Source organism: Kocuria sp. KH4 (assembly GCF_053711175.1).
Genome location: NZ_JBSJYX010000013.1, coordinates 1 through 54,652 on the forward strand (window position 1 = coordinate 1; position 54,652 = coordinate 54,652).

The 54,652-nt window shown below is 75.5% G+C and carries 53 protein-coding genes and 1 riboswitch (1 of these 54 cut by a window edge); of the genes, 22 read left to right on the plus strand and 31 right to left on the minus strand.

Features of this window, described 5'->3' with window-relative positions:
• Window positions 1-284: 284 nt before the first annotated feature.
• The gene (locus ACWCOM_RS10680; RefSeq protein WP_454548724.1) at window positions 285-629 is read left to right on the plus strand and encodes a hypothetical protein; all 345 of its coding nucleotides are present in this window, start codon (window positions 285-287) and stop codon (window positions 627-629) included.
• Between the two features lie 92 nt (window positions 630-721).
• Here the strand turns inward: ACWCOM_RS10680 and ACWCOM_RS10685 are convergent, their stop codons facing one another.
• Both ACWCOM_RS10685 and ACWCOM_RS10690 read right to left on the minus strand, forming a co-directional pair.
• Complete coding sequence (locus ACWCOM_RS10685) at window positions 722-1,960, minus strand: acyl-CoA dehydrogenase family protein (protein WP_454548725.1); 1,239 nt, start codon at window positions 1,958-1,960, stop codon at window positions 722-724.
• Between the two features lie 41 nt (window positions 1,961-2,001).
• On the minus strand, window positions 2,002-4,137 hold the full coding sequence (locus ACWCOM_RS10690; RefSeq protein WP_454548726.1) for a 3-hydroxyacyl-CoA dehydrogenase NAD-binding domain-containing protein: 2,136 nt from the start codon (window positions 4,135-4,137) through the stop codon (window positions 2,002-2,004).
• A gap of 130 nt (window positions 4,138-4,267) precedes the next feature.
• Between ACWCOM_RS10690 and ACWCOM_RS10695 the strand changes: the two genes are divergently transcribed.
• A complete protein-coding gene (locus ACWCOM_RS10695; RefSeq protein ID WP_454548727.1) occupies window positions 4,268-4,813 on the plus strand; it encodes a GNAT family N-acetyltransferase in 546 nt (181 codons plus the stop codon).
• A gap of 4 nt (window positions 4,814-4,817) precedes the next feature.
• On the opposite strand, the gene ACWCOM_RS10700 is transcribed toward ACWCOM_RS10695, so the two are convergent.
• The 7 genes from ACWCOM_RS10700 to ACWCOM_RS10730 all read right to left on the minus strand — a co-directional run bounded on the left by ACWCOM_RS10700 (window position 4,818) and on the right by ACWCOM_RS10730 (window position 9,577).
• Entirely contained in the window at window positions 4,818-5,528 is a 711-nt protein-coding gene (locus tag ACWCOM_RS10700) for a TetR/AcrR family transcriptional regulator (RefSeq protein WP_454548728.1), read from the minus strand.
• A 137-nt stretch (window positions 5,529-5,665) separates the two neighbouring features.
• A complete protein-coding gene (locus ACWCOM_RS10705) occupies window positions 5,666-6,460 on the minus strand; it encodes a MerR family transcriptional regulator (protein WP_454548729.1) in 795 nt (264 codons plus the stop codon).
• 61 nt (window positions 6,461-6,521) lie between these two features.
• Window positions 6,522-7,394: an SMP-30/gluconolactonase/LRE family protein gene (locus ACWCOM_RS10710; RefSeq protein ID WP_454548730.1), complete on the minus strand. Its 873-nt coding sequence runs from the start codon at window positions 7,392-7,394 to the stop codon at window positions 6,522-6,524.
• Between the two features lies 1 nt (window position 7,395).
• Entirely contained in the window at window positions 7,396-7,833 is a 438-nt protein-coding gene (locus ACWCOM_RS10715) for an acyl-CoA thioesterase (protein ID WP_454548731.1), read from the minus strand.
• A gap of 33 nt (window positions 7,834-7,866) precedes the next feature.
• Entirely contained in the window at window positions 7,867-8,700 is an 834-nt protein-coding gene (locus tag ACWCOM_RS10720) for a PhzF family phenazine biosynthesis protein (RefSeq protein WP_454548732.1), read from the minus strand.
• A gap of 4 nt (window positions 8,701-8,704) precedes the next feature.
• Window positions 8,705-8,899: a hypothetical protein gene (locus tag ACWCOM_RS10725; RefSeq protein ID WP_454548733.1), complete on the minus strand. Its 195-nt coding sequence runs from the start codon at window positions 8,897-8,899 to the stop codon at window positions 8,705-8,707.
• Window positions 8,900-8,959: 60 nt separating this feature from the next.
• Complete coding sequence (locus tag ACWCOM_RS10730; protein WP_454548734.1) at window positions 8,960-9,577, minus strand: DNA-3-methyladenine glycosylase I; 618 nt, start codon at window positions 9,575-9,577, stop codon at window positions 8,960-8,962.
• Window positions 9,578-9,641: 64 nt separating this feature from the next.
• On the opposite strand from ACWCOM_RS10730, the gene ACWCOM_RS10735 reads away from it, so the two are divergent.
• A complete protein-coding gene (locus ACWCOM_RS10735; RefSeq protein ID WP_454548735.1) occupies window positions 9,642-10,892 on the plus strand; it encodes an MFS transporter in 1,251 nt (416 codons plus the stop codon).
• Between the two features lie 9 nt (window positions 10,893-10,901).
• Here the strand turns inward: ACWCOM_RS10735 and ACWCOM_RS10740 are convergent, their stop codons facing one another.
• Both ACWCOM_RS10740 and ACWCOM_RS10745 read right to left on the minus strand, forming a co-directional pair.
• Window positions 10,902-11,378 (minus strand): DUF4870 domain-containing protein, encoded by a 477-nt coding sequence (locus tag ACWCOM_RS10740; protein WP_454548736.1) that lies wholly within the window; start codon window positions 11,376-11,378, stop codon window positions 10,902-10,904.
• 114 nt (window positions 11,379-11,492) lie between these two features.
• Window positions 11,493-12,968: a YhgE/Pip domain-containing protein gene (locus tag ACWCOM_RS10745; protein WP_454548737.1), complete on the minus strand. Its 1,476-nt coding sequence runs from the start codon at window positions 12,966-12,968 to the stop codon at window positions 11,493-11,495.
• A gap of 110 nt (window positions 12,969-13,078) precedes the next feature.
• On the opposite strand from ACWCOM_RS10745, the gene ACWCOM_RS10750 reads away from it, so the two are divergent.
• Together ACWCOM_RS10750 and ACWCOM_RS10755 are read left to right on the plus strand one after the other, a co-directional pair.
• Window positions 13,079-13,735 (plus strand): TetR/AcrR family transcriptional regulator, encoded by a 657-nt coding sequence (locus tag ACWCOM_RS10750; RefSeq protein ID WP_454548738.1) that lies wholly within the window; start codon window positions 13,079-13,081, stop codon window positions 13,733-13,735.
• A gap of 89 nt (window positions 13,736-13,824) precedes the next feature.
• Entirely contained in the window at window positions 13,825-14,640 is an 816-nt protein-coding gene (locus ACWCOM_RS10755) for a lysophospholipid acyltransferase family protein (RefSeq protein ID WP_454548739.1), read from the plus strand.
• An 18-nt stretch (window positions 14,641-14,658) separates the two neighbouring features.
• Here ACWCOM_RS10755 and ACWCOM_RS10760 read toward each other — a convergent pair whose 3' ends face one another.
• On the minus strand, window positions 14,659-15,855 hold the full coding sequence (locus ACWCOM_RS10760) for a PucR family transcriptional regulator (protein ID WP_454548740.1): 1,197 nt from the start codon (window positions 15,853-15,855) through the stop codon (window positions 14,659-14,661).
• Window positions 15,856-15,950: 95 nt separating this feature from the next.
• On the opposite strand from ACWCOM_RS10760, the gene ACWCOM_RS10765 reads away from it, so the two are divergent.
• The 3 genes from ACWCOM_RS10765 (at window position 15,951) to ACWCOM_RS10775 (ending at window position 19,904) form a co-directional block, all read left to right on the plus strand.
• Window positions 15,951-17,003, plus strand: coding sequence for a ferredoxin reductase (locus tag ACWCOM_RS10765; RefSeq protein ID WP_454548741.1), 1,053 nt, complete (start codon window positions 15,951-15,953; stop codon window positions 17,001-17,003).
• A 56-nt stretch (window positions 17,004-17,059) separates the two neighbouring features.
• Window positions 17,060-18,175 carry a fatty acid desaturase family protein gene (locus ACWCOM_RS10770; protein WP_454548742.1) on the plus strand — a complete coding sequence of 372 codons (1,116 nt, stop codon included), beginning with the start codon at window positions 17,060-17,062 and terminating at the stop codon, window positions 18,173-18,175.
• A gap of 154 nt (window positions 18,176-18,329) precedes the next feature.
• Window positions 18,330-19,904 carry an SDR family oxidoreductase gene (locus ACWCOM_RS10775; RefSeq protein ID WP_454548743.1) on the plus strand — a complete coding sequence of 525 codons (1,575 nt, stop codon included), beginning with the start codon at window positions 18,330-18,332 and terminating at the stop codon, window positions 19,902-19,904.
• A gap of 41 nt (window positions 19,905-19,945) precedes the next feature.
• Here ACWCOM_RS10775 and ACWCOM_RS10780 read toward each other — a convergent pair whose 3' ends face one another.
• The 4 genes from ACWCOM_RS10780 to ACWCOM_RS10795 all read right to left on the minus strand — a co-directional run bounded on the left by ACWCOM_RS10780 (window position 19,946) and on the right by ACWCOM_RS10795 (window position 24,084).
• Complete coding sequence (locus ACWCOM_RS10780) at window positions 19,946-20,803, minus strand: sulfurtransferase (protein WP_454548744.1); 858 nt, start codon at window positions 20,801-20,803, stop codon at window positions 19,946-19,948.
• Between the two features lie 23 nt (window positions 20,804-20,826).
• Window positions 20,827-22,017 (minus strand): cystathionine gamma-synthase, encoded by a 1,191-nt coding sequence (locus tag ACWCOM_RS10785; protein WP_454548745.1) that lies wholly within the window; start codon window positions 22,015-22,017, stop codon window positions 20,827-20,829.
• An 8-nt stretch (window positions 22,018-22,025) separates the two neighbouring features.
• On the minus strand, window positions 22,026-23,354 hold the full coding sequence (locus tag ACWCOM_RS10790; protein WP_454548746.1) for an O-acetylhomoserine aminocarboxypropyltransferase/cysteine synthase family protein: 1,329 nt from the start codon (window positions 23,352-23,354) through the stop codon (window positions 22,026-22,028).
• A 15-nt stretch (window positions 23,355-23,369) separates the two neighbouring features.
• Window positions 23,370-23,502: riboswitch (SAM riboswitch) on the minus strand.
• Window positions 23,503-23,631: 129 nt separating this feature from the next.
• Window positions 23,632-24,084, minus strand: a complete 453-nt coding sequence (locus ACWCOM_RS10795) for an Lrp/AsnC family transcriptional regulator (RefSeq protein ID WP_454548747.1) — start codon at window positions 24,082-24,084, stop codon at window positions 23,632-23,634.
• A 252-nt stretch (window positions 24,085-24,336) separates the two neighbouring features.
• On the opposite strand from ACWCOM_RS10795, the gene ACWCOM_RS10800 reads away from it, so the two are divergent.
• From ACWCOM_RS10800 to ACWCOM_RS10810, 3 genes are read left to right on the plus strand one after another with little or no spacing between them, the layout of a single operon-like run.
• A complete protein-coding gene (locus ACWCOM_RS10800; protein ID WP_454548748.1) occupies window positions 24,337-25,512 on the plus strand; it encodes a thiamine pyrophosphate-dependent enzyme in 1,176 nt (391 codons plus the stop codon).
• Window positions 25,509-26,558, plus strand: a complete 1,050-nt coding sequence (locus ACWCOM_RS10805) for an alpha-ketoacid dehydrogenase subunit beta (protein WP_454548749.1) — start codon at window positions 25,509-25,511, stop codon at window positions 26,556-26,558. Before ACWCOM_RS10800 ends, ACWCOM_RS10805 begins: the two co-directional genes overlap by 4 nt.
• A gap of 2 nt (window positions 26,559-26,560) precedes the next feature.
• On the plus strand, window positions 26,561-28,078 hold the full coding sequence (locus ACWCOM_RS10810; RefSeq protein WP_454548750.1) for a dihydrolipoamide acetyltransferase family protein: 1,518 nt from the start codon (window positions 26,561-26,563) through the stop codon (window positions 28,076-28,078).
• Between the two features lie 50 nt (window positions 28,079-28,128).
• Here ACWCOM_RS10810 and ACWCOM_RS10815 read toward each other — a convergent pair whose 3' ends face one another.
• The 7 genes from ACWCOM_RS10815 to ACWCOM_RS10845 form a co-directional block, all read right to left on the minus strand.
• A complete protein-coding gene (locus ACWCOM_RS10815; protein ID WP_454548751.1) occupies window positions 28,129-28,332 on the minus strand; it encodes a DUF2188 domain-containing protein in 204 nt (67 codons plus the stop codon).
• A gap of 14 nt (window positions 28,333-28,346) precedes the next feature.
• Entirely contained in the window at window positions 28,347-28,529 is a 183-nt protein-coding gene (locus ACWCOM_RS10820; protein ID WP_454548752.1) for a hypothetical protein, read from the minus strand.
• 266 nt (window positions 28,530-28,795) lie between these two features.
• Entirely contained in the window at window positions 28,796-29,977 is a 1,182-nt protein-coding gene (locus tag ACWCOM_RS10825; RefSeq protein WP_454548753.1) for a prenyltransferase, read from the minus strand.
• Window positions 29,974-30,330 carry a lycopene cyclase domain-containing protein gene (locus ACWCOM_RS10830; protein WP_454548754.1) on the minus strand — a complete coding sequence of 119 codons (357 nt, stop codon included), beginning with the start codon at window positions 30,328-30,330 and terminating at the stop codon, window positions 29,974-29,976. The genes ACWCOM_RS10825 and ACWCOM_RS10830 overlap by 4 nt, the downstream gene beginning before the upstream one ends.
• Complete coding sequence (crtI, locus tag ACWCOM_RS10835) at window positions 30,327-32,813, minus strand: phytoene desaturase family protein (RefSeq protein ID WP_454548755.1); 2,487 nt, start codon at window positions 32,811-32,813, stop codon at window positions 30,327-30,329. Before crtI ends, ACWCOM_RS10830 begins: the two co-directional genes overlap by 4 nt.
• A complete protein-coding gene (locus tag ACWCOM_RS10840; protein WP_454548756.1) occupies window positions 32,810-33,919 on the minus strand; it encodes a polyprenyl synthetase family protein in 1,110 nt (369 codons plus the stop codon). The genes crtI and ACWCOM_RS10840 overlap by 4 nt, the downstream gene beginning before the upstream one ends.
• A gap of 47 nt (window positions 33,920-33,966) precedes the next feature.
• Window positions 33,967-34,584, minus strand: a complete 618-nt coding sequence (locus tag ACWCOM_RS10845; RefSeq protein WP_454548757.1) for a MarR family winged helix-turn-helix transcriptional regulator — start codon at window positions 34,582-34,584, stop codon at window positions 33,967-33,969.
• A gap of 38 nt (window positions 34,585-34,622) precedes the next feature.
• Between ACWCOM_RS10845 and ACWCOM_RS10850 the strand changes: the two genes are divergently transcribed.
• The 3 genes from ACWCOM_RS10850 to ACWCOM_RS10860 are packed head-to-tail and all read left to right on the plus strand — an operon-like array spanning window position 34,623 to window position 36,535.
• On the plus strand, window positions 34,623-35,426 hold the full coding sequence (locus ACWCOM_RS10850; RefSeq protein ID WP_454548758.1) for a glycosyltransferase family A protein: 804 nt from the start codon (window positions 34,623-34,625) through the stop codon (window positions 35,424-35,426).
• Window positions 35,423-35,974 (plus strand): hypothetical protein, encoded by a 552-nt coding sequence (locus ACWCOM_RS10855; protein WP_454548759.1) that lies wholly within the window; start codon window positions 35,423-35,425, stop codon window positions 35,972-35,974. The genes ACWCOM_RS10850 and ACWCOM_RS10855 overlap by 4 nt, the downstream gene beginning before the upstream one ends.
• Before the next feature lie 3 nt (window positions 35,975-35,977).
• Complete coding sequence (locus ACWCOM_RS10860) at window positions 35,978-36,535, plus strand: TspO/MBR family protein (protein WP_454548760.1); 558 nt, start codon at window positions 35,978-35,980, stop codon at window positions 36,533-36,535.
• Window positions 36,536-36,577: 42 nt separating this feature from the next.
• Here the strand turns inward: ACWCOM_RS10860 and ACWCOM_RS10865 are convergent, their stop codons facing one another.
• The 3 genes from ACWCOM_RS10865 to ACWCOM_RS10875 form a co-directional block, all read right to left on the minus strand.
• Complete coding sequence (locus ACWCOM_RS10865) at window positions 36,578-38,788, minus strand: S8 family serine peptidase (protein WP_454548761.1); 2,211 nt, start codon at window positions 38,786-38,788, stop codon at window positions 36,578-36,580.
• 220 nt (window positions 38,789-39,008) lie between these two features.
• Entirely contained in the window at window positions 39,009-40,625 is a 1,617-nt protein-coding gene (locus ACWCOM_RS10870) for a S8 family serine peptidase (RefSeq protein ID WP_454548762.1), read from the minus strand.
• 184 nt (window positions 40,626-40,809) lie between these two features.
• The gene (locus ACWCOM_RS10875) at window positions 40,810-41,187 is read right to left on the minus strand and encodes a DoxX family protein (RefSeq protein WP_454548763.1); all 378 of its coding nucleotides are present in this window, start codon (window positions 41,185-41,187) and stop codon (window positions 40,810-40,812) included.
• Window positions 41,188-41,300: 113 nt separating this feature from the next.
• Between ACWCOM_RS10875 and ACWCOM_RS10880 the strand changes: the two genes are divergently transcribed.
• The 3 genes from ACWCOM_RS10880 to ACWCOM_RS10890 all read left to right on the plus strand — a co-directional run bounded on the left by ACWCOM_RS10880 (window position 41,301) and on the right by ACWCOM_RS10890 (window position 44,437).
• The gene (locus tag ACWCOM_RS10880; RefSeq protein WP_454548764.1) at window positions 41,301-41,912 is read left to right on the plus strand and encodes a malonic semialdehyde reductase; all 612 of its coding nucleotides are present in this window, start codon (window positions 41,301-41,303) and stop codon (window positions 41,910-41,912) included.
• A 115-nt stretch (window positions 41,913-42,027) separates the two neighbouring features.
• Window positions 42,028-43,200, plus strand: a complete 1,173-nt coding sequence (locus ACWCOM_RS10885; RefSeq protein ID WP_454548765.1) for a type III polyketide synthase — start codon at window positions 42,028-42,030, stop codon at window positions 43,198-43,200.
• Between the two features lie 10 nt (window positions 43,201-43,210).
• Window positions 43,211-44,437, plus strand: coding sequence for an NAD(P)/FAD-dependent oxidoreductase (locus ACWCOM_RS10890; protein ID WP_454548766.1), 1,227 nt, complete (start codon window positions 43,211-43,213; stop codon window positions 44,435-44,437).
• Between the two features lie 10 nt (window positions 44,438-44,447).
• On the opposite strand, the gene ACWCOM_RS10895 is transcribed toward ACWCOM_RS10890, so the two are convergent.
• The 3 genes from ACWCOM_RS10895 to ACWCOM_RS10905 all read right to left on the minus strand — a co-directional run bounded on the left by ACWCOM_RS10895 (window position 44,448) and on the right by ACWCOM_RS10905 (window position 47,369).
• Window positions 44,448-45,671, minus strand: a complete 1,224-nt coding sequence (locus ACWCOM_RS10895) for an aminotransferase-like domain-containing protein (protein ID WP_454548767.1) — start codon at window positions 45,669-45,671, stop codon at window positions 44,448-44,450.
• Entirely contained in the window at window positions 45,668-46,729 is a 1,062-nt protein-coding gene (gene speB, locus ACWCOM_RS10900) for an agmatinase (RefSeq protein ID WP_454548768.1), read from the minus strand. Before speB ends, ACWCOM_RS10895 begins: the two co-directional genes overlap by 4 nt.
• Window positions 46,730-46,802: 73 nt before the next feature.
• On the minus strand, window positions 46,803-47,369 hold the full coding sequence (locus tag ACWCOM_RS10905; protein WP_454548769.1) for a helix-turn-helix domain-containing protein: 567 nt from the start codon (window positions 47,367-47,369) through the stop codon (window positions 46,803-46,805).
• A 166-nt stretch (window positions 47,370-47,535) separates the two neighbouring features.
• Here ACWCOM_RS10905 and ACWCOM_RS10910 point away from each other — a divergent pair, with 166 nt between their 5' ends.
• A complete protein-coding gene (locus tag ACWCOM_RS10910; RefSeq protein WP_454548770.1) occupies window positions 47,536-49,023 on the plus strand; it encodes a sodium:solute symporter in 1,488 nt (495 codons plus the stop codon).
• Window positions 49,020-50,603: a thiamine pyrophosphate-binding protein gene (locus tag ACWCOM_RS10915; RefSeq protein ID WP_454548771.1), complete on the plus strand. Its 1,584-nt coding sequence runs from the start codon at window positions 49,020-49,022 to the stop codon at window positions 50,601-50,603. Before ACWCOM_RS10910 ends, ACWCOM_RS10915 begins: the two co-directional genes overlap by 4 nt.
• Window positions 50,604-50,666: 63 nt before the next feature.
• On the opposite strand, the gene ACWCOM_RS10920 is transcribed toward ACWCOM_RS10915, so the two are convergent.
• Together ACWCOM_RS10920 and ACWCOM_RS10925 are read right to left on the minus strand one after the other, a co-directional pair.
• Window positions 50,667-51,650, minus strand: a complete 984-nt coding sequence (locus tag ACWCOM_RS10920) for a cation transporter (RefSeq protein WP_454548772.1) — start codon at window positions 51,648-51,650, stop codon at window positions 50,667-50,669.
• Window positions 51,647-52,177 (minus strand): substrate-binding periplasmic protein, encoded by a 531-nt coding sequence (locus ACWCOM_RS10925; RefSeq protein ID WP_454548773.1) that lies wholly within the window; start codon window positions 52,175-52,177, stop codon window positions 51,647-51,649. The genes ACWCOM_RS10920 and ACWCOM_RS10925 overlap by 4 nt, the downstream gene beginning before the upstream one ends.
• A gap of 168 nt (window positions 52,178-52,345) precedes the next feature.
• Here ACWCOM_RS10925 and ACWCOM_RS10930 point away from each other — a divergent pair, with 168 nt between their 5' ends.
• The 3 genes in view from ACWCOM_RS10930 to ureC are tightly spaced (at most 25 nt apart) and all read left to right on the plus strand, a layout consistent with a single transcriptional unit that may run on beyond the window.
• The gene (locus ACWCOM_RS10930) at window positions 52,346-52,648 is read left to right on the plus strand and encodes an urease subunit gamma (protein ID WP_162459914.1); all 303 of its coding nucleotides are present in this window, start codon (window positions 52,346-52,348) and stop codon (window positions 52,646-52,648) included.
• Between the two features lie 25 nt (window positions 52,649-52,673).
• Window positions 52,674-53,060: an urease subunit beta gene (locus ACWCOM_RS10935; protein ID WP_454548774.1), complete on the plus strand. Its 387-nt coding sequence runs from the start codon at window positions 52,674-52,676 to the stop codon at window positions 53,058-53,060.
• Window positions 53,057-54,652 carry the 5' portion of an urease subunit alpha gene (ureC, locus tag ACWCOM_RS10940; protein WP_454548775.1) on the plus strand. The gene runs 117 nt beyond the window's last position, so the window shows 1,596 of its 1,713 coding nt (coding positions 1-1,596); its start codon is at window positions 53,057-53,059; the stop codon falls past the right edge of the window. Before ACWCOM_RS10935 ends, ureC begins: the two co-directional genes overlap by 4 nt.

Genomic DNA, 54,652 nt, shown 5'->3' on the forward strand with positions numbered 1-54,652 from the left:
AGAGCACGACCACACCAGACGAACCCGGAAAACCACCACCACCCGGGGCACAACCACCCCCGGCCGCAGCGACTCGGAAGACACTACACCCACCCCACCACCCCGTCAAAACACCCCCACCACCCCCGGAACAACCCCCCACCACCCGACGAACCGGTCACCCATGGAGGACTGTCGGAGGCGGTGCACGCGGTCCGCGAACGCCCGCCCCGAGCCCCTCGGCCGGGACGGATTCGTGCGTAGGCTGATGACACAGCCGTGACCGTCAACCGAAAGGACCGCAGATGAGCACCTCACCGGAAGAACTGCCGGAGACCCCCGACACCTACGAGGGCGCGGCGGAGGTCGACCCCGACAACTGGCGCGACGACCCGCTCATCGAGGGAGCCGACGCGGAGGCACCGGCCGATCGCGTCGACCCGGCTCACCCCGTGGTCCCGTCCGAGCAGGAGCTGCGGGACGAGACGGCCGAGGCGCGCTTCGAGGCCGGCGACGAGCAGATCCCGCCCGAGGAGCCGGGCATGGGCGAGGCTCTCGACGACCTCGACGTGCCCGAGAACTCGGGGTTCGAGGACGAGATCGACTCGAGCAACGACTCGTTCCACGCCGGCGGCGACCCGCTCTCCTGAGCGCGGCCCCCGGACACGAGGACGCCCCGGCCGTGACGGCCGGGGCGTCCTCGTGTCCGGGGGAACCGTCCGAGGGGCGTGAGCGGCGCGGCTCAGGCGAACGCGGAGAGCCCGGTGATGCTGCGCCCGATGATCAGGGCCTGCATGGTCTCGGTGCCCTCGTAGGTGTGCAGGGCCTCGATGTCCGCGAAGTGCCGGGCCACGCGGTGCTCGATCAGGATGCCGTTGCCGCCCATGAGGTCGCGGGCGTTCGCCGCGATCGAGCGCGCCGTCCGGGTGGAGGTGTACTTCGCCAGGGACGCCTGCTCACCCGTGAGCGTGCCCGCCTCCTCCCGCTCGGTCATCCGGGCCACGAGCAGCTGGATCTGCGTCAGCTCGCTGAGCATCCGGGCCAGGCGCTCCTGGACGATCTGGGACGCGGCGAGGGGCCGGCCGAACTGCACGCGCTGGGCGGCGTACTGGACCGCGGTCTCGTAGCAGGCCTGGGCGTGCCCCACGGCGCCCCACGCCACGCTGATCCGCGTGGCGAAGAGCACCGCGGCCGTGTCCTTGAAGGACCGGGCCGCCGGCAGCGCGTTCTCCTCGGGCACGAGGACGTTCTCGAAGCGCAGGTGCGCCTGGTGGATGGCGCGCAGGGCGAGCTTCCCGCGGATGGTCGTGCCGGTGTAGCCCTCGCTCTCCTGCGGGACCACGAAGCCGCGGACCTGGCCGTCCTCGTCGGAGCGGGCCCACACCACGGTGATGCCGCCCATGGACCCGTTGCCGATCCACTTCTTCTCGCCGTTGAGCAGCCAGCCGCCGTCCACCCGGGTGGCGCGGGTCTCCAGGCTCACGGAGTCCGAGCCGTGCGTGGGCTCGGTGAGCGCGAAGGCGCCCAGCAGCTCGCCGGTGGCCATCCGCGGCAGCCACCGCTGCCGCTGCTCCTCGGAGCCGCACAGCGCGATCGAGCGCATGGCGAGCCCGCCCTGGACGCCCGAGACGGTCGCGATGGACCCGTCGCCCCGGGAGAGCTCCATGCTGACCAGGCCGGCGGCGGTCTTGGACATCCCGGGGTAGCCGTCGACCGCCACGCCGTCGCGCAGCAGGTCCAGCTCCCCCAGCCGGCGCACGAGGTCGAGGGAGTACTCGGCGCCGTCCCAGTGCCCGGCGATCACCGGCAGCAGGTCCTCCTGGACGAAGGCCCGCGCCCGCATCCAGTGCTCGCGGTCGGCGCCGGAGACGGACTCGAAGGCGCCGGCCGCGTCCGTGCCGAGGGCCTCGTCCAGGACGTAGTCGGGTTCCACGGTGCCGGCGGGGAACAGGTTCTCGCCGGTCTCAGGGGTGGCGGTCATCGGAGCGTCCTTCGGTCGGTCGGGTGGAGGGCGGAGGTCGGTCAGTCCTGGTGGAAGCGGCGGCCGAGGACGCGTTCGGCGGCCCCGGTGCGGTCCAGGTACGGGGTGATCCCGCCCAGGTGGAAGGGGTAGTTGGCGCCCAGGATCATGCACAGGTCCACGTCCTCGGGCCCGGCGACGACGCCCTCGGCCAGCATCGCGCCGATCTCCTCGGCCAGGGCGTCCTGCACGCGCGCGAGCAGCTCCTCGGCGGAGGCCGGGGCGTGCGCGGCGAGCTCGGGGTGCTCGGCACGGGTGCGTGCGAGCAGCCCGGCGGCCTCGGCGGCGAGGTAGCCGTCCGCCCCCGTCCCGGGGGCCTGCTCGGTCGGCAGGACGTGGGTGAGCCCCGCCTCGACCACCGCGTCCAGCCACGGAGACCGGGCGAAGCGCTCGGGGTAGGCCCGGTGCATGGTGCCGCCGACGTGGTGCAGCACCGCCGGCCCCACGAAGTCGAGCAGCCGCAGCGGCGTCATCGGCAGTCCCAGCGGGTCGGGGGCGTGGTCGGCCGTGGCCGCGTCGGCGCCCGCGTCGATCGCCCGCACGACCACGTCGAACATGCGCGTGAGCACGCGGTTGACCACGAAGCCCGGGGCGTCCTGGACCCGCACGGCCGTGCGGCGCAGCGTGGCGGCGAGGTCGAAGGCGGTGGCCAGCGCCACGTCGCCGGTCCGCTCCCCCGCGACGATCTCGAGCAGCGGGGTGACCTCCACGGGGTTGAACACGTGGAAGCCGACGACCCGCTCGGGGTGGCGCAGGTCCTCGGCCATGGCGGTGACGGACAGGGAGCTCGTGTTCGTCGCGAGGATCGTGTCCGGCCGGACGACTTCCTCCCACCGGGCGAAGACGGACTTCTTGACGTCGAGGTCCTCGAAGACGGCCTCGATCACGAGATCGGCGTCGGCGAGGTCCTCCGGTCCGCGCGCGCCGGTGACCAGGCCGCCGAGCTGCTCGGCCTGCTCCGCCGTGATCCGGCCCTTGGCGGCCTGGGCGGCGAAGCGCTCCCGGGTCCGGGCCACGCCGGCGGCGAGCCGCTCGTCGTCGAGGTCGGTCATGACCACGGGGATCCGGGCGCCGCCGGCGATGAGGGAGGCGAGCTGCCCGGCCATCAGCCCGGCGCCGATGACGGCGGCCCTGCGCAGGGGCTTCGGGGCCGCCGGGGGCACGTCGGCGGCCCGCCGGGAGCGGGAGGAGACCAGCTCGAAGGCGTAGAGGGAGGCCTTGGCGACGTCACCGCGGACCAGCTCCGCGAAGGCCGCGACCGCCTTGGCCCCGTTCTCGGTGCGGCTCTCGGTGCGGGCGCCGGCCACGAGGTCGATCGCCACCAGCGGGGCGGGGGCCGCCCCGTGCCAGGTGCGCTCGGCGCGGACGCGGGCCCGGTCGACGGCCTGCTCCCACTCCTGGTCCGCCGCCCCGCCCGGCGCGCCGGGACGACGGCGGGGCTCCCCGGCGTCGATCGCGGTGAGCCGGCCGGCCACCCACTGCTGCCAGGCGGCGTCCCACTGGGCGGTCCCCGGCGCCGCGTCGAGCACGACGTCCACGAGGCCGAGCTCGTGCGCCTCCTGCGCCTTCACGTGCCGCCCGCGCACGGAGTCGAACACGATCATGTGCAGGGCCGCGGCCGGGCCGACGAGGTGCGGGAGCAGGTGGACGCCGCCCCAGCCCGGGAAGAAGCCCAGCCGGCACTCCGGCAGGCCCAGCGGGCCGGTGCGCGGGTGGGCCGCGCGGTGGTCGGTGTGCAGGGCCAGCTCGAGACCGCCGCCCAGCGCCTGGCCGGTCAGCAGGGAGAACGTCGGCACCTGCGCGTCGGCCAGGATGCCGAAGGTCTCGTGCCCGAGGCCGACGTAGGAGTCGGAGACGCCGCTGAGCTGCGCGTGCCGGATCTCCTTGAGGTCGGCCCCCGCGCCGAAGGACCGCGCGTTGCCGGTGACCACGATCGCCTCGACGGCCGACTGGTCCACGGAGCGCAGGACGTCCCGCAGCTGTCCCAGGGCCTCGGGCCCCCAGATGATCAGCCCGCCGGGCTGCGTCGAGTCCAGCCGCACGAGGGCGATCGGCAGGTGCCGGCCGGGCAGCACGAGCTGCTCGACGGAGACCGTGACGGTGGAGGGGAAGGACGGGGCGTGCGGGGCGGGTGCCATGGACGGACTCCTGGGACGGGACGTGATCGGCACCACTCTGACTGATACTGAGTATCACGTCAAGGTATTGAGTCTCAGCGTCGCTTCCCGACGCCGCCCCCGGCCCCGCGACGCGTTAGTGTCGCTCCTGATGATCGACGTGCTGCCGCCACAGACCGAACGCCTCGTGTTCCGCCGTTTCGACGCCGAGGACCTCGAGCCCATGTACTCGTACCAGCGCCGCGAGGACTACGCCCAGTACGCGTGGCGGGGCCCGCGCTCCCGCGAGGAGTGCGAGCGCGCCCTCGCCGAGAACAGCGGGCTGCGCCCCTGGAGCCGGGACGGCGACCACGTCCGCTTCGCCGTCTCCCCGAAGGGCTCGCGGGAGCTCGTGGGCGAGATCGTGCTGACGCTGCTGGAGGTGGAAGCCGGCCAGGTCGAGATCGGCTGGGTCGTCCACCCGGATCACGCGGGCAAGGGCATCGCCTCCGAGGCCGCGCGCGCCGCCGTCGAGTTCGCGTTCGCCGCACTGGGCGCCCACCGCGTCTGCGCGAGCCTGGACGCGCTCAACGTGAGCTCCGCCAAGGTCTGCGAGCGCATCGGCATGCGCCTGGAGGCGACGCTGCGCCAGAGCCACCGCCAGCTGGGCGAGTGGCGCGACGAGCTGATCTACGCGATCCTCGCCGACGAGCTCTGAGCCCTCACCGGAGGGCGTCCCGCACGGAGGCCAGGACCTGTTCCGTGTCCGCCGCCGGGTCCAGCACGGTGACGACGACCGCCGGCCGCGCGCGGGCCGCCGCCGGCTCGCCGGCCGGTGCGGCCGCGGGGTGGCCGAACCCGGCGACGAGGGCGCGCGCCAGCCGCTCGGTCTGCGCGGCCAGCTCCGCGGAGGGGTCCGTGTCGGGGGCGCGCAGCCAGCCCCGCAGATGGGCGTTGTGCACCGCGACCGCGGCCGCGGACAGCGCCGTGGCGAGGGTGGCCCGGTCCGGGGCCTCGGGCAGCGCGGAGCGCAGGTAGCGCTGCAGGACCTGCTCGTAGCGGTGCGAGGTGATGAGCTCCCGGTCCCGCAGCTGCGGCACCTGCCGGAGCAGGGCGCTGCGCGCGAGGGCGCGCTCGCGGTGGTCGAGGTGGTGGCGGAAGACCAGCAGCACGCCCTCGCGCAGCGCCACGGCGGGATCCGCGCCCGGGACGGCCCCGGACCGGGCCAGCAGCTGCTCGAGCCGTTCGAGGTTGGCGGCGTGGTCCGCGAAGACGATGTCCTCCTTGGAGCCGTACTTGCGGAAGAACGTGGCGCGGCTGATCCCGGCTGCCTGCGCCAGCCGGTCCACGGTGGTGGCCTCCCAGCCCTGTTCGGCGAGCAGGCGGATCGAGCCGGTGACGACGTCCGGGCTCGCCCGGGGGGTCTCGGTCATGGTTCCTCCTCCGCTCGATCGTAGACCGGCGCCCGCCCCGGCCCGCACCCCTCCCGGAGCAGCACCCCGGCTCCGGGCGCGGGACGGCCGCGCCCGGAGCCGGTCACGGGGACGCGGCGGGACGGGCAGCGCGGTCCTCAGCCGGCGGCGCGGTCGGCGTTGGCGTGGATCGCGTCCCGGACGTACTGCGCCAGCCCGGGCGCCAAGTCCTCGTAGGTCCGCGTGAACCGCGGGTCCGCCACGTACATGTCCCCCAGCGCCCGGTGGCACTCCGGCGGGAGGTCGTAGAAGCGGTCGTGGATCTGGCGCCGCGCGGCCTCCGCGGCGTCCATCGCCTCGGCCGAGGCCGCGGGCAGCCCGGCGCGCAGGGCCTCGACGAAGCGCTGGTTGATCGCCGCGCTCTCGGCCGCGATCCGCTTCCAGTCCTCCGCGTCGTAGCCGGCGGTGCGGCGGCGGGACTGCTCCCACGCCTCGGTGTGCCCCCAGCGGCGCTCGGCCTCGGCGGCGTACTCGTCGCTGAAGCCCTCCCCGAACAGCTCGCGCCGCTCCTGCGGGGTCAGGTCGATCCCGGTCATCTCTCTCTCCAGTGCTCGGTCGATCGCGGTGACGAGGTCGGACAGCTCGGCCAGCCTCGACAGGACGGACTCGCGCTGCCGGCGCAGGTGCACCAGCACGGCCCCGGGCTCCTCCGCGGCCAGCAGCTCCTCGATGCGCTCGAGGGGCAGGCCGAGCCGGCGGTAGACCACGACGTGCCGCAGCCGGAGCAGGTCCTCCTCCGTGTACAGCCGGTAGCCGCCGGCCGAGCGTTCGCTCGGGCGCAGCAGGCCGACGTCGTCGTAGTGGTGGAGCGTGCGGACGGTGACGCCGAAGCGCTCCGCCACCTGGCCCACCGTGAGCCGCTCGCCCGCCCGCACGGGCCGCCGTCCGTCCATGTCCTCCACCCTGGGCCCTCCCGTCGCGTGAGGGTCAAGCCCGTCCGTGCCGGGGCCGCGCTCAGCCGGCGAAGGGCAGGACGGGCAGCCCGGGGACGTCCACCCGGACCGAGAACAGGGATCCGGCGGCGGGGTCCTCGTCCGCCGCCAGGTTCTCCCGGGACGTGGTGACGTAGAGGGTGCGCAGGTCCGGCCCGCCCAGGCAGCAGGCGGTGGTCTGCCGGGCGCCCACCTCCACGACGACGTCGAGCTCGCCCTCGGCGGTGTAGCGGTGGACCTGGCCGGCGCCGTGCAGCGCCACCCAGACCGCTCCCGCGGAGTCGACGGTCAGCCCGTCGGGGTGCACGTCCTGCCCCGCCTCCAGCTGCGGCACCACGAAGGTACGCCGGCGGTGCAGCCCCCGATCCGGCGACCAGTCGAACACGTCGACCTTCCCGGTGGGCGTGTCGTTGTAGTAGGCGCGCGTGCCGTCCGGGGACCAGGCGATGCCGTTGGAGACGGTGACGCCCTCCAGGACCGGCTCCCACCGGAGGTCGGGGTGCACCCGGTAGAGGGTGGCCGCACCCTCGGCCTGGTCGTAGGCCATGGAGCCGGCGTAGAAGCACCCGTCGGGGCCCGCGCCGCCCTCGTTCATCCGCACGGGGCCGGGCCGCCAGAACAGCTCGGGCGGGTGGACGGTGCCGTCCGGATCCTCGAGCGCGACCCCCGTCTCGACCGCCAGGACCGCGCCGCCGGTGGCGCGCGGTCGCACGCAGGCCACCACGTCCCCCACGTGCCGGCGCAGGACCTCGCCGTCCTCGCCGAAGGACAGGACGTCCCCGGCGAGCATGTCCACCCAGCGCAGCCCGCCCCACCCGTCGGACCAGCACGGGCCCTCCCCGTGGTAGGTCACGGAGTCGGTGATCCGCTCGGCGCGCAGCCGCTGCACCGCCACCTCAGAAACCCCTCTCGCCCACCGTGGGCAGCGCCGTGGTGGGGATCCGGTCCCGGTCGTAGGTGATCTCGGTGTAGCCGTGCGGCGCGGGCCGGCCCTGCCGGTCCAGGTTCACGAAGACGATCTTATCGATGCTGAGGATCAGGTCCCGGGTGATCATGTTGCGCACCTGGGCGCGCATGGTCAGGGACGTGCGGCCGAACTCGGTGGCCGTCAGGCCCATCTCGATGATGTCCCCCTGCTCGGCCGAGCTGACGAAGTTGATCTCCGACATGTACTTGGTCACGGCGCGCTGGTTGCCGAGCTGGACGATCGCGTAGATCGCCGCCTCCTCGTCGATCCAGCGGAGCAGGCTCCCGCCGAACAGGGTGCCGTTGGCGTTGAGGTCCTCCGGCTTGACCCACTTGCGGGTGCGGAAGGTGATGTCCTGGGTGCTCATGGCCCCACGATACTGAGCGGGCGCGCGGCGGGCCTACAGCTCCACGGTGCCGCGCACCACCGGGCTCACGCGGCCGCCGATCCAGATCGTGTCCGCCTCCCGCCGCACGAGCACCCGGCCCGTGCGCCCGAGCACGGTGCCCTGGGCGGCGACGTAGGCCTCCGGGGCCCAGCCGTTGTCGGTGAGCCAGCGGGCCAGGCCCGCGTTGAGGCTGCCGGTGACCGGGTCCTCCACCACCCAGTCCCCCACGAACGCGCGCACCTCGACGTCGGACTCCCCGCCCGGCGGGTGCGCCCCGACCACCCCGAGCTTGAGCCCGGCCATGGCGGACCAGTCGGCCCGCAGGCCCAGCACGGTCGCGGCGTCGGCCACGCGCACCCCGATCCAGCCGGGGCCGTTGTCCAGCCAGGAGACGTCCAGCAGGGCCGCGGGATCCAGCCGCAGGCAGCGCGCCACCCGGTCCAGGAGCTCGGGCTCCGCCACCGGCTCGTAGCGCAGCAGGGGCGGCGCGGCGAAGGACAGTTCGTCCCCGCGGCCCCGGACGGGCACCAGGCCCACCCCGCACTCCTGCACGACGTCCTCGCCGGCGGGCCGGCCGCCGAGGGCGAGCCAGGCGGCCGCGGTCCCCAGGGTGGGGTGCCCGGCGAACGGCAGCTCGCCGCCGGGGGTGAAGATCCGCACCCGGTAGTCGGCCTCCGGCGCGGTGGGCTCGAGCAGGTAGGTCGTCTCGGACAGGTTGGTCCAGCGGGCGAAGCGCGCCATCGTGTCCTCGTCCAGGGCGTCGGCCCCGTGCACGACGGCGAGGGCGTTGCCGCCCAGGGGGGTGGGCGAGAAGACGTCCACCCAGCTGATCGCGTGGCTCGTCACGGCGTCAGAGCACCGGCCCGCGCCGGTGCGGCCGGGCCGCGGGGCCCCGCGCCGGGCGCCCGCCGGGAGCGGGGACGGCGCCGCGGGCCGCGGCGCGGTCCCGGCGCAGCCGCTGCACCACCATGCCGACCAGGACGGAGCCGACGGTGCTCAGGATCAGGGGCAGCACCGCGCTGGGCTGCCGGCTGTTGTCGTACATGGTCTCGGGCCTCCTGCCGGGAGGCGGCGCGCGGCGCCGCCGGGATCGGTGCTGACGATCCTACGCACGCCCGTCCGGCTCCGGCCACACCCCGGAGCTGCCGCGCCGGTGGCTGCCGAGCAGGTGGGTGTCCACGATCCCGACGGCCTCCATCAGCGCGTACATGGTGGTGGGCCCCACGAAGCGGAAGCCCCGGGACCGCAGCGCCCGGGAGAGGGCCTCGGACTCGGCGGAGCGGGTGGGCACCTCGACGGCCGTGCGCGGGCGCGGGGTGGCCGCGGGACGGAAGGACCACACGAGCCCGGGCAGTCCGCCCTCGGCGCGCAGGGCCACGGTGGCCCGGGCGTTGCCGACGGCGGCCTCGATCTTGCCGCGGTGGCGCACGATGCCGGCGTCGGCCAGGAGCCGGTCGACGTCGGGCCCGCCGAAGCCGGCCACGACGTCCGGGTCGAAGTCCGCGAACGCGGCGCGGAACGCCGGGCGCTTGCGCAGGATGGTGGCCCAGGACAGCCCGGCCTGGAACCCCTCCAGGCAGATCCGCTCGTAGAGGCCCCGCTCGTCGCGCACCGGCATGCCCCACTCCGTGTCGTAGTACGCCCGCAGCAGCGGGTCCGTCGCGGCCCAGACCGGACGGGCCAGCCCGTCGGTGCCGAGGACGAGGTCGGGTCGAGGCTCCATGCCCAGCATGGAAGCACACCGCGGCCCCGGCACGCACCCGCGGCGCCCGCCCCCGGGGCATAGGATGGCCGCCATGCACCCGGCGGACACGACGGCGCAGCGCCGCGCCCTGCAGCGCAGGGTCGTGCGCGTCCTGGCCCTGGGGCAGGTCCTGGGCGGGGTCGGGGTGGGCGCGGCCCTGGCCCTGGGCGCCCTGCTCGTGACCGAGGTGTCGGGCTCCCCGGCGTGGTCCGGGATGGCCGCGACCATGAACACCCTCGGCGCGGCCCTGCTCGCCGTGCCGCTGGCCCGCCTGGCCCGGGCGCGCGGGCGCCGGATCTCCCTGAGCACCGGCGCGGTCACCGCGATGGCCGGGGCGGGCGTCACGATCGGCGCCGCGGTGCTCACCAGCTTCCCCGTGCTGCTGCTGGGGCTGGCCCTGCTGGGCGCCGGATCGGCGCTGAACCTGCAGTCCCGCTTCGCGGCGACCGACCTCGCCGACGACGACACCCGCGCCCGGGACCTGTCCCTCGTCGTGTGGTCCACCACGATCGGCGCGGTGCTGGGCCCCAACCTCTTCGTGCCCGGCGAAATCCTCGGCCGGGCCCTGGGGCTGCCGGAGCTCACCGGCGGGTTCGTCATCGCGCTCGCGGCCCAGGCCGCAGGCGCGCTCGTGTACCTCGCCGCGCTGCGCCCCGACCCCCTGCTGCACGCCGCGGCCGAGGGCGGGGCCGCGGGGGCGGGCAGGGCCTCGCCGGCCGGCGGGCTCGCCGTGCTGCGCTCGTCCGCGCCCGCCCGCCGCGCCGTGCTCACGGTGGCGCTGGGCCACGCGGTGATGGTCGCGCTGATGTCCATGACGCCCGTGCACCTGACCGGCCACGGCGCGTCGTTGAGCCTCGTGGGCCTGACCATCAGCCTGCACGTGGCCGGGATGTACGCCCTCGCCCCCGTCTTCGGCTGGCTCGCGGACCGGGTCGGGCGGCGCCCGGTGGTCCTGCTGGGCCAGGCGGCGTTCACGGCCTCGCTCGTGCTGGCCTGGCGCGGCCCGGCCGCACCGGCGCTCGTGGCGCTCAGCCTGGTCCTGCTGGGACTGGGCTGGTCGGCCGCCACGGTGGCCGGCTCGGCGCTCGTGACGGAGGCCGTGCCGCCGGCCGGGCGGCCGCAGTTGCAGGGCGTCTCGGACCTGCTCATGAATCTCGCCGGGGCGGCCGGCGGCGCCTTGGCCGGCCCTGTGCTGGCCCTCGTCGGCTTCGACGGGCTCAGCGCGGCGCTGCTGGTGCCCGTGGCGGTCGTGGTGCTCCTCCACCGCGGCCGGCGGCCGGCCGCGGCGGCCTGAGCGCCCGGCTCAGCGCAGCACGGGCAGCTGCAGCGGGTAGCGGTAGACCTCGCCCTTGTTGGCCTTCAGCACGGCCAGGACGTGGCAGACCACGAGCAGCACCCCGGCGACGAGCCACAGCACGAGCGCCACCGGGAAGAGGATCACCGTGAACAGGCAGACCCAGGCGGCCGCGTTGAGCAGCCACATCGACAGGTTGAAGTTGAAGGAACCGGCCGCGGTGGCCCGCAGGAACGCGTTGCGGTCCCGGTGCACGAGCCACACCACGAGCGGGCCCACGAAGCCGAGCCAGCCGACCGAGACCAGCGCGCCGACCAGACCGGAGAGGTGGGTGAGGATCGCGATCGTGCGGTCGTCGCCCTGCGCCCGGTACTGCGGCGCCGGCCCGCCGGGCCCGTAGCCGGACGGGCCGGGGCCGTAGCCGGGCACGGACGGGCCGGGGCCGCCCTCGCCCGGGCGGGGGGCGGACGGAGGAAGGTAGGACATCGCGTGCTCCTGGTCGGTGCGGTGGGATGCGGTGCTGCCAGCGTAGACCGCCGCCCTCGAGGGGCGGTATGGGGGTTGACCGCAGTCCTGCGGGCCCCGTGGCCGGAGGGACGGTCAGCGGGCCACGCCGCGGCGCCCCGCCCGGCGGTCGTAGACGGCCCCCACGGTCAGGGCCAGGGCCACGGAGCCCACCAGGAGCGCCCCCAGGGCCGGCGGGCCGGTCCGCAGGCCGGCGTCCGGGACGGCGTCGAAGTAGAGCACCGCGCGCACGCTCGTGGCCATGTGGTGCAGCGGCTCCGCCGCGGCGATCGCCCGGAAGAACTCCGGCAGCGCCTCCACGGGGACCACGGCCCCGGCGGACGGCAGGCCCATCAGCACGAGGTAGACCATCGCCAGCACCAGCCCCGCGCTGCCGAGCACGGTGACCAGGGCGAGGGTCACGGCGGAGACGGTGGCGATCGACAGCCAGCTCAGCAGGAAGAGGAGGAACCCGTGCGGCAGCGGCACCCCGAGTCCCGCGCAGACCGCCATCATCGCGCCCGCCGCGGGGGCGCCGGCCACCACGACCACCCCCCACTTCATGAGGAAGGTCGCCCGCCGGGACGGCCGCGCCCGCAGCCGCTGGCGGAAGACGGGACCCAGCTCCAGGGGCGCCACCCCGAGACGCGCGTCGATCAGGATGCTCGCCCCGATCGACCCGCTCAGCCCGAGCACGAGCAGCAGCACCGCGTAGTAGAACGCCCCCATGCCCAGGGCCGTGCCGTCCTGCGGCTCGTGGAAGGCCTCGACGACCACGTCGACCGGGTCCGCGAGCACCGCGGCGGAGGCGGAGCTCACCCGCGGGGCGAGCTCCGCGGCGAGACCGCCGGACGCCCCCTCCTGGGCGGCGGCGACCTGCCGGGCGAAGGCCTGCGCGCCGGGCCCGGCCTGGGCGGCGGCCGCGGCGAGCTCCCGCGACTGCTCCGCCCGGGCGTCCGCGAGCCGGCGCTCGACCGCCGCGGACGCCTGCGCCTCGGCCTCCTCGGCCGCCGCGGTGAGCTGCTCGCCGAGGCGCGCGCTCGCCTCCTGCAGCGCCGGCTCCACCGCCCCGGCGGCCAGCCGGGTGCCCAGCGTCCCCGCCTGGGGGTCGGTGAGGACCGTGATCCGCGGCCGGCGGGAGTCCTCGCTGGTCAGCGCGCCCTGCACGAGCCCGGTCGCGTCCGCCGAGAAGGTCTCGGGGACCACCACGGCGGCGTAGACGCGGCCGGAGTCCAGCTGCTGCTGGGCCGCGTCCCAGTCGAGGACCCGCAGGTCGAGCTCCTCCGACCCCTCGGCCCCGGCCACGAAGCCGTCGACGAGCTCACGGCCCAGGTCCCGGTGCCCGCCCCCCGGAGTGTCCGCCCCGGCGTCCCGGTCGACGAGCGCCACCGGGAAGTCCCGCAGGTGCGCCGCGGGGTCGGAGAGCCCGCCCATGTACAGGGCCGTCCCCGCGACGGCCAGGGCGAGGACGGTCAGCAGCGGCGCGGCCCAGAAGCCGACGGAGCGCCAGGGCGGGCGCTCCCGGGGCTCCGCCAGGTGCCGGGGAGCGGAGGGTTCGGGGACGGTGGGCATGGGCAGGGCCTTCCAGCACGAAATTGGATACACTGGTGTATCGAAGAGTCGACCGTCAGGATACACCGCTGTATCGAGTGCCCGGCGCCCGCCGGGGAAGGAGCCGCCCCATGAGCACCGGACCGGACCGGGACGAGGGCGCCAAGCGCTCCCGGACCGCCACCCGCCGGCGCCTGCTCGAGACCGCCGCCGGCGTCTTCGCCGAGCGGGGCATCGAGGGCGCGAGCGTCGGGGAGCTGTGCGCGGCGGCGGGCTTCAGCCGCGGCGCGTTCTACAGCAACTTCGACTCCAAGACCGACCTGGCCCTGGCCATGTACGAGGACCACGTGGAGCAGCTGGTGTCCCGGCTCGGCGAGCAGCTGGAGCGGTGGCTCACCGCGGGCGCCTCCGCGGAGGAGGTGGTCGTGCGGATCCTCGAGGGCCTGTCCGACCACACCTCGGACACGACGTGGCACACCGTGCGGCTCGAGCTGCTGCTGACCGCCCGGCGCTCGCCCGCGGTCCGGGAGGTGCTGGCCGGACACCGCGACACCCTGGTCGAGGCCGTGGTCGAGGCGCTCACCCGGGTGGCGCGGCGGCAGCGGCTGCGGTTCACCGTCGAGGTCGCCGAGCTCGCCCGGATGCTGCTGGCCACCTACGACGGGGCGCTCAACGCCCGGCTCGCGCACGGGCCCGAGGGCGCGGCCGAGCACGACGTGGCGCCGGCGATTTGGCTCGCCTTCACGCGCCCGGAGGAGGCGCACGGCGCGCCGGCGGACCGCGGCTGAGCGGAGGCGGCCGGACGGGCCGCACGGGCTTACGATGTCGCGCAGACCGTTCCCGGCCCGACCGCGGGCCTCGTCCCCGAGGAGGGACCGTGGCCCTGCAGCTGCGCCCCAGCAAGTACGCCTACCGGGCCATCGTGCTCGCCGGCCTCGCCGCGGTGCGGCTCTTCCGCGTTCCGCTGCTCGCCTCGGGCGAGGAGCACCTGCCGGACGACCAGATGGTGCACGGGCTGGACCGGGAGGTCGGGCCCGGCCGGGGCGCCGTGGTGGCGGTGACCCACTTCGGCTACCTCGACTTCGTGTTCGCGCAGCTGGTGGTCTGGCGCCGGCTGCGGGCCCACTCGCGGTTCCTCATCACCCGCAAGCACACCGGCAGCGCCTTCGTGACCGCGGTGTGCCGGTTGTGCGACCACGTCGTCGTCGACCGCGCCGACGGCGCCCCCGCCTACGCGGAGGCCCTGGCGAAGCTGCGGCGCGGGGAGTTCCTCGCCGTGTTCCCCGAGGGCGGGGTCAGCCGCAGCTGGACCGTGCGTCCGCTGCGCACCGGCGCCGCCCGGCTGGCCGCGGAGACCGGCGCCCCGATCATCCCCGTGGCCGTGTGGGGCGGGCACCGGATGCTCACCCGGGGCCGGGGCCGGATCCGGCTGCGCGACGTCCGGGGAACCCCCGTGCGGGTGCACGTCGGCCCGCTGCTGCGCGTCGCCGCCGACGAGGACGTCCGCGCCGCGAGCGCGCGGCTGCGGGAGGCCCTGCAGGAGGGGATCGACCGGTGCATCGACAGCTACCCGGTCACCCCCGCACCCGGCGCGTGGTGGATGCCGGCGCACCGGGGCGGCGGCGCCATCACCGTGGCCGAGCAGGCCGCGCACGACGCCCGCGAGCGGGAGTCCTACAAGCACACCGGCTGAGCCCGGCGGGACGCGGGGTCAGCGGAACCCGGCGCGCAGGACGAGCTCGAGCTCGAAGCGGGTCTGCGGGTCGTTGAGGGCCTCCCCGAAGACCTCCCGCAGCTGGTTCACCCGGTAGCCCACCGTCTGCTCGTGGATCCCCAGCTCCGCGGCCATGGCCGCGCGCTGCCCCTGGTGGGCGAGCCAGGACAGGAGGGTGGCGCCGAGCCGCTCCCGCTGCCCCGGGCGCAGCTCGTCCAGCGGGGCCAGCCGCTGGGCGGCGAGGTCCTCCACCACGGAGCGCTCGCCGTGCAGCACGAGCTGCACGAGGTGCTCCGCGACCCACACCGGCCCCTCCCCGGCCGGCTCCTCCCGCCGCATCAGGTCACGGGTCAGCGCCGCCAGCCGCAGGGAGTCGGCGGCCGCGTACCAGGGACGGCCCGGGCCGATCACGGCGCTGCGTCCCGTGAGCGCCCGCGCCAGGTCCTGGCGACCGGACGCCGAGGACGGCTCCGGCACCACGGCCACCACGTCGCCGGGGCGGGACGTGAGCAGCGCCCGCTCCCCCAGCCGGGAGCGCAGGCCCACCCGGCGGTCGGCGGCCAGCGTCACCACGACCACGCGCTCCGGCACCGGCCAGCCGGCCGCGGCCGCGGCGCCGCGCACGGTGTCCTCCACCACGTGGCCGCGGACCAGCATGTCCGCGAGGGCGTCCAGCATCCGGTCCCGCTCCCCCGCGCGCTCGGACTGCTCCAGGGCGTACCCCTCCGCGCTGGCCGCGGAGAGCTCCTCGATGTAGGCGAAGACCGACTCAGCCAGCTCGATCAGCACGGAGGCCTCGAACCCGGCGTCCATGGCCACCCGGGACAGGGAGCGCAGCGTGGTGCGGGCCCCGGAGCGGTAGGCGGCGAACAGGGCGTCCATGGGGCGCCCCTCCCGCACCTCGCCGCGGCCGAGCCGCTCGTAGACCCTCCGGTCCTCCTGCTGCAGCGCCGGGCGCACGGTCCCGGGCAGGTGCAGGAAGCGGGTCAGGGCCACCTCGACCCCCCGCCGGATGCTGTCCCCGAACAGGCCCTCGAGCGGCCGGGCGTAGACCGGGACGTCGTGGCGCACGGCGTCCAGCAGCTCCTCCGCGACGGCGGGCAGGTGGGGCACGAGCAGCGGGGTGAGGGCCGGGGGCAGGGACGTCCAGGGCAGCTCCCGGTCCGTCCGGCCCGGCTGGTCCGGTGCACCCACCGGCGCCCCCTCTTCATTCCGATGACACAGTTTCTCCGCTGAAAGAGTACGTGACGGAACGAGAATCGGCACCGGATTTGCGGCACAGTGATTAGGTGCCATCCATACGACTGCTCTCCCGCCTCGCGTCGGCCTTCACGACGCCGCGCTCCCCGGAGGACTTCCTCCAGCTCATCGACCCCCTGGCCAGCGCCCGCCAGCTCCGCGGCCTGGTGACCTCCGTGGTCCCCGAGACCGCGGACTCGGTGACGATCCGGTTCCGACCCGGCCGGGGCTGGAACGCGCACGAGGCCGGCCAGTGGGCGCGCATCGGGGTGGAGATCGACGGGGTGCGGCACTGGCGCTCCTACTCGCTCAGCACCGGCGCCGGGCAGGACCCGGCCATCACCGTGACCGCGATGGGCAAGGTCTCCACCGCCCTGGTGCGGGGGACCCGCCGCGGCGACGTCCTCTTCCTCGCCCCGCCGGAGGGCGACTTCGTGCTCCCCGAGAGCCCCCGCCCGCTGCTCATGCTCACCGCGGGCAGCGGTCTCACCCCGGTCATGTCCATGATCCGCACCCTGGTGCCCCGCCGCGCGGACGCCGACCTCGTGCTCGTGCACTCCTCCCGCTCGCCGGAGGAGTCCCTCTTCCGCGAGGAGCTGCTGGAGCTGGCCGACCAGTTCCCGGGCTTCCGCCTCGTCCAGTGGTTCACCGGGGAGCGCGGCCGCCGGCTGGACCTCGCCGGGACCGGCGACCTCGACGCCGCCTGCCCCGACTGGCGGGACCGCGCCGCCTACGCGTGCGGGCCCGCGGACTTCCTCGACGCCGCCGAGGCCCTGTGGCAGCGGGAGGAGGGCGAGCTGCGGGTCGAGCGCTTCGCCGCCGTCGTCGCCCCCGGCGCGGGCGGGGAGGGCGGCCGCGTGACCTTCGAGAAGTCCGACACCGAGGTCGAGGCCGACAGCGCCACGACCCTACTCGCCGCCGGCGAGGAGGCCGGGCTCATGATGCGCAGCGGCTGCCGCATGGGCATCTGCCACGCCTGCGTGACCCCCCTGCTCTCCGGGCAGGTCCGGGACACCCGCACCGGGCAGGTGCACGGGGAGCCGGGCCACCTCGTCCAGACGTGCGTGTCCACGGCCGCCGGCCCCGTCAGCCTCGACGCCTGAGCACCGCCCCGCCCCCTGATTTCCTTCCCCGATCCCGTTCCCGAAGGAGCGACACCATGACCATCGTCACCCCCCTCCTGCTCGACCAGGGCAGGTCCGCCGGACGGGCCAAGCCCTCCGCCGCCGCCCACCTCTCCGACGCGCAGATCCAGGAGCTGGGCCGGGAGCTCGACGCGCTGCGCGAGTCCGTGATCGCCACCCGCGGCGCCCGCGACGCCGCCTACATCCGCCGGGTGATCGCCACCCAGCGCTCCCTCGAGCTGGCCGGGCGGGCCGCGCTGCTGTTCGCCAAGCACCGGCCCGCCTGGCTCGCCGGCACCGGCATGCTGACCGTCGCCAAGATCCTCGAGAACATGGAGATCGGCCACAACGTCCTGCACGGGCAGTGGGACTGGATGCGCGACCCCGACATCCACTCCACCACCTGGGAGTGGGACTTCGTGACCCCCGCCGAGGCGTGGCAGCACACCCACAACGACCTCCACCACACCTGGACCAACGTGGTCGGCAAGGACCGGGACGTCGGGTACACGATCCTGCGCATGGACGAGGACCAGCCGTGGACGCCGCGCAACCTGGGCAACCCGCTCTACAACGCGCTGCTCGCCCCGGTCTTCGAGTGGGGCATCGCGATCTACGACCTCGAGCTGGACGAGGTGCGGGAGGGCCGCAAGCCGGTCGCCGAGCTGAAGCGCGGGCTCAAGGCCCTCGGGGCGAAGTTCGTGAAGCAGGCCGCCAAGGACTACGCAGCCACGCCCGCCGCCGCCGCCGTGACCGGCTCCGCGAAGCAGGCGCTGACCGCGACGCTGACCGCCAACGCCGTGCGCAACATCTGGGCGCACGCCGTGATCTTCTGCGGCCACTTCCCGGCCGGGGCGGACACCTTCACGGAGGAGCAGATCGAGGGCGAGACCCGCGGGGACTGGTACGTGCGGCAGATGATCGGCTCGGCCAACATCTCGGGCTCGCGGCTGATGCACCTGATGACCGGCAATCTGTCCTTCCAGATCGAGCACCACCTGTTCCCGGACCTGCCCTCCAACCGCTACGCCGAGGTTGCCGTGAAGGTGCGCGAGATCTGCGAGCGCTACGAGCTGCCCTACACCACGGGCCCCCTGCCCAAGCAGGTGGCCTCGGCGTGGGCGAAGGTGTTCCGCCTGGCGCTGCCCTGACCCGCCTCCCCGGCCCGCTCCCCGCGGCGCCGCCCACGACGGCCGCACCCCGCCCGGGTGCGGCCGTCGCCGTGCCCACCGGCGGCCCGGCCGGCGCACAGGGCCCTGTCGGGCGGCGTTGGTACGCTCACGGGACCCGCACGAAAGGCAGGCCATGAGCTCTTCCCAGCGCGTCCTCATCACCGGTGCCACCGGCTACGTCGGCGGGCGCCTGGCGCCCCGCATGCTGGCGGCGGGCCACACCGTGCGCGTGGCCGTGCGCTCCCCCGGCAAGCTGCGCTCCGTGCCGTGGCGGGACCGGGTGGAGGTCGCCGAGACGGACCTCAACGACCTGGACGGGATGACCGCCGCCTGCCGGGACGTCCACACCCTGTACTACCTGGTGCACTCCATGGGCGGCTCCCGCCAGTTCGAGGAGCAGGAGGCGCAGATGGCCCGGACCGTGGCCGAGGCCGCGGCGCGGGCCGGGGTGCGGCGCATCGTCTACCTCTCCGGCCTGCACCCCTCCGGGGTGGAGCTGTCCCAGCACATGCGCTCGCGGGTGCGGGTCGGGGAGATCCTGCTGGCCGGGGCGGTGCCCGCGGTCGTCCTCCAGGCGGGCGTGGTGATCGGCTCCGGCTCGGCCTCCTTCGAGATGATCCGGCACCTGGGCGACACCCTCCCGGTGATGCCGGCCCCCTCCTGGGTGACCAACCGGATCGAGCCCATCGCCGTGCGCGACGTCCTGTACTACCTTATCCACGCGATGGACCTGCCGGAGGACCTCAACCGCACCTTCGACATCGGCTCCCGCGACGTGATGACCTACGCGGACGCCATGCGCCGCTACGCCCGCGTGGCGGGACTGCGCCGGCGGGTGGTCTTCCACCTCCCCCTGCCGGCGCCGCGGCTGTCCGGGTTCTGGGTGGGCATGGTCACCCCGATCCCGCTGTCCCTGGCCGTGCCGCTCGTGCAGTCCCTGCAGCACGACGCGGTGGCGGACGAGCACGACATCGACGCCCACATCCCCCCGCCCCCCGAGGGCCTGGCGGGCTACCGCCGGGCCGTGTCGCTGGCCCTGAAGAAGATCGAGGACAACTCCGTGGAGACCACGTGGGACGTCCACTACAGCTCCTCCGAGGCCGCCGCGGACCCCCTCCCCTCGGACCCGGACTGGGCCGGGCGCACGGTCTTCGTCGACGAGCGCAGCCGGACCGGGCCGGCCCGCCCCGAGCAGGTGTGGCGGGTCATCGAGTCCATCGGCGGGCGCAACGGCTGGTACTCGCTGCCCCTGGCCTGGCAGGTCCGCGGCATCATGGACAAGCTCGTGGGCGGCGCCGGTCTCAACCGCGGCCGCCGCGACGCCACCGACCTGCAGGTCGGCGAGTACGTGGACTGGTGGCGGGTCGAGGCGCTGGAGGAGGGCCACAAGCTGCTGCTGCACGCGGAGATGCGGGCCCCCGGCCGGGCCTGGCTCGAGCTGTCCGTGGAGCCCGAGGGCGAGGGCAGCCGCTACCGGCAGCGGGCCATCTTCTTCCCGAAGGGCCTGCCCGGCCGGCTCTACTGGTGGGGCGTGTGGCCCTTCCACGGCTTCATCTTCCCCTCGATGGCCCGCAACATCCTGGCCGCGGCGGCCGCGCGGGACGGCTCCGGGCCGGGTGCGCCCGCGCCCGCCGCCGAGCAGAGCGGCGCCGAGCAGACCGGCGCCGAGCGCGCCGCCGTCGCGCGGGACGCCGCGGCCCGCGGCTGACCGCGGGCCGGGCTCCGGCCGCCGAGCGGGGCCGCCCCGGCTCAGCCGGGGCCGATCACCGGCCGCGGGCCCGGGCGGCCCCACTCGGCCCAGGAGCCGTCGTAGACGGCGACGTCCGTCCGGCCCGCGAGGTGGGCGCCCAGGGCCAGGACGCACGCCGTGAGCCCCGAGCCGCAGCTGGTGACCACCCGCCGCCCCTCGGGGGCCGCCGCCCCGAGCCGCGCCCGCAGCTCGGGCAGCGGCAGCAGTCGCCCGTCCGCGTCCTGCAGCTCCGTGTACGGCAGGCTGACCGCCCCGGGCATGTGGCCGGGGCGCAGACCGGGCCGCGGTTCGGGCTCCGTGCCCGCGAACCGGCCGGCGGAGCGGGCGTCGAGGACCACCGCCCCGGGCTCCCCGAGGGCGTCGGCGACCTCGTCGGCGCCCACGAAGAACCCCTCCTGCGGCACGAGCTCGACGTCCCCGGGCGCGGCGGGCGGATCCGCGTGGGCGCCCACCGGACGCCCGTCGGCGGTCCAGGCCGGCAGCCCGCCGTCCAGCACCGCGACCCGGTCGAAGCCCGCCGCCCGCAGCATCCACCACACCCGGGCGGAGGCGAAGATCCCCTTGCCGTCGTAGGCCACCACGGTGCTGGTCCGGGAGATCCCCAGCGCCCGGGCCGCCGCGGTCAGCCGGTCCCCCGGGGGCATCGTGTGCGGCAGCTCCGCGGACGGGTCGGAGAACGGCCCGTCCAGGTCCAGGAGCAGCGCGCCCGGGATCGCCTCCTCGGTGCGGTTGAGCGTGGAGCTCGCGTCCACCAGCACCAGCCGGGGGTCACCCAGGTGGTCGGCCAGCCACCCGGTGTCCACCACGGGTCCGGGCAGCTCGAGGAACGTCTCGGGGTGCGGGGTGCCGGTGCTCATGCGGGCCAGGGTAGCGCGCTGGGCTACGAGGCCGCGCCCGCGAGCGCCCGCTCGAGGTCCTCCAGCTGGTCCTCGACGTCCTCGATCCCCACCGAGAGCCGCACCAGGTCCACGGGCACGGCGAGCGCGGTGCCCTGGACGGACGCGTGCGTCATCTCCGACGGATAGCAGATGAGCGACTCGACCCCGCCCAGGCTCACGGACAGCGAGTACAGCCGCGTGCCCTCGGCCACGGCGCGGGCCGCGGCCTCTCCCCCGGCGAGGCGGAAGGAGACCATGCCGCCGGACCCGCGCATCTGCGTCGCGGCGAGCGCGTGGCCGGGGTGCTCGGGCAGCCCGGGGTAGAGCACCCGGGACACCTCCGGGCGCTCCAGCAGCCACTCGGCGATCCGCTGGGCGTTCTCCTGGTGGCGCTCCATGCGCAGGCTCAGGGTCTTGAGCCCGCGGGCGGCCAGGTAGCTGTCCTGGGGTCCGGCCACGGCGCCGGCGGCGAACTGCTGGAAGCCGACCGTCTCGGCGAGCGGGGCGCCGCGCCAGGAGCCCGCCCCGACGACCACGGCCCCGCCGAGGACGTCGGAGTGCCCGCCGATGTACTTGGTGGTGGAGTGCACCACGGCGTGGGCGCCGAGCAGCAGCGGGTTCTGCAGGTACGGGGACGCGAAGGTGTTGTCCACCACGAGCAGCGCCCCCGCCTCCCGGGCCAGCTCCGCCCAGGCCGCGACGTCGGCGATGCCGAGCAGCGGGTTGGAGGGCGTCTCCAGCCACAGGACCGCGGTGTCCCCGGGACGGACCGCGGCGCGGACGGCGTCGAGGTCGGTGATCTCCACGGGCGTGTGACCGATCCCCCACGGGGCGAGCACCCGGGTGATCAGCCGGTTGGTGCCGCCGTAGCCGTCGGCGCCGAGCACCACGTGCTCGCCCGGGCGCAGCACCGCCCGCAGCAGCGCGTCCTCGGCGGCGATCCCGGAGGCGAAGGCGAACCCGCGCTCGCCGTGCTCCAGGGCCGCGAGCTGCTCCTCGAAGCCGTTGCGGGTGGGGTTCGAGCCGCGGCTGTACTCGTGGCCGGCGCGCAGGACGTTGATCCCGTCCTGGGCGAAGGTGGAGGTCTGGTAGACCGGCGGGATGACGGCCCCGGTCAGCGGGTCGGGCTGCTGGCCGGCGTGGACGGCGGTGGTGGTGAAGCCCTGCCGGCGGGTGGTGACGGTCTGACTCATGGTGGGGCTCACTTCCGGAAGTTCGAAACGGTCTCGAGCACGGCGTCGAGGGCCTGGCCGAGGTCGGCCACGAGGTCCTGCGGGGCCTCGAGGCCGACCGAGAGCCGGATGGTGGTCTCGGCGATCCCGCCGGCCCGGCGCTGCTCGGGCGTGAGCCGGCAGTGGGTCATCGCGGCCGGGTGGGCCACGAGGCTGCGGGTGTCGCCGATGTTGGCGACCAGCTTGAACAGCCGCAGCCCGTCGATGAAGGGCCCCACGGCGGCGTCCGGGGCCGCGAGGTCGAAGGAGAACACGGAGCCGGTGCCGCGGGGGAAGTCCCGGGCCGCGATCCCGGCCCCGGGGTCCCCCGGCAGCCCGGGGTGGTGCACGCGTGCGACGGCGGGGTGACCGGCGAGGAACTCGGCCACGGTCAGCGCCGAGGCCGTGTGCCGGGCCACCCGCAGGTCGAGGGTCTCGGTGCCCTGCAGGATCTGGCTGGCGTTGAACGGGGACAGCGTGGTGCCGAGGTCGTGCACGTACTTGGCCCGGACCAGGTGCAGGTAGGGGCTGGCGCCGGCGCACCTGTCGAGCAGGCTCTGCCCGCCCCAGCGGGCGCGGGCGCGGGTGAACTGCGGCCACCTCTCGGGCTGCGCGGACCAGTCGAACGTCCCGCCGTCCACGACCGCCCCGGCGAGGGCGTTGCCGTGGCCGCCGAGGAACTTGGTGGCCGAGTGCACCACGATGTCCGCGCCCTTCTCCAGCGGCCGGTACAGCGCCGGGGAGGCGAGGGTGTTGTCGACGACGACGGGCACCCGGGCCGCCCGGGCGACGTCGGCGATCCCGGGCAGGTCCGGCAGCGTGGCCAGCGGGTTGCCGATGGACTCGAGCAGGAAGGCCCGGGTGTCGGGGCGCACGGCCGCGGCCCAGGCGCCGGGGACGGTGGGGTCCACGAAGTCCACCTCGACGCCGTGGTCGGCCAGCGAGTCGGTGAGCAGGTCCACGGTCCCGCCGTAGAGCTTCTCGGAGGCGACCAGGTGCCTGTCCTCCCCCTGGCCGAGCAGGGCCAGCAGCGCCACGGCCACCGCGGCCTGCCCCGAGCCGGTGGCCACGGCTCCCCTCCCGCCCTCGAGCTCGCTGATCCGCTGCTCGAGCACGGCGACCGTCGGGTTGCCGGTGCGGGTGTAGGTGAAGCCGGCCCGGGTCTGGGCGAACATCTGCCGGGCGGCCTCGTAGTCCGGGAACTCGAAGGCGGCGCTCTGGTAGATCGGCACCGTGAGGGTGCGCTGCCCGGGGTCGTGGTCGGCGCCGGCGTGGATCTGCCGGGTCGAGAGGTCCTGGTCGGTCACGGGGAGGGACATGGCGCGGCTCCTGTGCGCTTGCTCTTACCCGCACCGGTCACCCGTCGCACGGCAACGGGGATGCAGGCCGCTTCCTCATCCGAACCACCCGGTGAGCATGGGGTTGGTGCGCGACCCAGTCGGAGCTTGGCGGTCGCGTCTCGTGAAGCTGGGACCACACTATGCGGGAGGCGCACCGGCGCCGTTCCACGACCGAAGATGACGTCCGTGACGGATCGTGACGCCGTTCGTGACACCCCCGTGACGACGTCCGTGACGGCCCGCGCGCCGGGGCGGGTCACGCCCGGGTGTCGATGTCCTCGAAGATCAGGAACGTCTGGGTGTCCACCACGCCGGGCAGCTGCTGGACGTGCTCGAAGATCACCTGCCGCAGGTGCACCGTGTCCACGGCGCGCACCAGCAGCATGACGTCGAAGTTCCCGCCCACCAAGGCGATGTGGTGCACCGCCGGGATCGCCTGCAGCTGCCCGCACAGCTCCCGCCAGGTGTTCTGCTGCAGCTTCAGCGTCACGTAGGCCGAGGCCTGCAGCCCGGCGCGCACCGGGTCGATCACGGTGCCGAAGCGCAGGATCACCCCTTCGTCGCGCAGCCGGTTGATGCGGGCGTAGGCGTGGGCGCGGGAGACGTGCACGGCCGCGGCGATCGCGGTCACCGACTGCCGGGCGTCCCGGGAGAGCTCGGCGAGGATCTTGCGGTCGGTCTCGTCCAGCGGGACGGGGGTCGAGGGCACGGCGGGCTCCTTCGGGGCGGGGTGCGAGGGCGGGACATGAGGGCGGGACCTATGTCGGACGAATGCGTGTGTCCCACGCCACAGTAGAACATTTCGTCCACGCGGACGGCACCCCTGCGCGCAGGAATCTGGACTTTCCCGGGCGCCTGGATACGAACCGGCTGTTCTTCCCATACTGGGCGGACAGAACTTCAGCGGCCTTCCCGCCGTCCCGCGTCCCCACCCGGACCGGGGACCGACCGAGGGGACACCATGAGCCAGACCGTCGAGACCCCCGAGGACCCGATCCTCCGGGCCTCCCAGAGCTTCGGCATCACGCCGGAGCAGTACATGCTCCCGGCCCGCGGCGAGATCCGGATGGTGGACCCCGCCGGCCGCCTGCTGCCGGCCCACGAGCAGGGCACCGAGCCCGGCCACGAGTACCCGCTGCCCGCGGGGGACGTGCTGCTGGGCGCCTACGAGAAGCTGGTGGTGGGCCGCCGGGTCAACGACCAGAACTCCGCGCTGGTGCGCCAGGGCCGGATGGCCGTCTACCCCTCCAGCCACGGGCAGGAGGCCTGCCAGGTCGCCGCCGCCCTGTGCCTGCGGCCGGGCGACTGGCTGTTCCCCACCTACCGGGACACCGTGGCCGTGATGACCCGGGGCGTGCGGCCCCTGGACGTGATGTCGATCTTCCGCGGCGAGTGGCACGGGGGCTACGACCCCCACGAGCACCACGTCGGCATCCAGTCGACCCCGCTCACCACCCAGCTGCTGCACGCGGTGGGCGTGGCCCACGCCGCGAAGCTGCGCGGCGAGGACACCGTGGTCCTGGCCATGTGCGGCGACGGCGCCACGAGCGAGGGCGACTTCCACGAGGCCCTGAACTTCGCCGCCGTGTTCAAGCTGCCGGTCGTGTTCTTCGTGCAGAACAACGGCTACGCGATCTCCGTGCCCCTGTCCCAGCAGTCGGCCGCCCCCAGCCTGGCCCACAAGGCGGTCGGCTACGGCATGGCCGGGGAGCGGGTGGACGGCAACGACCTGGTGGCCCTGCTCGCCACGCTGGGCCGCGCCGTGGACCTGGCCCGCGCCGAGTCCGAGCCCCTCCTCCTGGAGGCCCACACCTACCGCATGCAGGCCCACACCAACGCCGACGACGCGACCCGCTACCGCGACGACGCCGAGGTGCAGGAGTGGATCGCCAAGGACCCCGTGACCCGCATGCGCGCCTACCTGGCCGGGGAGGGCCTGCTCGACGACGCGGCCGAGCAGCGCATCGCCGCCGCCGCCGAGGACGTCGCCGCGGCCCTGCGCGACGGCATGAACGCCGACGTGGAGGTCGACCCGCGCGCGCTCTTCCGCCACGTCTACACCGAGCAGACCCCGCAGCTCGCCGAGCAGGAGCAGTTCCTGGCCGCCGAGCTCGCCCGAGAGGAGACCGCACCGTGAGCACCCTCCAGGCCCCCGCCCCGTCCGGGCGCACCCCGGCCGCCCCGACGGCCTCCTTCGCCCAGGCCCTCAACACCGCCCTCGCCGACGCCCTGGCCGCCGACGACGCCGTCGTCGTCTTCGGGGAGGACGTCGGGACCCTCGGCGGGGTCTTCCGGATCACCGACGGGCTGACGCGGCGCTTCGGCCGCACCCGCTGCTTCGACACCCCGCTGGCCGAGTCCGGGATCGCCGGGATGGCCGTGGGCATGGCGATGAACCGGATGCGCCCGGTGGTCGAGATGCAGTTCGACGCCTTCGCCTACCCGGCGTTCGAACAGGTCGCCTCGCACATCGCGAAGATGCACAACCGCACCCGCGGCGCCGTGACCCTGCCGATCGTCATCCGCATCCCCTACGCCGGCGGCATCGGCGGGGTGGAGCACCACTGCGACTCCTCCGAGGCCTACTACGCCCACACCCCGGGGCTGAAGGTCTTCACCCCGGCCACCGTCGAGGACGCCTACCTCATGCTCCGTGAGGCGATCGACTCCGACGACCCCGTGGTGTTCTTCGAGCCCAAGAAGCTCTACTGGTCCAAGGCGCCGGTGGACCTGGCCGAGCTGAGGGACCGGTACGAGAACCGGGCCGCGGAGCGCCGGGAGGGCCGCGCCGTCGTCGCCCGCACCGGGCGGGACGCCACGATCCTCACCTACGGGCCGTCCGTGCCGACCGCCCTGGCGGCCGCGGCGGCCGCCGAGGCCGAGGGCCGCTCCCTCGAAGTCGTGGACCTGCGCAGCATCGTGCCGTTCGACGACGAGACGGTCGCCGCGTCGGTGCGCCGCACCGGGCGCGTGGTCGTGGTCGCCGAGGCCCCCGGCTTCGCCTCCGTGGCCGCCGAGATCGTCGCCCGCGTGCAGGAGCGCTGCTTCCACTCGCTGGCCGCGCCGGTGCGGCGCGTGACCGGCTTCGACATCCCGTACCCCTCGCCCAAGCTCGAGGAGTACTACCTGCCCAGCGTCGACCGCATCCTCGACGCCGTGGACGACCTGCAGTGGGAGGACTGACCATGACCGTGAGGACGTTCGCCCTGCCGGATCTCGGCGAGGGGCTCACCGAGGCCGAGCTCGTGAGCTGGCTGGTCCAGGTGGGCGACACCGTGGCCGTGGACCAGCCCATCGCCGAGGTGGAGACCGCCAAGTCCGCGGTGGAGGTGCCCTGCCCGTTCGCCGGGACCGTGCAGGAGCTGCACGGCGCCTCCGGGCAGACCCTCGACGTGGGCGCGCCGCTGATCTCCGTGAACACCGGGGACACCGCCGGGACCCCCGCCCCGCAGGGCGGCGGGCCCCGCGGCGGGCAGTCCTACCGCGAGGAGGAGCGCGCCGGGGCGGACCCCCGCGCCGCGGCCGAGGCGGGCACCGTGGCCGCCGGGACCGCCGACGGCACCGAGGGCGCCGAGGGCTCCGGCAGCGTGCTGATCGGCTACGGCACCCCGGCGGCGGCCGCGGCCGGGCGGCGGCGCCGCCCCAAGCGCGCCGCCGCCGGTCCGGTCGCCGAGGGGGTCGGCGACCGGCTCGCCCAGCAGCTCGCCGAGCAGGCGGCCGGGGCCGCCCACGACGCGATGGCCTCGGCCCCCCGGCTGGCCCCCACCGTCGTCTCCCCGATCGTGCGCAAGCTCGCGAAGGACCGCGGGATCGACATCTCCACCGTGCGCGGCTCCGGGCCCGGCGGGCTGATCCTGCGCCGGGACGTCGTGGCCGCCGCACCGGGATCGGGCTCCCTCCCGCCCGTGGCCGCCGCACCGCAGCCCGCCGCACCGCAGCCCGCCGCACCGGGAACGGCCGCCGGGTCGCCGTCCGCGACGGACCCGCGCACCGGGCTGGGCGTGGCCGGGCGCGTCCCGGTCTCGGGGGTGCGCAAGGTCATCGCGCAGGCGATGAGCCGGTCGCGCGCCGAGATTCCCGAGGCCACCGTCTGGGTGGACGTGGACGCCACGGAGCTGGTGGAGCTGCGCGCGGCGCTCAAGGCGCAGGACCCCGCCACCGCGCCGGGGCTCATGGCCCTGATCGCCCGCTTCGTGCTCGCCAGCCTGGCCCGCCACCCCGAGCTGGCCACCCGCATCGAGACCCGCGAGGACGGCAGCCAGGAGATCGTGCGGTTCGAGGGCGTGAACCTGGGCTTCGCGGCGCAGACCGAGCGCGGGCTCGTGGTGCCGAACATCCGCAACGCCCACACCCTGAGCGCCCGGGGCCTCGACGCCGAGCTCCGGCGGCTCACCGAGCTCGCCCGCTCCGGGAAGGCCTCCCCCGCGGAGCTGTCCGGGTCCACGTTCACCCTCAACAACTACGGGGTGTTCGGCACGGACGGGGCCGCGGCGATCATCAACCACCCCGAGGTGGCGATCCTCGGGGTCGGCCGGATCATCGACCGGCCGTGGGTGGTCGACGGGCAGCTGGCCGTCCGCAAGCTCACCCAGCTCTCCCTGGCCTTCGACCACCGCGTGTGCGACGGCGGGACGGCCGGCGGCTTCCTGCGCATGGTGGCCGACGCGGTGGAGCACCCGATGTCGGTGCTCGCGGACCTGTAGCGCCACCGGCCCGGCGGCGGCGGGGCCGGCTCAGGGGTGGCCGGGCCGGCTCAGCGGTCCGGGACGGACGTGCGGCCGGGGGCGTCGCCGGGGTGCAGGAGGATCCGGCCCCCGGTGTCCCGGGTGATGCTCCACGCCCACTGCAGGGCGCCGGCCCGGGTGCCGGCCCGGAGGCCGCGGCGGGAGCCGGGCGCCCGCACCTCCCAGCCGCCCCGGGGGCTGCGGGCCACGATGCGGTCGGCGGGTGCGGACACGACGGCCACGCCCCTCAGTCGCTCTCGGGGCCGGTGCAGTACAGGCAGTCGGGCCCGGTCGCGCCGCAGGCGCACCGCAGCGCGACGGCGCCCCGGGTCGGGACGGCGGTCCCGCGCGGGCGGGGCCGGGACGGGACCGCGGTCCCGCGGGGGCGGGGCGGGGCGGTGACGACGTGGGGCAGCAGTTCGACGGTCATGGGAGCAGGTCCTCGGGGAGTGGGCCGCGGAGCGGTGGTCGTGCAGGGACGCACCGGCGACCACGGCCGGGGCCAGGACGGGACGCGCGTGTGTCCTGGCTCACGGCCGACGGGCCGGTGCCTCCAGTATCGGCCGCCGCTCCCGTCGGCAACAGCGACGCCTTCCGACGACTACTGGTTAGTATTCTTGTACGCTCCCCCAGTGGCGCGCAGACCGCGCCCCCGCCCCGCGCGGTGCCGGCACGTGGGGTGCCGGCGCGAGGGGTTCAGTGCGCGAGCTCCCAGGACCACAGCAGCAGCATCGTCGCCAGGAACCCCGTGAGGTAGTTCAGCCACAGGAACCGCCGCCAGCCGCGGTTGGCCCGCGCGCAGCCGGCGTCCGTGATCGTCAGGAACGGCGCGAGGTTCGCCAGGTAGGGCAGCACCAGCAGGGACGCCAGCGACCCGGGCCAGGGCACGAGCAGCAGGAGCAGCCCGGCGGCCAGGTAGAGCACCACGGCGGCCCCCACGGTGGTGCGGGCGCCCAGCACCGTGGCGATCGAGCGCAGCCCGCCCTCCCGGTCCGCCCGGACGTCCTGCACGGCCCCGAACGCCTGGGAGGCCATCGACCACAGGAAGAAGCCCGCGCACAGGGCCACCACGCCCACCGACGGGTCCGCCCCGGCGAGCACCAGGCCGTAGACGGCCGGGGAGACGAAGTGGGCGGCGGAGGTCGCCGAGTCCAGGAACGGGACCTCCTTGAAGCGCAGTCCCTCGAGACTGTAGGCCACGACCGCGAAGAGGCTCGCCCCGAGCACCCCCGCCGCGGCGGCCCCGCCGGCGGTCAGCAGGTACGCCAGGAAGGGCAGGGCGGCCAGCACGGAGCCGACCAGGATCATCCGGTGCTCGGAGCGGTCCACGAGGGCGCCCTCGACGCCGCCCTTGCGGGGGTTGCGGAGGTCGGACTCGTAGTCGTAGACGTCGTTGATGCCGTACATCAGCAGGTTGTAGGGGAACAGGAAGAACAGGGTCCCGACCACCAGGGGCAGGTCCACCCGCCCGGTCGTCAGGACGTAGGCCGCCGCGAACGGGAAGGCGGTGTTGACCCACGAGACCGGGCGGGACGTGGCCACCAGGGTGCGCACGGTGGCCGTCAGCCGGCCGCGCTCGGCCAGCCCCCACCACAGCGCGGGCAGCAGCAGCAGCGCGGCCAGCGGATACGCGAAGTCCTCCACCGGCACCAGGCCGATCCGCAGCCCGGTGATGTGCCCGGCCCCGTAGTCGAAGAACCCGGCGGCGATCATGAGGTTGTCGAACACGACCGTCAGCAGCGCCAGGACCCCGAAGGAGATCCCCAGCACGGCCAGGGCCCGGCGCGGGGCGGGCGCCGGGGAAGGCCGGCGGACCAGCAGGGTGGCCGGCGCCAGGGCCAGCGCCAGGAAGACCGGGATGACGAGCGCGTAGGTCACGGGGCGTCCGCCTCCTCGCGGGCCGGCTCGGCCGCGGCGGACCGGCGCGCCAGCGCCCGCTCCGTCAGCCGCACCACGTTCATGGTGAGATAGCAGAGGAACAGCAGGAACACGACCTCCTCGACCGGGATCTGGGGGGCCACCATCCAGCCGGTCGCGTACGCGCTGTGGCTGTGCAGGAAGATCCCGAGGGCGATCCCGGCCACGTCCCACGCGAGGAAGAACGCCACGCCCGCGGCCAGCACCAGGGCCCCCCGGCGGGGGTCGTGGGCCAGGAACAGCCGGCCCCGCACGTCGAGGACCACCATCCCGGCCAGGCTGAGCAGCAGGAAGCCGAGGTACGCGAAGCTCATCCGCGCGGCACCAGGGGTTCCGCCAGCGGCCCGGTGGAGGTGTCCCCGCGCAGGTCCTTGAGCAGGATCTCCGCGCTGATCAGGCACATCGGCAGCCCGATGCCGGGAACGGTCGAGGCACCGCAGTAGTGCAGCCCGGCGACCTTGCGGCTCTTGTTGGAGCTGCGGAAGAACGCGGACTGCTTCAGGACGTGGGCGGGGCCCAGCACGTTGCCCCGCCAGGCGTTGAGGTCCCGCCGGAAGTCCTCGGGGCCCACCGTGTGGCGCACGACGATCCGCTCGCGCAGGTCCGGCACGCCCGCCCACGCGGCGACCTGGTCGATCACCCGGTCGGCGACCTCCTCGACGCGCGCGGCGCCGGTGCCGTCGGGCCCCCCGGCGCCGAGCCCCGGGTCGGCGGGCACGGGGATCAGGACGAAGAGGTTCTCGTGCCCCTTCGGGGCGACCGAGGGGTCCGTGGCCGAGGGCTTGCACACGTACACGGACGCGGGGTCCGGCACCCGGGTGGGCTCCTCGAAGATGGCCCGGAAGTTGGTGTCCCAGTCCTCGCTGAAGAACAGGCTGTGGTGGGGCAGCTGGGGCAGCTCCCCCCGCACCCCGAGCATCACGAGCACCGCCCCCGGGCCGGTCTGGCGCCGGTCCCAGTACCGCTGCGGATAGCTCTGCAGCTCGGGTGGCAGCAGCGCGGTCTCCGTGTGGTGCAGGTCCGCGGCCGAGACGACGAGGTCGGCGGCGAGCTCGTGCTCGGCGCCCTCCGCGTCCCGCCACACCACGCCGGTGGCCCGCACGGGACCGTCCGCGGCCGCGGAGGTGCGGATCCGCACGACGTCGGCCCCGGTGCGGATCCGGGCCCCGTGGGCGACGGCGAGCCGTTCGACGGCCTCGATGATGCACCGGAACCCGCCCCGCGGGTACTGCACGGAGTCGGCGAGGTCCATCCAGCTCATCAGGTGGTAGAGCGAGGGCGTCATCCGGGGCGCGCTGGCCAGGAAGACGGCCGGGTAGCCGAGCACCTGCCGCAGCCGGGTGTCCCGGACGGTGGCGGCGGCGAGGTCGTGCAGGGACCCGGAGAGGTGGCGGGCGAGCTCCGGCAGCCCCCGCAGGACCGCCCGGTTCAGCAGCGGGGTGAAGGCGGCGTAGGAGGTGTAGAGGAAGTGGCCCACGGCCAGCTCGTAGGTGCGCTGCGCCGAGGCCAGGTACGTGCGGATCCGCGCGCCGGCCCCGGGCTCCACCGACTCGAACAGCGCCACCGTGTCCTCGAGGTCGGAGCGGATGTCGATCGGGTGCTCGTAGCGCTCGCCGTAGACCCGGTAGGCGGGGTCGAGGCGCACGAGGTCGAGCTCCTGCGCCGCGCTGGAGCCCATGAGCCGGAAGAAGTGGTCGAAGACCTCCGGCATCAGGTACCAGGACGGCCCGGTGTCGAAGCGGAACCCGTCCCGCTCCAGCAGCCCGGCCCGCCCGCCGGTGCTCGCCCCGCGCTCGAGGACGGTGACGTCCCAGCCGTCCCGGGCGAGCAGGCCCGCCGCGGCGAGCCCGGCGATCCCGGCGCCGACCACCACCGCGCGCCGCCCGCGCGGTGCGGGCCCGCGGCGGCGGGTCCTCGCCCTGACCACCGCGGACGCGGCGAGCGCGGCCTTGCGCGGGTCGGGGACGCGGATCCGGGAGCTCAGCAGCTCCCGGGCGGGGGTGGCACGGATGCGCACGGACAGCTCCCGGAACAGGTCGTGGGCGGCGAGGACGGCGGCGCGGGAGGACACGGGCAGGTCGTCGATCACCGCCCGGGCGGCGGCGAGGTCGGCGTCGATGTCGTCGAGCAGCCGGGTCTTCTCGGTCTCGGAGAACGCACCGGGCTCCACGCCGGGGAAGTACACGCGCCCCAGCTCGCCGTAGTCCTCGGCGAGGTCCCGCAGGAAGTTCACCTTCTGGAACGCGGCGCCCAGGCGGCGGGCCCCGGCGACGAGCTGCGCCCGCACGTCCGGGGGCACCTCCCGGCCCGCGAGGAAGACCTGCAGGCACATCAGGCCCACCACCTCCGCGGAGCCGTACACGTACTCGTCCAGGGAGCCGGCGCTGTGCCGGTCCTCGCTGAGGTCGGCGCGCATCGACGCGAAGAAGGGGCGGACCAGGTCGGGGCCGATCCCGGCGTCACGGGCCGTGCGCGCGAAGGCGTGCACCACGAGGTTGCTGCTGAACCCGCGCGCCGTGGCGGCGTAGGTCTCGGCCTCGAGGTCGTCGAGCAGCTCCCGCGCCCCCTCGGCCGGGACCCCGGCGCCGGCGCTGGCGCCGTCGACGATCTCGTCGGCGATCCGCACGAGGGCGTAGACGGCATAGACGTGGGGGCGGATCCGCGGGCCCAGGAGCCGGCAGGCCAGGCCGAAGGAGGTGGAGTACCGGCGGATGACGGTCGCGGCGGCCTGCCGGGCGGCGTCGTCGTAGCGGGCGGCGGCCTCGGCCGGGGACCCGGCGTGCTGCGCCGCGCTCACCGGATGCGCTCCGTGGCCCCGCCCACGATGCGGCGCAGGTCCCGGTCGAGGGACTCGGGCAGCCCGGCGGACTCGAGCAGCTCCCGCGCCTCGGCGGCGCACCCGGCGACCATGTCCTCGACGTCCTGCCGGGCCCCGCACCGCTCGATGAGCGCACGGGCCCGGGCGGCCTCCTCGTCGCCCAGGTCCGGGCGGCCGAGGAGCGCGTCGAGCTCCTCGCCGTCGGACGTGCACTGGGCGGCCAGCACGAGCATGGTGCGCTTGCCCTCCCGCAGGTCGCTGACCGCGGACTTGCCCGTGGCCTCCGGGTCCCCGAAGACGCCGAGCAGGTCGTCCACCAGCTGGTAGGCGGTGCCCACGGTGCGGCCGAGCCGCCCGAGCACCGCGACGTGCTCCTCCGGGGCGCCGCCGAGCACTCCCCCGGCCTGCAGCGGCGTCTCGAAGGAGTAGACGGCGGTCTTCAGGCACGTGGCCGCGAGGATCTGCTCCCGTTCCGGGCGGGCCCCGGGCAGCGCGTGGTCGACGTCGAGCAGCTCGCCGGCGGCGGAGCTGAACAGGGCCTCGTCGAGCAGCTCGAGCAGCCGGGGCAGGCGCTCCGGGGACAGCCCGGAGCGGGCCACGAGCCGGTACGCACCGGCCAGGGCGAGGTCCCCGGCGATCACCCCGACGCTCGCGCCGTACTGCCGGGCCTGCTCCGGCGCGGCCCCGGAGGCCGCGGCCCGGGCGGCCGCGGCGGCGTTGACGGTGGGCTGGTGGCGGCGCTGCTCGTCCTGGTCGATGACGTCGTCGTGGACGATGAGAGCGGTGTGCAGCAGCTCGAAGGCGGCGCCCACGGCGTCGACCACGGGGTCGGGCTCCGGCCGGGGATAGGCGGCCGCCGCGAGCCGGACGAGCCGGGGGCGGATCCGCTTGCCCCCGGTGCTCAGGCGGGTGACCTCCTCCCACAGCTGGGCGAAGCCCGGGTCCACGGCGCCGGCGCGGCCGGTGGACTCGGCGAGGAAGCGGTCCAGGGCCGGGGGTGTCCCCGCGGCATTCGGGCCGGCGTCCGTCCCGGTGCCCGGACGGGCGCTCGAGAATGCCGATTCGCGCGAGAAGACCGTCACCATGCCCCCATTCCACCACAGTCCTTCGAAAGTCGAAGCGTTCGCCCGGGTCATCCCCCGGCCGCGGACGCGCCGGGCGCCGGCGGAGCCGTTCCCACCGCCGTTCCCCCCGCTGTTCCCGCCGCCGCTGCCGGCCCCGGGGGCCCGCCCTCCGCGGCGCGCCGGCCGGCGCGGCGCACCGCGTCCGTGAGCTGGGGCAGCCGCCGCCGCAGGACCTCGATCTCGTCGTCGCCGCACTCCTCCAGCACCGCCAGGACCTCCTCGGTCATCGGCGCGAACATCTCGCGGCCGGCCCGGTGGGCGTGCTCGGTGGCCCGCAGGCTCACCTCCCGGCGGTCGCGCTCGTCGATCGAGCGCACGAGGTGTCCCGCGGAGACCAGGCGCTTGATGACCGTGGTGGTCGCCGACCCGCTGAGCACGAGCCGGCGGGCGATGTCCCCGGCCCGCACCGGCCGCCCCTCCCGGTTGGCCTGCATCACCTCGTTGAGGGCGTGGACGTCCTTGTGCGCCAGGCCGTAGCGGCGCCGGACCTGGTCCGCGTAGCGCTCGGCCTCGGTGCTGAAGTGCTGGAGCAGGAAGAGGACGTCGAACCCCCTGCGATCCCGGTGCGCCCCCGGCTCCGGCGGTGCGCCCCCGGGCGTGCTCGTCGTGCCCTCCTCGGCCTGCATGTGCCGATTGTAGGCGGCCCCTGCGCGACAATGGGTCCATGACGGACAGCAGAGACCGGACCGGCCCGCCCCCGCCCCCCGATCCCCGGCCCTGGTCCCCCACCGTGTCCGTGGTCGTCCCCGCCCGCGACGACGCCGCGCACCTGGCCCGGTGCCTGCGGCTGATCGCCGCCCAGACCCGCCCGCCGGACGAGATCGTGGTCGTGGACAATGCCTCCCGCGACAGCACCCCGGACGTGGCCCGGGCCGCCGGGGCGCGCGTGGTGCCCGAGCCCCGGCCCGGCATCCCCGCCGCCGCGGCCACCGGCTACGACGCCGCCCGCGGGGACGTGGTGGTGCGCTGCGACGCCGACACCGTGCCGGGCCCGGGATGGATCGCCGGGCTGCTGGACTCCCTCGAGGCCTGCCCGGACGCGGTGGCCGTCGCCGGGCCGGGCCGCTTCCTGGGCCTGCCGCCCGGGGCGGGCCGGCTGCTCTCCGAGCTCTACATGGGCCTGTACGTGCTCAGCACGGCCTCGGCCCTGGGCCACCCGCCCCTGTTCGGCACCAACATGGCCATGCGCCGGTCCTGGTGGCTCGAGGTCCGGGACGGTGTGCACCGCCACGACCCGGAGCTGCACGACGACCTCGACCTCAGCTTCCGCCTGGCCCCGGGGCGCCGCCTCCTGTACCGGCCCGGGCTCGCGGTGGGGATGTCGCCGCGGGCCCTGCGGGCCGGGCGCCCCGCCGTCCGCCGGCTGGCGCGGGCCGTGCGGACGATCCGGGTGAACTGGGCCGAGGAGCGCCCGGGGGAGCGCTGGCAGGCGCGCCTGGGGCACCGTGCCGGCCGGAGCGGCGCATGAGGTGGGTCGTGCTCGCGACCCGGTGGGCGGGCCCGCTGTCCGTGCTGCTCACGGCCGTGTTCTTCAACATCCCGGGCGCCGCCGTGATGATGCTGGTGTGCCTGGGCATCACGATCACCTGGCGGGCCCGGCTGCCGGCGTTCCTGGAGCTGGCCACGGACCTGCTGCTGCTGGTCGCCGCGTGGAGCTCCGTGTTCCTGCTGTACGAGCGGCTGGCGCACTGGGACCTGGTGGTCCACTTCTCGGCGACCGCCGTGCTGGCCGAGCTGGCCTTCCGCGCCCTCGAGCGGTGGGGCCGGCTGCGCACGCCCGGCCCCGTGTCCCACGTCCTGGTGGTCACCGCCCTCGGCGCCGCGCTGGCCCTGGTCTGGGAGTACGTGGAGTTCGCCGGCTACGCGCTGGTCGACCCGCGCGTGCAGGTCGGCTACACGGACACCATGGGGGACCTGGCCGCCGGCAGCGCCGGCTCCCTGGTGGCGGGGATCCTCGGCGCCTGGGCCCGGCATAGGCTGGACCCACCGAACAGGACCGCCGAGGGAACGGAATAGACCATGTTCTGGACGCAGCTGCTCAAGACCTCCGCCCAGACCGCGGCCGCCGCCGCGGCCGGCAGCGCCGCCACCGCGTCGGGGGTGGACAGCACCTGGTACGCGAACCTGCGCACCCCGGCCCTGCAGCCGCCTCCGGCGGTCTTCCCCGTGGTGTGGACCGCGCTCTACGCCGACCTGGCGGTCACGTCCGCGGCGGTGCTGACGGAGCTGCAGCGGCGGACCCGCCCGGGGCGGCACGGGCACCGCGACCGCGGCGGGGTCATCCGCCGGCCCCGTCCCGGGGACACGCCCTCGGCCGCGGCCCGGCGCCGGCGCAGCTACCGCACCGCGCTCGCCGTGAACCTCGCCCTCAACGCGGGGTGGAGCTGGGTGTTCTTCGGCAGGCACGACACCGCCTCGGCCACGGTCGCGGCGGCGGCGCTGACGGCCAGCTCCGCCGATCTGGCCCGCCGCGCCGGGCAGGTGCGGCCGCTGCTCGGCGTCGCGCTGCTGCCCTACGCCGGCTGGTGCGGCTTCGCCACCGTCCTCAGCGGCCGCATCCACCGGCTCAACAGCTGAGCGCACGGCCCCGGGGCCGCGGAAGGGCGGCCGCGGACCGGGTCAGCGGGCGGAGATCATGATCCGGCCCTGGCGGTAGGCCACCGACCCGCCCTGGAAGGACTGGACGGTCGCCCCGCCGGCGCTCCGCGCCGGACCCACCGGATAGCCCAGGCGCCCCGCCTCCCCGCCCAGGTCGGCGTGGGCGCGGCCGATCGCCCCGCGCACGGCGTGCGCCCCCGTGGCCGGCGACCACAGGATCCTGCCCCGCTCGAAGGCCTGGTGGGCGCCTCCGGCCGGGCCGCCGCGCTCGTTGCCCCGGGGGCGCCCCAGCACCCCCTGCTCGCCGCCGGTCGCGGCGTAGTGCGCCCCGATGGCCCCGCGCAGGACCGCCGCCCCGGTGCCGGGGCTCCACACGGTCCTGCCGCGCTGGAACGACTGGTGGACCCCGCCGGTGCCGTCCCCGCGCTCCCCGGAGCGGGGATAGCCGAGGCGGCCGCCGGCGCCCCCGGAGCGGCTCCAGGCCGCGCGCACGGCCCCGTGCACCCAGTGGGCGCCCGTGGCCGGCGTCCAGTAGATGGCACCCCGGGCGAACTCCTGGGAGCACCCGCCCTGCGGCAGCCCGCAGACCTCGGGCGAGCGCGGCTCCCCGGTGGCGGAGCGGATCCGCCCGTGCAGCCGCCCGATGGCGCCCCGCGTGGTGTGCCCCTGCTGCGCCGTCGCCCGGGCGAGCGCCGCCGCCGGGTCGACCAGGCCCGCGCCGCAGCCGCCCGGGCACTGCCCGGGCAGCGGCCGGGCCGTGGCCACCAGGTGGCTCCGGACCTGGGCCGGGGTCAGGCCGGGGGCGGCCTGACGCAGGAGGGCGACGACCCCCGCCACCGTGGGGCTGGCCATCGAGGTGCCGTACTTGCCGGCGTAGCTGCCGGCCTCGGGGCGGGTGGCCCCGCTGTTGGTGGTCGACCACACCCTGCGGGAGACGTCCCCGCCGGGAGCCGTCAGGGTGACGGCCCCCCAGTTGGAGTACGGGGCGCGGGTGCCGTAGGCGGTGGAGGCGGCCACGGAGATCACGCCCCGGCAGTTGGCGGGGGACTCCGTGCGGGCGTCCCGGTCGTGGTTGCCCGCCGCCACGACCACGCTCGTCCCGGCGGAGAGCGCCCGGTCGACGGCCTCCTGGAGGACGGCCGGGCAGCTGTCGGAGGAGAAGCTGAGGCTGAGGTTGACCACGGTGGCGCGGTGGGGGTTGACCGGCACCCCGCTGCCGACGTCGTGGCCGGCGGCCCAGGCGACGGCCACGGCGATGTCCGACACGTAGCCCTCGCCGCAGGCGCCCAGGGCGCGCACCGGCAGGATCCGGGCGTCGTAGGCCACGCCGGCCACGCCGGTCGCGTTGCCGCCGCGCGCCGCCGCGGTGCCGGCCGTGTGGGTGCCGTGCCAGGAGGAGGGCACGGCCGCGGCGCCGGGCCGGCACTCGTCCTCGCCCGCGTGGTCCCCCTCGTCCCTCGGGTCGGGGTCCCATCCGTCGCCGTCGCGGGAGTTGCCGCGCGGCACGCCGTGCTCGGCCTGGGTGACGAAGTCGTAGCCCGGCAGGACCCCGGCGTCCAGGTCGGGGTGGGCGGTGATCCCGGTGTCCACGATCGCGATGGTCTGGCCCGCACCGGTCGCCCGGTCCCACGCGCGGGGCAGTCCGAGGCCCGCGCGCGTGGGGTGCAGGTTCCACTGCGACGGCCCGTAGTAGGGGTCGTCGGGCACCGAGGCGACGCCCACCAGGTGGTCGGGCTCGGCGTACTCGACCGCCGGGTCCTGCTCGAGGGCGCCGGCCAGGGCCTCGGCCTCCTGCGCGTCGAGGAACTCGTCGGCCGCCACGACCTTCGCCGCTCCTACGGTCTCGGCGATCTCCTCCAGCTCCGGCGCCGGGTCCGGACGCGCGTGCCCCGCCGAGCCGTCCCGCCCGGCCCGCTCGGTGGCCGCCCGGTAGACCCGTTCGCGGGCCGGCGGTGCAGGGGTCGCGCCCGCCCGGAACTTCACGACGACGCGGTCGGTCCCGCCCCCGGCCGGCGTCCCCGGCCCGGCGCGGTGCCGGTCCGCGGGCACGGGCCGGTGCTGGGCGGTCGTGGCGGCGCCCGGCGACGGCGCGGTCCCGGGCGCCGGGACCGTGCGCTCGGGGCGGGGCCGTGCCTGTGCGGGGACCGTGGCGGCGCACGGGGCGAGGACCAGGGCCGCCGCGAGGAGGCCGGAGAGCGCGCCGGGCAGGACGCGGGCGCGGAAGGACGTCATGGGGGGCTCCAGCCGTGGGGGGCAGGGCGCCGCCGGGGCCGGGCGGCGCGCCGGTCGCGAGGGCCCGGGGCGGCCGGCGCGGCTGCGCTCCAGCGTACGAAGCGTTCGCTCCTGTTACGGAATGGGACGTTCCGCACCGCTCCGGGCCGCCCGGCGAGGGGCGCACGCGGACGGCGCCGTCCACCCCGGGGTGGACGGCGCCGTCGCGGCGGGTCCGGGATCAGCCGGCGGAGGCGATCCCCCACCACTGCGCCGGCAGGACCGCCGTCCAGCGGGCGCCCGTGCCGGCGCTCCAGACGATCCACCCGTTGGCGAACTCCTGGAAGCACGGGGTCCCGCCGAGCGCGCACAGCTCCCGAGAGCGGGGCTCGCCGGCGCTCGCGGCGATCTTCCGGTGCAGGGCGCCGATGCCTCCGGCGGTGCTGAAGGGCTCGCCGCCCTGCGCCTCGACCAGCGCCGAGACGGGGTCCACGATCCCGGCGCCGCAGCCGGGGGCGCAGCCGCCCGGGGCCTGCCGGGCCGTGCCGGTGAGCGCGGCGCGGATCCCGTCCACGCCGAGCCCCGGGGACCGCTCGCGGAGCAGGGCCACCACGCCGGAGACGGCCGGGGCGGCCATGGAGGTGCCGTTGCGCTCCGTGTACGACGGTCCGGCCGGGGCCTGGGCCCCGGCGTTGCCCGTGGACAGGATCTGCGCGTACGGGTCGCCGCCGGGGGCCGCGAGCGTCACCGAGCCGAAGTTGGAGTACGAGGCCAGCGCGCCGGAGACGTCCGTGGCGGCGACCGAGATGACCCCGGCGCAGTTGGCCGGCGCCGACCGGGCGGCGTCCATGGCCTGGTTGCCGGCGGCCACGACCACGGGGATCCCGCGCCCCAGGGCCGCGTCGATCGCCGCCTGCAGGACCGGCGGGCACTCCCCCGGGACGCCGAGGCTGAGGTTGATGACCGTGGCCGGGTTCGGGTTGGCGGGCACCCCCGGCACCGCGGCGCCGCTGGCCCAGGCGACGCCCGCGGCCACGTCCGTGATGTAGCCCTGGCTGCAGGCGCCCACGGCGCGCACGGGGAGGATCCGGGCGTCCGGGGCCACCCCGGCGACACCCTGCCCGTTGTCGGCGTCCGCCGCGGCGATGCCGGCGGTGTGCGTGCCGTGCCAGGTGGAGGTCGACGGCATGGGGCTGGCGGGGCACAGGACCGCGTCCGGGTAGTCGCCCTCGTCGGACGGGTCCGCGTCCCACCCGTCGCCGTCCCGCCCGTTCTCCGCCGTGGAGACGAAGTCGTAGCCCGGCAGCACGTTGGCGTCCAGGTCCGGGTGGGCGGTGATGCCGGTGTCCACCACGGCGATGGTCTGCCCGGCCCCGGTGGCCAGGTCCCAGGCGGGGGGCATGCCCAGCCCGGCCGGGTCGTCCCACAGGCTCCACTGCCGGGCGGCGTAGGAGGGGTCGTTCGGCACGGCGGCCGGGGCGGCCAGCAGGTCCGGCACCGCGTACTCCACGGCGGGGTCCTGCTCCAGGGCCGTGGTGAGGGTCTCGAGCTCGGCGCCGGCGAGCATGCCGCCGGCGTGCAGCACCCGGGCGCCGTCCGCGGTGGTCGTGGTCTCGACGAGTCCGCCCCCCGCGTGCTCCGCGGCCCGCGCGTAGACGTCCTCCCGGGAGTCCTCCGGGACGGTCCCCTCGCGGAACTTCACGACGACGCGGTCGGTCGCCTCCGCCGGCGCGGCGGCGGAGGGCACGGCCTCCGGGCCGGGCTGCGGGGCCGCGGTCGCCGCGGCGGAGCCCAGCGGGACGAGGGCGAGCGCGGCAGCCAGTGCCAGGGAGACGGTGGTGCTGCGGGTGGGCGTCACGGGAGTTCCTCCGGCCGGTCGGCGGGAGGCGGCACGGAGCACGCGGTTCCACCCCCCGATGGACTGGAGCGGGAGCGACCCCCTGCGGAAACGGAGCCCCCACTCCTGTGCTGTGCTCAGCGTAGGGAGGGTGCGCGCGTGTGACCGAATGCGAACGCGGCCGTACGGGGCGCGGTCCGGGCGCTCAGGCCTCCCGGGCCACCCGCAGCGCCGCGCGGATCAGCGGCAGCTGCAGCGGCAGCCGCACGAGCGCCACGGTCCGCCGCGCCGGCGAGGCCCGGCGGGCGCGCCAGGCCATGGTGAGGTTGCCCGGCCACACCCCCACGAACAGGGCCGCCGCGGCCCAGCCGCCGCCCCGACGGGTGGACGGGTGCAGCAGCAGCGCCCCGACCCCCAGCTCCGCCACGCCCGAGCCCAGGGTCCACGCCCGCGCCGGGCCGGGCAGGACCCGGGGGATCAGCCCGTCGAAGGGCGCCGGGCGCGCGAGGTGCAGCGCCCCCGTCCCCGTCAGGGCCGCGCCCAGGAGCAGGGCGCGGCGGGCGGCGGCCGGGGCGGAGGACATGGGCCCACCCTACCGGCGCGCCCGTGACGCACGGCACAGCGGTGCCGGGCATGGAACCGTCCCGCATTTTGTTGACGCGTACAGCAATCGTTGCCGACCGGGAAGGAACTCCCATGACCACCGACGTCCTCCAGGACCGGGCCGTCCTCGACGCCGCCTCCGCCGACCTCCTCTTCCGCCGGGCGCGCACCGCCTCGGAGTTCGTCGACGAGCCCGTGGGCGACGAGCAGCTGCGCGCGATCTTCGACCTCACCCGGATGGGCCCCACGGCCATGAACATCCAGCCGCTGCGCGTGACGTGGATCCGCTCCGCGGAGGCCAGGGAGCGCCTGCTCCCGCTCCTGGCCGAGGGCAACCGGGCCAAGACGGCCGGCGCCCCCGCGGTCGCCGTGCTCAGCTACGACACCGACTGGCACGAGCACCTGCCCGAGGTGTTCCCGCCCGCCGCCGGCAACCAGGCGACGTTCGCCGGCAACGAGGAGCTGCGCACCCTGATGGGCCGGGACAACGCCCACCTGCAGGCCGGGTACTTCGTGCTGGCCGTGCGCGCCATGGGCCTGGCCGCGGGCCCCATGGCCGGCTTCGACGCCCCCGGGGTGGACGCCGCGTTCCACGCCGGGACCGGCCTGCGCTCGTTCATGGTCGTGAACATCGGCGCCCCCGCCGCCCCGCGCCACGACCGGCTGCCGCGGCTGGACTTCGACGCCGCGACGACGACCGTCTGAGCCCGCGCCGGGCGGGTCCGGCCGGTGCGGGCCCGCCCGGCCGCCCGGTCCCGCCCGGGGGCTCCCCGCGCGTCCTCCGTGGCGGCTGTCGGTGCCAGCACGGATACTGGACGGGATGACGCCCGCACTCCTGTCCCTCGGCACGGCCCTCCCGCCGCACGTGCTCGAGCAGACCGACGCCCAGGACCTCTACCAGGCCCAGCCCGGCACCGACCGGCTCAACGCCCGGCTGCTGCGCACGGTGTTCGGCGCCTCCGGGGTCGCGCGCCGGCACACGGTGCTCTCCGAGCTGGTCGACCAGGACGCGCGGGACGACTCGCCCTACATCACCGGGGACGGCACGTTCCGGGCGCCGCTCACCGGCGCCCGCAACCGCACCTACATGGCGGAGGCCCCCCGTCTGTTCGCCGAGGCCGCCCGGGACGCCCTGGCCCGCTGCCCCGCGCTGGACCCCGCCTCCATCACGGACGTGGTCACCGTCTCCTGCACCGGGTTCTTCGCCCCCGGCCCCGACTACCACCTGGTGCGGGACCTCGGGCTGAACCCCGCCACGCGCCGGTCGCACATCGGCTTCATGGGCTGCCACGGCGGGCTGATCGGGCTGCGGCAGGCGGCGGCCATCGCCACCGCGGACCCGGACGCGGTGGTGCTGCTCGTGGCCGTGGAGCTGTGCACGCTGCACCTGCGCCCGGCCCGGGATGCGGACGCCATCCGGGGCGCCGCCCTCTTCGCCGACGGCGCGGCGGCGGCCCTGGTCGGCGCGCGGGTCCCCGACGGGTGCCTGCCGCTGCTGCAGCTCGACCGGTTCCGCACCCTCGTCATCCCCGACGGCGAACAGGCCATGGCGTGGACCATCGGCGACGCCGGGTTCGAGATGATCCTCGGCGCGGCCGTGCCGCAGGTGCTGGAGGACAACATCCACGCCGCCCTGGAGGCCCTGCTGGAGGGTCCGGACGGCGCCGTGGACCGCGGGAGCATCACCGACTGGGCGCTGCACCCGGGCGGCCGGGGCATCCTCGACAAGCTCGAGCACACGCTGGGCCTGCCCCCCGAGGCGCTGCGCGAGTCGCGCGACGTGCTGGCCAGCCGCGGGAACATGAGCAGCGTGACCGTCCTGCACGTGCTGCGCCAGGTGATCGACGCGGCCCCGCCGGGCGAGGACCGCACCGTGTGCGCCCTGGCCTTCGGCCCCGGGCTGACCGTGGAGTCGGCGCTGTTCACGATCCCCGCCCGCCCCGCGGCACCCGCCGCGCACGCCCGTCCGGCCGAGGCCGTCCCGACCCCCTAGGAGGATCCCCGTGGACCATGACGTGATCGTCGTCGGCGCCGGACTGTCCGGCCTGCAGTGCGCCCGCCTGCTCGAGCAGCACGGCCTGGACGTCGCGGTCCTCGAGGCCTCGGACGGGGTGGGGGGCCGGGTGCGCACCGACCTGGTCGACGGCTTCCGCTGCGACCGCGGCTTCCAGGTGCTCAACCCCGCCTACACCGAGCTGCGGCACAGCGTGGAGGTCGCGGCCCTGGGCCTGCAGTCCTTCGACGCGGCGGCCGGGATCCCCCGCGGCGACGGGATCGACGTCCTGGCCGACCCGCGGCGGGTCCCCCGCCGCCTGGTGGAGACCCTGCGCAGCCCCTGGGTGGAGCTGCGGCGGCTGCCGGCCCTGCTGGCCTGGCTCGCCCCCGGCCTGGACCCGGGCGCGCGGCGGCAGGAGGAGCACGACCGGCCGTGGCACGAGTCCCTCGACCGCGCCGGGGTGCGGGGCCCGCTGCGCGACCTTGTGCTCGAGCCGTTCCTGGCGGGGGTGATCCTGGAGGACGAGGGCCGCACCTCCGCCGCCTTCGTGCGGGAGCTGGTGGGCTGGTTCCTGCTCGGCACCCCGGGCCTGCCGGCCGGCGGGATGGGTGCGCTGCCGGAGTGGATCCACGACGGGCTGCGCACGCCCGCCGTCCTGGACACCCCCGTCCGGGCCCTGGAGCGCACCGGCACGGGCTGGTCCGTGGGCGCCGGGAACGGCACCTGGCGGGCGCCCTCCGTGGTCGTGGCCACGGAGGCCCCGGCCGCGGCCGGGCTGCTCGACCTGCCGGCGACCCCGATGAAGAGCGAGGCCAGGTGGTGGTTCGCCGCGGAGGCCGCGCCCTCCGACTTGGCGTGCCTGGTCCTGCCCGGGCGCACCGGCGGCCCCCTCGTCGACACCGCCGTGGTCAGCAACGCGGCCCCCAGCTACGCCCCGGACGGACGGGCCCTCGTCCAGGCCAGCGCCCTCCTGCCGCGCGGCGCCGCCCTGCCCGCGGAGGCCGACGTCCGGGGCCAGCTGGGCCGGATCTGGGGGACGGACGCCTCCGCGTGGGACCTGCTCACCGTGCACGAGATCCGCCACGCCCTGCCCGAGCAGCCGCCCGGGCGCGTGGCCGAGCGCCCCGCCGCGCTCGGCGACGGCCTCTACGTGTGCGGCGACCACCGCACCACCGGGTCGACCCAGGGCGCCCTGGCCTCCGGGCGCCGGGCCGCCGAGGCGGTCCTCGCCTGAGCCCCGGGGCTCAGCCCCGCAGCATCTCCCCGATCCGCCGGACCCCCTCGGTGATCTCCGCCTCCGGGGTGGCCGAGTAGGCCAGGCGCAGGCCCGTGGTGGTGCGGCCGTCGGCGTAGCAGGCGCCGCCGGGCACCAGCACGACGCCGTGGTCGAGGGCCCGCCGCAGCAGGTCGCCGCCGCCCGTCCCCGGCCCCGGCTCCAGCCAGGTGAAGAAGCCGCCGGCCGGCCGCGTCCAGCGCGCGCCCTCCGGCAGGTGCGTCTCCAGGGCCTCCATCATGGCCGCGCAGCGGGAGCGGTAGAGCGCCACGGCCCGGTCCAGGGACGGCCGCCAGTGCTCGCTGGCGACGTAGGCGGCCGCGAGCTCCTGGCTGAGCACGGAGGGGTGGATCGTGACGGCCTCGGCGGCGATCTGCAGCCGGGCCCGCACCGCCGGCGCGGCCGCGATCCACCCCACCCGCAGCCCCGGGGAGAAGATCTTCGAGAAGCTGCCCAGGTGGATCACCGTGTCCGGGGCCAGGGAGTACAGGGACGGCAGCCGGTGGGCGCGGTCGAAGCCGAGCAGCCCGTAGGGGTCGTCCTCCAGCACGAGCACGCCGCGCTCGGCGCACACGTCCACGAGCCGGCGGCGCCGCTCCTCGGGAGTCGTCACCCCGGTGGGGTTGGAGAAGTTCGGGACCGTGTAGACGAACTTCACGGTGCGGCCGGCGGCGCGCAGCCCGTCGATCCGCTCGGCCACCGCCTCGGGGTCCAGCCCGTCGTCGTCGACGTCCACGTGCTCGACGTCGACCTCGTAGCTGCCGAACACCCCCAGGGCGCCCACGTAGGTGGGCCCCTCGGCGACCACCACGTCCCCCGGGTCGCAGTACAGCTTGGTCACCAGGTCCAGGCCGGCCTGCGAGCCGGTGGTGATCTGGATCCGGTCCGGGGCGATCTCGGCGCCCTCCAGGCCCATGAGCTCCACGATCAGCTCCGGCAGCCGCCCGATGCCGGCCCCGGAGCCGTACTGCAGGACCTCGGGCCCGCGCTCGGCGAGGATCCGGGCGGCCATGTCGGCGACCGCCTCGTGCGGGAGCGCGCTCATGTCCGGGTTGCCGCCGGCCAGGGAGATCATCCCCGGCTGCAGCGCGATCTCGAACACGGCACGGACCGGGGACGGGCGGAACTCCTCGGCGCGGTGGGCGAAGCGGGGCACGGGGTCGGTGCGGCGGGTCGCGGCCGCGCCGCCGGTCACCGCAGCCCCTGCCCGTCCTCCGGCGCGGCGGCCCCGTAGACGTGGCCGGCCAGCCCGTACGCGGGACCGCCGGGCGCCGCGCCGGGACCCATGGCCAGGAGGGTGATCAGCTCGTAGGCCACGTGCGCGGCCGCCACCCCGGTGAGCTCCGCGTGGTCGTAGGCGGGGGCCACCTCGACGACGTCGGCCCCGACCACGTTCGTGCCGCGCAGTCCGCGCAGGATCTCCAGCACCTCGCGGCTGGTCATCCCGCCGGCCTCCGGGGTGCCGGTGCCGGGGGCGTGGGCCGGGTCCAGGACGTCGATGTCCAGGGAGACGTAGAGCGGGCGGTCGCCGACGCGCTGGCGCAGGTGCGCCACGACGGCGTCCACGCCCAGCCGCATGACGTCGGCGGAGGAGACGATGCCGAAGCCGAAGCGGGCGTCGTCGTCGAGGTCCTCGGTGCCGTAGAGGGGCCCGCGGGTGCCCACGTGGCAGGCGGCGTCGGTGTCGAGCAGGCCCTCCTCCCAGGCGCGGCGGAACGGGGTGCCGTGGGTGTACTCGGCGCCGAAGTAGGTGTCCCAGGTGTCCAGGTGCGCGTCGAAGTGCAGCAGGGCCACCTTGCCGTGGCGGGAGTGGGCCGCGCGCAGCAGGGGCAGGGCGATGGTGTGGTCCCCGCCGATGGCCACCAGCTGGGTGGACTCCCCCATCAGCTCCTTGGCCCGGGCCTCGATGGTGTCGATCGCCTCGCCGATGTCGAACGGGTTGGCCACGATGTCCCCGGCGTCGGCGACCTGCCGGCCGGCGAAGGGGGAGACGTTCTGCGCGGGGTTGTACGGGCGCAGCAGCCGGGAGGACTCCCGGACGTGGTTGGCGCCGAAGCGGGCGCCGGGCCGGTAGGAGACCCCGGCGTCGAAGGGCACGCCGACCACGGCGATGTCCGTGTGCTCCACCTCGTCGGTGCGCGGCAGGCGGGCGAAGGTGCCCAGACCGGCCCAGCGCGGGGTGAGGGCGGCGTTGACGGGGCCGACGACGCGGGTGCCGTCGTCGCCGGTGGTGGTGATGCGCTCGGGGTTCATGGGGTGCGGTCCTCTCGACGGGGGATGGTGGACGGACGGGTGGACGGACGTTCGGGATGGACGGGCGGGGCGCTCAGGAGCCGAGGATCCACAGCAGCACGGCCTCCTCGGGCCCGGGGTTCTCCCAGGTGTGGGGCTCGGTGCCGGGGAAGCTCACGGTGTCCCCGGCCTCGAGCTCGTAGGTGCGGTCCGGGACCACGAGCCGGAAGCGGCCGCTGATCAAGTGCAGCACCTCGGTCTCGCAGTCCATGCTGTACATCGACTCCTCGCCGCGGCCCCCGGGGGCCACGCGCGCCCGGATGACCTGCACCGTGCGCTGGCCCGTGGGCGTGACCAGCTGCTCCTCGATGCCCTCCCCGCCGAGGTCCACGTGCGGGGCGTCGGCGAGCCGGACGAGCTCGACGTCGGCGGGGCCGGCGAAGACCGCCCCCACGTCGATGCGCAGCACCTGGCACATCCGCACCAGCGAGTCCACGGAGGGGGACGTGATGTCCCGCTCCACCCGGCTGACGAACCCCTTGGTGAGACCGGCGGCGGAGGCGAGCTGGTCGATGGTCATGTGGTTGCGCAGCCGGTGGTTGCGCAGGCGCGACCCCACGGCGGCGGAGTGGCCGGTGCTCTCGATGGGCAGTGCTTTCACGGCGACGGCTCCTCGCTCCCGGACGGTGTTACCGGGTCGCAACACCCCGGACCCGTTCTCAAAACATGATCTGCATCATACTATGTGGGACAACTTTTGTTTCTCAGCGAGAAACTCACCCATCGACCACGGGAGTTCCCCGGGCCCCGAGGAAGAAGTGACACCCATGAACGTGCTGATCATCCTGCTCTACCTGGTCGCCATGGTCTCGGTGGGCCTCTGGGCCAGCCGGCGCGCCCGGAACGCGGAGGACTACCGGGTGGCCGGGCGCCGGCTGGGCCCCGGCTTCTACACCGGCACCATGGCCGCCGTGGTCCTCGGGGGCGCCTCCACGGTCGGCGGCGTGGGCCTGGGCTACACCTACGGGATCTCCGGCATGTGGCTCGTGGTGGCGATCGCCACGGGCCTGGCCGCGCTGAGCCTCCTCTTCGCCGGGCGCATCCAGTCGCTGAAGGTGTTCACCGTCTCGCAGATGCTGCAGCTGCGCTACGGGGAGCGCGGCGGGGCCAAGGCGTCCTCGTTCGTGATGCTGGCCTACACGGTGATGCTCTCCGTGACCTCCACCTCCGCGTACGCGGCGATCTTCTCGGTCCTGCTCCCCCTCGACCGCACCTGGGCGATCCTGCTCGGCGGCGTGGTCGTGGTGGCGTACTCCGTGCTGGGCGGCATGTGGTCGATCACGCTGACGGACATGATGCAGTTCGTGCTCATGACGGTCGGGCTGTTCCTGGTCCTGCTGCCCTTCTCCCTCTCCGCCGCGGGCGGCTGGAGCGGGCTGGGCGAGCGGCTCGACGCGTCGTTCTTCACCTGGGGCGGCATGGGCACGCAGGCGATCATCACCCAGTTCGTGGTCTACGGCTTCGGCATGCTCATCGGCCAGGACATCTGGCAGCGCGTCTTCACCGCCCGCTCCCCGCGGGTCGCCCGCTGGGGCGGGCTCGGCGCCGCCGGGTACGTGGCGCTCTACGGCGTGGCCGGCGCCGTCATCGGGATGTCCGCCGCGGCCGTGGTCCCGGAGCTGACCTCCCCCGACGACGCGTTCGCCACGATGGCCCAGCAGTACGTCCCGGCCGGGCTGGGCGGGATCGTGCTCGCCGCCGGTGTGGCCGCCATGATGTCCACGGCCTCGGGAGCGCTCATCGCCGCGGCCACGGTCGCCCGGGTCGACGTCGTGCCGACCCTGAGGTCCCTGGGCCGGCGCGACGCCGTCCCGGCCCCGGAGGGCACCACCGAGGCCCTGCGCGGGGACCGGCTCTACGTCCTGGTCTTCGGCGTGGTGATCACCGCGATCTCGATCTTCGTGTCCGACACCGTCACCGCCCTCACGATCGCCTACGACATCCTGGTGGGCGGGCTGCTCGTCGCGATCCTCGGCGGCCTGGTGTGGCGCCGGGGCACCGGCCTCGGCGCCGCCCTGTCCATGCTCGTGGGCTCCGTGGTGACCGTCGGGTCCATGGCGGTCTTCGGCGTGCTGGCCAACGCGCCCATCTACCTGGGCCTGCTCAGCTCCGCCCTCGTCTACGTGGTCGTCTCGCTGCTGACCCGCCCCACGCACGCCGGGGTGCTGCAGCACTGGGACGAGCGCATCGCCGCGTCCCGCCGGGGCCCCGGCGCCGACGACCCCACCGCCGGCCGGGCGGAAGCCCGCTCGTGAGGCCCCGGCGCACCACGGCCCGCGCCGTGCTGGAGACCCTCCGCGGCTACGGGGTCGACACCGTCTTCGGCATCCCCGGCACCCACTCCCTGGAGTTCTACCGCCCGCTGCGGGAGCTGGGCATCCGCGCGGTCACCACCCGGCACGAGCAGGGCGCCGCCTACGCGGCCGACGGGTGGAGCCAGATCTCCGGGCTGCCGGGGGTCGTCATCACGACCTCCGGCCCCGGGCTGCTCAACTCCCTGTCCGGGGCGGCCACCGCCTACGCCGAGTCGCGCCCGATGATCGTGCTCTCCCCCGGGCGGCCCGTGGGCCACGACTTCCGGGACATCGGCTCGCTGCACGAGACGAAGAACCCCTCCGCGGCCGTCGACGCCATCGTGGGCCGCAGCCGCCGGGTCACCAGCGGCGCCGAGGCCGTGACCATGGTCCACGACGCCTTCCGGGACTTCGCCCACTCCCGGCCCCGCCCCGTGCACATCGAGATCCCGCTCGACGTGCTGGAGGCCGAGCTCGACCTCACGGACCGGCAGGTGGCCCCGCGCCGGCTGGGCGCCCCGCAGCCGGCGCCGCTCGAGGACGTGCGCCGCGCCGCCGAGGTGCTGCGCCGCGCGGCCCACCCCGTGATCCTGGCCGGCGGCGGCTCGCTGCCCGCCGGGGAGCGGCTGCTGGAGCTGGCCGAGCTGCTCGAGGCGCCGGTCATCACCACGACCAACGGCAAGGGCGCCGTCCCGGAGCGGCACCGGCTCTCCCTGGGGGCGGACCTGCGCCTGTCCACCGCGCACGAGTTCCTGCGCGCGGCCGACGCCCTGCTCGTGATCGGCTCCAAGGTGGGCGAGGCCGAGCTGTGGGGCGGGGACATCACCCCGGCCGGGCCGATCGTGCGCGTGGACATCGTGCGGGACCAGATGCTGTGCAACCTCGACCCGGACATCGAGCTGCCCGGCCACTCCGCGGCCGTGGTCCCGCAGCTCATCGAGGCGCTCGGCCCGCTCGCGCCGCGGCCCCCGCGGGACCTCACCGACGTGTTCGCCCGGCTCGACGACGAGGGCCGTCGCACCGCGCCCGACCTCGCGGCGCTCAACGAGACGATCATGTCCGTGGTGCCCGAGGACACGATCGTGGGCGGGGACTCCTCCCAGGTCACCTATCTGGGCTCGACCACGTTCTTCCGCGCCCGGCACCCGCGCTCCCTGCTCTACATGGGCACCTACGCGACCCTGGGCTACGGGCTGCCGGCCTCGATCGGGGCGAAGCTCGCCGCCCCGGACCGGCCGGTGCTGTGCCTCGTGGGCGACGGCGCGCTGATGTTCTCGATCCAGGAGCTGATGACCGCCGTGGAGCTGGGCCTGGACCTGCCGGTGATCTGCGTGGACAACGGCGGCTACGGCGAGATCCGGCAGAACATGACCGACCGGGGCATCGACCCGCTGGCCGTGGACCTGCGGCAGCCGGACTGGCCGGCGCTCGCGGAGGCCTTCGGCGCCGTGGGGTTCACGGCGACGCAGGAGACCCTGGCCGACACGGTCGTCGAGGCGCTCGCCGTGCGCGGCCCCAGCCTGGTGCACCTGCGGATCTGAGCGCCGCGCAGCAGGTGCCCGGCGGCGGCCCGCTCCGGGGGAAACCGCCGCCGGGGCACCCGCTCAGCGGGGGACCTGGTCCTCCGGCAGCTCCGCCACGGGGGCCAGGACCACGTCCTCGATCTTCCAGTCCAGGTCCGCGCAGCGCCTGCGGGCGGCCGCGAGCTGCTCGAGGGTCGGCGGGACGCCCCCGGCGGGGACCACGAAGCCCTCCACGTGGAAGACGTGCCCCTCGTCCCGGACCCGCACGCCGGCCCGGTGCACCCAGGGCAGCTGGCGCAGCACCGTCTCCAGCTCGCCGACGAGGGGGTGCGGCGCGGCGTCGTCGTAGGTGGTGGGACGCGAGTCCACGAGGTCCGCCACGGCCCCCCGGAGGTTGCCGACCCCGTCCCTGAGGATCGAGGCGGACACCACGAGCGCCGCCGCCGCGTCCGCCCACCACAGGCCCATGCCGATGCCCAGCACGCCGGCGACCGTGGCGAGCCCGGTCATCCAGTCCGCCTTGTTCATGTCGGCGTCGGCGTAGAGCACCTTGTCGTGCAGCTCCTCCGCGAGCACCATCTTCATCCGGCCCAGGATCACCGGCGGGATGCTGGTGAGCGTCATCGCCACGACCATCAGCCAGCCCGACCACACCGGGGTGCCGAACAGGCTGGTGACGCCGATCGGGGGCCGCTCCCCCGTGAGCAGCCCGGAGCCGGAGTCCACCACCAGGAAGCCGCCCATCGCCAGGAGCGCGACCGCCGCCACGAGGTGCCCCACGCCCACCGAGCGGTGGTAGCCGTAGGGATGGCGCGGCGTGGGCCGGCGCCCGGCGATGCGCACCGCCACGAGGAAGGCGAGGGGCGGCAGAAAGGAGAGCGAGTCCTCGATCCAGGCCACCTTCATCGCCTGGGACTGCCCGGCCACGAGTGCCACGACGGCCACGGTCACGGCCAGCACCCCCAGGGTGATCCGCTCCAGGCGCACCGCGCGCGCCAGGGTCCGGGCCTGGCCGTCCGTGAGCTCGGTGGACCCGAACCGGGCCTCCTGCCTCGTGCGGCTCATCGTCCCGCCCCCCGTTCCACGAGGAAGGTCTCCAGCTCGGTGAGGAAGCCGTTCTCCCCCAGCCGGGTGGCCAGCACGATCTTCTCCGTGCGCCCGTCCCACGTCTCGATCTCCGTGTGCGGGCGGGTGAGGGCGGCGTGCTTCGTCCAGGGGGACGTGTCGGTGAGGCCCGCGACGACGACGTCGAGGTCGCCGCCCTCGAGCGAGCGGATCAGGTGGCTCTCGGCGCCGGGGTACCACACCACCTCGGCGTCGATCCGGTCGGCGAACTCCTCGACCAGCTCGACCTCCACGCCGGAGGGGCGGCCGCTGTCGGCGACCTCGGCCCAGGGCGGGCTCTCCGAGACCCCGGCCCGCAGCTCACCGCCGCGCACCCGGTCGAGGGTGCCCTCCGGGTCCTTCGGGAACCCCGGGGCGCACCCCGAGCCCAGGACCGCGAGCAGCGCCGCCACCACGAGCGCGCGCAGGCACCTCCGCATCGACACCACGACCTCCCCGAGCACCGGTGCGGTCCCGGCGGACCGCACGTCCTGTCCGTGCTCAGCATACGGACCGTCGCGCCGGCCGGACGCACCCGGGCGCGGACGGCCGGGCCCGGCCACGGCACGTGCCCGAAACATCCGGTCAACCTCGCCGAAACACGGGGCCCCTACGGTGACGACTGTCCCCGACCGCCGCATCCGCCGAGGAGAGCCGTGCACCTGACACCCCGTGAGCAGGAGAAGCTGCTCGTCGTCGTGGCCGGCGACCTCGCCCGCCGGCGCCGGGAGCGCGGGCTGCGGCTCAACCACCCCGAGGCCGTCGCCCTGATCACCGCCGAGCTGCTGGAGGGCGCCCGGGACGGCCGGACCGTGGCCGAGCTGATGTCCTGGGGCTCCACGATCCTCGCCCGCGAGGACGTCATGGAGGGCGTGCCGGAGATGGTCTCCTCCGTCCAGGTGGAGGCGACGTTCCCCGACGGCACCAAGCTCGTCACCGTCCACGACCCCATCCGCTGACCCGCCCGGCCCCGAAGGAGCACCCGTGATCCCCGGAGAGTACGTCCTGCGGCCCGAGCCCGTGCTGATCAACGCCGGCCGGCCCACCACGGAGGTGGACGTGGTCAACCGCGGCGACCGCCCGGTGCAGGTGGGCTCGCACTTCCACTTCGCCGAGGCCAATCCCGGCCTCGAGTTCGACCGGGCCGCGGCCCGGGGCTTCCGCCTCGACGTCCCCGCCGGAACGGCCGTGCGCTTCGAGCCCGGCGACCGCAAGCGGGTGCGCCTGGTGGCCCTGGCCGGGCGCCGCGAGGTGCACGGCCTCGCCAACCTGGTCGACGGCCCCCTCGACCCGCCCGCCGGCACGGCCCCGGAGCCATCCGCCCCGGCCCCCGGCCCGTCCGCCACCGCGCCGGAGCAGGAGCAGCCATGAGCCACGAGATGTCCCGTGCCCAGTACACCGGCCTCTACGGCCCCACCACCGGGGACCTGGTGCGCCTGGCCGACACCGAGCTGTTCCTGGAGGTGGAGCGCGACCTCACGGTCCCCGGCGACGAGGTGGTCTTCGGCGGCGGCAAGGTGATCCGGGACGGCATGGGCCACAACGGCCGGCTCACCCGGGACGACGGCGTGGTGGACACCGTGATCACCAACGCGGTGATCCTGGACGCCTCGGGGATCTACAAGGCGGACGTGGGCCTGCGCGACGGGCACATCAGCGCGATCGGCAAGGCCGGCAACCCGGACATCATGGACGGCGTGGACGTCCTGATCGGCGCCTCCACGGAGGTGATCGCCGGCGAGGGCCGGATCCTCACCGCCGGCGGGATCGACTCGCACATCCACTTCATCGGGGCCGACCAGATCGGCACCGCCCTGTCCTCCGGGGTCACCACGATGTTCGGCGGCGGCACCGGGCCCGCCGAGGGCTCCAACGCCACCACGATCACCCCCGGGGCGTGGCACCTCGCCGGGATGTTCCGGGCGCTCGACGACTACCCCATGAACTTCGGGCTGCTCGGCAAGGGCCACGCCTCCGCCCCCGAGCCGCTCGCCGAGCAGATCCGGGCCGGGGCCGTGGGCCTGAAGATCCACGAGGACTGGGGCGCCACCACCGCGGCGATCGACACGGCCCTGGCCGTGGCGGAGACCTTCGACGTGCAGGTGGCCATCCACACCGACACGCTCAACGAGTGCGGCTTCCTCGAGGACACGGTGGCCGCGATCGCGGGCCGGGTGATCCACACCTTCCACACCGAGGGCGCCGGCGGCGGGCACGCCCCGGACATCATCCGCATCGCCTCGCTGCCCCACGTGCTGCCGTCCTCCACGAACCCGACGCTGCCCTACACCCGCAACACGGCCGAGGAGCACCTGGACATGCTCATGGTCTGCCACCACCTCAACCCGGACATTCCCGAGGACGTCGCCTTCGCCGACTCCCGGATCCGGCCCGAGACGATCGCCGCGGAGGACGTGCTGCACGACCTCGGGGTGTTCTCCATGACCTCCTCGGACTCCCAGGCCATGGGCCGCGTGGGCGAGGTGGTGCTGCGCACCTGGCAGCTCGCGGACCAGATGAAGCGGCGCACCGGCCCCCTGCCCGAGGAGACCGGCCGCGGGGACAACGCGCGGCTGCGGCGCTACGTGGCCAAGTACACGATCAACCCGGCCCTGGCGCACGGGATCGCCGACGTCGTGGGCTCGGTGGAGACCGGCAAGTTCGCCGACCTGGTGCTGTGGGACCCCGTGTTCTTCGGGGTGAAGCCGCGGCTCGTGCTCAAGGGCGGGCAGATCGTGCACTCCCTCATGGGCGACCCCAACGCCTCCATCCCCACCCCGCAGCCGCAGCTGATGCGCGACGCCTTCGGGGCCCGGGGCACCGCCCCGCACGCCAACTCGATCACCTTCATGTCCCGCGCCGCCGTCGAGGCGGGCGTCGGCGAGCGCCTGGGCCTGCGCAAGCGGGTGCTGCCGGTGGGCGGGATCCGGGGGCTGCGCAAGAAGGACATGCGGCACAACGAC

What these genes read in the sequence shown, in the direction of transcription:
- ACWCOM_RS10680 (WP_454548724.1), top strand. Translation starts at nt 285, where the DNA reads ATGAGCACCTCACCGGAAGAACTGCCGGAGACCCCCGACACCTACGAG.
- ACWCOM_RS10685 (WP_454548725.1), bottom strand. Translation starts at nt 1,960, where the DNA reads ATGACCGCCACCCCTGAGACCGGCGAGAACCTGTTCCCCGCCGGCACC.
- ACWCOM_RS10690 (WP_454548726.1), bottom strand. Translation starts at nt 4,137, where the DNA reads ATGGCACCCGCCCCGCACGCCCCGTCCTTCCCCTCCACCGTCACGGTC.
- ACWCOM_RS10695 (WP_454548727.1), top strand. Translation starts at nt 4,268, where the DNA reads ATGATCGACGTGCTGCCGCCACAGACCGAACGCCTCGTGTTCCGCCGT.
- ACWCOM_RS10700 (WP_454548728.1), bottom strand. Translation starts at nt 5,528, where the DNA reads ATGACCGAGACCCCCCGGGCGAGCCCGGACGTCGTCACCGGCTCGATC.
- ACWCOM_RS10705 (WP_454548729.1), bottom strand. Translation starts at nt 6,460, where the DNA reads ATGGACGGACGGCGGCCCGTGCGGGCGGGCGAGCGGCTCACGGTGGGC.
- ACWCOM_RS10715 (WP_454548731.1), bottom strand. Translation starts at nt 7,833, where the DNA reads ATGAGCACCCAGGACATCACCTTCCGCACCCGCAAGTGGGTCAAGCCG.
- ACWCOM_RS10725 (WP_454548733.1), bottom strand. Translation starts at nt 8,899, where the DNA reads ATGTACGACAACAGCCGGCAGCCCAGCGCGGTGCTGCCCCTGATCCTG.
- ACWCOM_RS10730 (WP_454548734.1), bottom strand. Translation starts at nt 9,577, where the DNA reads ATGGAGCCTCGACCCGACCTCGTCCTCGGCACCGACGGGCTGGCCCGT.
- ACWCOM_RS10735 (WP_454548735.1), top strand. Translation starts at nt 9,642, where the DNA reads ATGGCCGCCATGCACCCGGCGGACACGACGGCGCAGCGCCGCGCCCTG.
- ACWCOM_RS10740 (WP_454548736.1), bottom strand. Translation starts at nt 11,378, where the DNA reads ATGTCCTACCTTCCTCCGTCCGCCCCCCGCCCGGGCGAGGGCGGCCCC.
- ACWCOM_RS10745 (WP_454548737.1), bottom strand. Translation starts at nt 12,968, where the DNA reads ATGCCCACCGTCCCCGAACCCTCCGCTCCCCGGCACCTGGCGGAGCCC.
- ACWCOM_RS10750 (WP_454548738.1), top strand. Translation starts at nt 13,079, where the DNA reads ATGAGCACCGGACCGGACCGGGACGAGGGCGCCAAGCGCTCCCGGACC.
- ACWCOM_RS10770 (WP_454548742.1), top strand. Translation starts at nt 17,060, where the DNA reads ATGACCATCGTCACCCCCCTCCTGCTCGACCAGGGCAGGTCCGCCGGA.
- ACWCOM_RS10775 (WP_454548743.1), top strand. Translation starts at nt 18,330, where the DNA reads ATGAGCTCTTCCCAGCGCGTCCTCATCACCGGTGCCACCGGCTACGTC.
- ACWCOM_RS10780 (WP_454548744.1), bottom strand. Translation starts at nt 20,803, where the DNA reads ATGAGCACCGGCACCCCGCACCCCGAGACGTTCCTCGAGCTGCCCGGA.
- ACWCOM_RS10785 (WP_454548745.1), bottom strand. Translation starts at nt 22,017, where the DNA reads ATGAGTCAGACCGTCACCACCCGCCGGCAGGGCTTCACCACCACCGCC.
- ACWCOM_RS10790 (WP_454548746.1), bottom strand. Translation starts at nt 23,354, where the DNA reads ATGTCCCTCCCCGTGACCGACCAGGACCTCTCGACCCGGCAGATCCAC.
- ACWCOM_RS10800 (WP_454548748.1), top strand. Translation starts at nt 24,337, where the DNA reads ATGAGCCAGACCGTCGAGACCCCCGAGGACCCGATCCTCCGGGCCTCC.
- ACWCOM_RS10810 (WP_454548750.1), top strand. Translation starts at nt 26,561, where the DNA reads ATGACCGTGAGGACGTTCGCCCTGCCGGATCTCGGCGAGGGGCTCACC.
- ACWCOM_RS10820 (WP_454548752.1), bottom strand. Translation starts at nt 28,529, where the DNA reads ATGACCGTCGAACTGCTGCCCCACGTCGTCACCGCCCCGCCCCGCCCC.
- ACWCOM_RS10830 (WP_454548754.1), bottom strand. Translation starts at nt 30,330, where the DNA reads ATGAGCTTCGCGTACCTCGGCTTCCTGCTGCTCAGCCTGGCCGGGATG.
- ACWCOM_RS10840 (WP_454548756.1), bottom strand. Translation starts at nt 33,919, where the DNA reads ATGGTGACGGTCTTCTCGCGCGAATCGGCATTCTCGAGCGCCCGTCCG.
- ACWCOM_RS10845 (WP_454548757.1), bottom strand. Translation starts at nt 34,584, where the DNA reads ATGCAGGCCGAGGAGGGCACGACGAGCACGCCCGGGGGCGCACCGCCG.
- ACWCOM_RS10850 (WP_454548758.1), top strand. Translation starts at nt 34,623, where the DNA reads ATGACGGACAGCAGAGACCGGACCGGCCCGCCCCCGCCCCCCGATCCC.
- ACWCOM_RS10855 (WP_454548759.1), top strand. Translation starts at nt 35,423, where the DNA reads ATGAGGTGGGTCGTGCTCGCGACCCGGTGGGCGGGCCCGCTGTCCGTG.
- ACWCOM_RS10860 (WP_454548760.1), top strand. Translation starts at nt 35,978, where the DNA reads ATGTTCTGGACGCAGCTGCTCAAGACCTCCGCCCAGACCGCGGCCGCC.
- ACWCOM_RS10865 (WP_454548761.1), bottom strand. Translation starts at nt 38,788, where the DNA reads ATGACGTCCTTCCGCGCCCGCGTCCTGCCCGGCGCGCTCTCCGGCCTC.
- ACWCOM_RS10875 (WP_454548763.1), bottom strand. Translation starts at nt 41,187, where the DNA reads ATGTCCTCCGCCCCGGCCGCCGCCCGCCGCGCCCTGCTCCTGGGCGCG.
- ACWCOM_RS10880 (WP_454548764.1), top strand. Translation starts at nt 41,301, where the DNA reads ATGACCACCGACGTCCTCCAGGACCGGGCCGTCCTCGACGCCGCCTCC.
- ACWCOM_RS10885 (WP_454548765.1), top strand. Translation starts at nt 42,028, where the DNA reads ATGACGCCCGCACTCCTGTCCCTCGGCACGGCCCTCCCGCCGCACGTG.
- speB (WP_454548768.1), bottom strand. Translation starts at nt 46,729, where the DNA reads ATGAACCCCGAGCGCATCACCACCACCGGCGACGACGGCACCCGCGTC.
- ACWCOM_RS10910 (WP_454548770.1), top strand. Translation starts at nt 47,536, where the DNA reads ATGAACGTGCTGATCATCCTGCTCTACCTGGTCGCCATGGTCTCGGTG.
- ACWCOM_RS10920 (WP_454548772.1), bottom strand. Translation starts at nt 51,650, where the DNA reads ATGAGCCGCACGAGGCAGGAGGCCCGGTTCGGGTCCACCGAGCTCACG.